Source organism: Nocardia heshunensis, assembly GCF_054782115.1.
Window position 1 is genome coordinate 1123269 of the sequence record NZ_BAAGTC010000003.1, and the last position, 56648, is coordinate 1179916.

Sequence of the window (56648 nt, forward strand, 5' to 3'; positions counted from 1 at the left end):
GGCGATTTCGACGCGGTTTCGGGCGTCGAGGCGGCGTTGGATGCTGGCGATGTGGGTTTTGACGGTGCCGAGGGAGAGGTGGAGGCGGGTGCCTACTTCGGCGTTGGTCGCGCCTTCCGCGACCAGGCGGGCGACGTCGAGTTCGCGGGGGCTGAGGGTGGCTATTGCGTCGGTGAGGGGGGCGGGGATGCGGCGGTCGGTGTGGGCTCGGGTGCGGCGTAGGAGGGCGGTGGTCAGTTCGGGGCTGATCAGGGCGTCGCCTGCGACTGCGGCGCGGACTGCGGCCAGGAGGAGGTCGGGGCCGGAGTCCTTGAGGAGGAAGCCGCTGGCGCCGTGGGCGAGGGCGGTGTCGACGTAGTCGTCGTCGTTGAAGGTGGTGACGATGACGACTCGGGTGTCGGCGCTGACGCGTTTGCACACCTCTAGCCCGTCGAGGCGGGGCATGCGGATGTCGAGGAGGGCGACGTCGGGGTGGTGTTCGCGGATCGCCTCGATCGCCTGGACGCCGTCGGCGGCTTGGGCCACCACCTCGATATCGGGTGCGGCGTCGAGGATCATGGCGAAACCCATGCGCACCATGTCCTGGTCGTCGGCGAGCACTACCCGAATCATCGTGTTCCTCCGGTGTTTTCGCCGATGGGCAGCCTGGCGGCCACTTGCCAGCGATGGTCGAGGAATCGTCCGGCGGTCACGGAGCCGCCGACCGCCGCCGCCCGTTCGGCCAGGCCGGCGAGGCCGCGCCCGGTGCCGCCGCCGATGCCGCCGGATCCGGATCCGTTGTCGTACACGTGGATACGCAGTTCGTCGCCGTCGATTCGTACTTCGACCTCGACCTTTGTGGCGTCGGCGGCATGACGGCGGATATTGTTGAACGCCTCCAACAGGATTCGGTGCGCGGCCAGTAGCACCGCGTCCGGCACCCGGGGTGCGGCGACCGCGGGGTCGATCTCGGAAATCACTTCGGCCGTGACGGTTTCGGAGAATCTGTCGACCAGATCGCGCAGGTCGTGGGTGTCCCGTACGGCCGTGCGGGCGGCGGGCGAGGTGGCCACCATGGCCCGGATATCGTCGAGCGCGCGCCGCCCGGACTCCTCGATCCGGGTCAGCACCGGCCGCGTCCGCCTGTCCGCCCCGGCCTGCGCCGCCTGTGCGAGCACCACGATGCCCATCACCTCGTGGGCGATCACATCGTGCAGTTCCCGCGCCATCTGCGCCCGCTCCCCTGCCACCGCGGCCGTGCGCTCGGCCACCACGCGTTGCCGATGCGAGCGCACCAGCAGCCCGATGCCCAGCGCGGTGATGGTCGGCACCGCCACGGCCAGCGGCAGCACACCGTCCCGCTCGTGACCGCCGAGGAAGGTCGAGCCGACCGCCACGACCGCGAGCACAGTCGTCAGCAATGTGTCAGCGAAACCGGCGATCCGGGACGCCACCACCCCGCAGGCGACGATCGTCACCCACACGGACGCGGTCGCCCAGGGCGAATACCCGGTCGGCCAATTCCCCACCACCGCAATCACGCCGACCATCGAAGCCAGTCCGATCAGCACCTCACGCTGCGTGCTGGCGGGTACCGGTCGTGGCTGCGCAGCGGTCACGCAGGCCCAGGTCCCGGTCGCGACACCCAGCAGATCCACCGCCGCCTGACCCACGCTGCCCGACGCCGTCAACTCCACCAGCACCGCCAAGGCAGCGGGAATCAGGCACAGAGCGAATATCCGGCGATCCATGGGATCGACCCTAGTCGTCGCCGGGTCCCGCTTCCCGCAGCCGACCCTCGACCCGGGCACCACGCCGAACGGCTGCGAGCGCGGGAGCGGCCAGCACGGCGACGAATTCGCGCAGGAACGATCGCCGCAGCAGCAGTCGCGCGGTCCGCGCCCCGGTCACCTCGACGCGCAGACCCAGCCGCCCTGCGAGGCGGGCCGTGCGGAACACATGGAAATCGCTGGTCACCACCGTGATTCGGGTCGCATCCACGTCGATGCCGCGCCGCCGCAGCTCCTGCATCGTATAGCGCAGGTTCTCCTCGGTATTCCGTGACCGGTTCTCGCGCACGATCTCGTCGGCCGGCATGCCCTGCGCCAGCAGGTAATCCGCCATCGCGTCCGCCTCGGTCAGCGACTCGCCGTTGCCTTGCCCGCCGGAGACCACCAGCAGCGGCGCACCGCCCCGGTCCCGCTCGGAGCGCAGCACCGCGAGCGCTCGATCGAGTCGGCGGGCCAGCATCGGGGCCACCCGGTCGCCGCGCAATCGGCAGCCGAGCACGACCACCACCTGCGCGCCCGGCCGTGGGGCCGATCGCGCGCGGCCCAGGGTGTATCCGGCGAACCCGGTCAGCGGGACCAGCACCGCCGCACCCGCCAGCACCGCCACCGCTCCCCGCAGCCTCATCCCGGCTGCACCTCGCGCACCATGGGACCGACCCTAGTCACCCGCGCGGAATCGCCGGGCGGCGACAGGCGGGGCTCAGAATTCGAACACCGAGGTGCTGCGGTTCCCGGCCGCGCACATGCTGGGGTAGGTGTGCCGGTAGCTGACCGGGTTGCCCTGCCAGACGCCGTCGGCCGCCACCGTGACCGGGTCGTAGATCATCGGGCACATCCGCATCGGACGGCCGTGCAGCTTCTCGAAATCGCCTCCGGCCGTGGTCAACTCGTCGCAGGCCGACGCTGCCGCCGGATGCGTGCCCAGCACGGTCGGCGCGCACACGAGCACGACCGACCGCTGACTGGATGCGGTCTCGAGCGATTCACCCTGCGCCACCGTCAAAGTCAACGCCGAGGCGGGCAGATCGTCGGCGTGCGCCACGGGTAGCGCGACCAGCGTCGCCGCCACCCCGACACCCGCGCCGAGCATTCGCAGACCGATGGACATGAATTACCTCCTCGACGACCCGACCTGCCCCCTCGATCGTCCCGACCGGATCGCATGTTTCATTCCGAGGCATACGAATTCAGTCGAAGTCGCTCGCATCCAAGGTCAACGGGGTGCGCGCGGCATTCCCGCCCCCGGTGTGCGCGTCGAGAATGAGGGGCGCGATGCCCGCGCCGGACGCAAGTTCCGGGTCGGCAGAGGTGTCCTTGAGGTCGACACCGGAGCGGCCCAGGCGGCACGCCCCGTCGACGAGCGCGGCGGTGACCTGCGCAGCTCGGGCATACGTGAGGCCCTCGGGCGGATGAATATTGGAGATGCAGTTGCGTTCGGAATCGGCGCGCCCAGGTAGCGGGTGATGCGTGAGGTAGATGCCGAGACTGTCGGCGACCGACAGACCTGGGCGCTCACCGATGAGAACGAGCACCGTGCTGACACCGAGCGCCGCCCCGATGTGATCCCCCAACGCCACCCGCGCCTGAGTAGCGATCACCGGCGGAGCAAAGGTGTACCGGTCCCCGAGCGCCTCGATCAACGCCGCGACCATCGGCACCCCATGATCGGTCAACGCCCGCGGCGAAAGCCCATCCGCCAGCACGAATCCCACATCCGCACCGCTATCCGGCACCCCCGCCAGCACCTCCCCGAGGCTCTCGCGGCCATCCGCGCCACCAACGCCCGCTCCCCCACCCATCCCATCACCGCGACCTGCGTCGGAGCCCTCACCGTCACCATTCCCCAGGCCCTCAGCACAACCGAGACCCGCGCCCGACCAAATCGTGCGTACCCCAGACGAATTCGCCACCGCCTTGCCGTCGGCTGCACCCACCTCCACACCGCCCGGCAGCCGCCCAAGATCGGGACGCCGCAGATATTCGGACCGATCAGCGGCCAGGCTGCGCACATGCACCGCATCCCCCAGCCCGAGCGCAGGCAACCTGCCTGCCAGGGCGGCGACATCCAGCGGATTGTGCACAGCATCCCGCGCGGCCGCATGCGCAGCCCGAAACTCCAGCACCTCCCGCGTCGGCAGTGCGTCCCCCGCCCGCCCGAGCCCGATCCGCGCCTGCGTCGTCATCCGCAGCCCTGCCCAGAATTCCTGCGCGGCAATATTCTCCGCCACCCCGATGATGTCGTCGGTTGTCATGCCGCGACCTCCTTGGCGGCGAGGGCGCGGAGCGGGGAGGAGAGGGGTTCGATGGGGAGGATGCGGCCGGTGGAGTCGATCATGCCGAGGCGGTCGAGCCAGGCGGCGAATTCGGGGGCGGGGGTGAGGTTCAGGACTTTTCGGGCGTAGAGGGCGTCGTGGTAGGCGAGGGATTGGTAGCCGAGCATGACGTCGTCGGCACCCGGGACGGCGATGACGAAGGCGCAACCGGCGGTGCCGAGGAGGGTGAGGAGGGTGTCCATGTCGTCTTGGTCGGCTTCGGCGTGGTTGGTGTAGCAGACGTCGACGCCCATGGGGAGGCCGAGGAGTTTGCCGCAGAAGTGGTCTTCCAGGCCCGCGCGGATGATTTGTTTGCCGTCGTAGAGGTATTCGGGGCCGATGAAGCCGACGACCGTGTTGATCAGCAGCGGGTCGAGGTCGCGGGCCACGGCGTAGGCGCGGGTCTCGAGGGTCTGCTGGTCGACGGGGCGGCCGCCGGTGCCCAGGTGCGCCCCGGCCGAGAGTGCCGAGCCCTGACCGGTTTCCAGGTACATGACATTGTCGCCGACGGTGCCGCGCCGCAGCGACCGCCCGGCCTCGTTGGCCTCGCGCAGCAGCGAGATGTTCACGCCGAACCCGGAATTCGCGCCCTCGGTGCCCGCGATGGACTGGAACACCAGGTCCACCGGCGCGCCCGCCTCGATCAGCCCGAGCGTGGTGGTGACGTGCGAGAGCACGCACGACTGGGTTGGGATGTCGAAGCGCTGCCGCACCTCGTCGAGCAGGTACAGCAGATCCGCGGTGGCACGCGGGGAATCGGTGGCGGGGTTGATCCCGATGACCGCGTCCCCGCAACCCAGCAGTAGCCCGTCCAACACCGCGGCCGCGATCCCGCGCGAATCATCGGTGGGATGGTTGGGTTGCAGCCGGGTGGCCAGCGTGCCCGGCAGGCCGATGCTGGTCCGGAACCCGGACCGCACCCGCACGGCGTGCGCGACCGCGATCAGATCCTGATTGCGCATGAGTTTGCTGACGGCCGCGACCATTTCAGGCGTGAGCCCGGCAGAAACTGCGGCCAGCGTGGCCGCGGCGTCGGCGGTGGCGGCCACGGCCAGCAGCCAATCCCGCAGCCCACCCACGGTCAGATGTGAAATCGCCTGGTAGGCAGCGCGATCGTGGCTGTCGACGATCAAGCGCGTGACCTCGTCGGTCTCGTACGGCACCACCATGTCGGTGAGGAAGGTGTCCAGCGGCACCTCCGCCAGCGCCCACTGTGCCGCGGCCCGCTCGGCGTCGGAATGTGCCGCGCATCCGGCGAGTTCGTCGCCGCTGCGGCGCGGGGTGGCCTTGGCCAGCAGATCGACCAACCCGTCGAAGGTGTAGGTGGTGCCGCCCAGGCGCTGGTGATAGATCACCTTTCCGATGGTCCGGACCCATGTTGCTGCGACGTAACCACCGTTTTCCCTGGGCATTAATGCGCGTTACGCGTACAGAAATGACCTCGGGATACCATCGAGTAATGGCATTGGCCACCTACCAGCCGCCCTGGCTGCGCACCGTCGACCTCGGCGAACAGGCACGCGCCCTGTTCGTCTGGTGGGCGCAGCCGCAGCGGTTGCGGCGCGCCGTGCAGGCGTATCGCGATCTGCTGGCGGTCACCCCGGCGTGTATCGCCTACGCGTTCACCCTGTTCATCACCTGGTGGACGCTGCGCGGGGCCAGCGATATCGTCGGCCGGCGGCTGATCTTCTCGGCGTCGACGAATCTGCGCAATATGCAGAAGGATCCGATCCAGGTGCTGGTCGCCTCGGCATTCTGGACCGATGGCGGTTTCCCGTGGGGCGACATTCTGATCCTGGTCACGCTGATGGCGCTGGCCGAACGCTGGCTGGGTTCGCTGCGCTGGATCTTCGTGGTGGCCATCGGCCATGTCGGCGCGACCCTGATCACCGTGCTGGGCATCGCGCACAAGCTCGACAAGCATCTGATCCCGACCCGGGTGGCGTTCGCCTCGGATGTGGGCCCCAGCTACGGGATCTCGGCCATGCTGGCCGCGCTCACCTTCCGGCTGCGCGGCCCGGCCCGCTGGTTGTGGGCGCTGGGGGTGCTGGTCTGGTACGCGTACGGCGTCTATCACGGGCGCACCTTCACCGATTACGGCCACTTCTTCGCGCTGCTCATCGGTTTCACGGTGGGTGCGGTCGCGGTGGCGCTCTCGCACCGCTTGGTCGCGATGCGCGACCGCAAGGCGGCCCGGCGCCTGGCGGTCGCGAAGACCGCCGGGGCCGGACCGGATTCAGCCGGGGACCGGGTCGCTGCGCCGGTCGCGCTGCACGAGCCGGATGACGGGCTCGACGACGCGGGCCGCGATCGGGCCGAGCACGGCCATCATCAGCACGTAGGCGGAGGCCAGGGCGGCCAGCCGCCCGTCCACGCCACCGAGTGAAACCGCCAGTCCGGCAATGACGATGGAGAATTCGCCGCGTGCCACCAGCGCCGCGCCCGCGCGCGCCCGGCCCATGCGGCGAATCCCCTGACGGGAGGCCGCGAACCAGCCGGTGGCGATCTTGGTCAGTGCAGTGACGACGGCCAGCAGGATCGCCCAGCCCAGTACCGGCGGTATGGCGCGCGGATCGGTATTGAGCCCGAACGCCACGAAGAAGATGGCCGCGAACAGATCCCGCAGCGGTTCGAGAAGTTTCGCCGCCTCGTGCGCGGTGGAGTCGGAGATGGCGATGCCCAGCAGGAACGCGCCGACGGCCGCCGACACATTGAGCGCCGAGGCCGCGCCCGCCACCAGCAGCGCCGCGCCGAGCAGCTTGAGCAGGAACACTTCCCGATCGTCACTGTCGACGATCTTCGACACGTAGCGCCCGTAGCGCAGCGCCACGACGAGCACCACGGTGATCGCGACCAGGGCGATGGCCAGCGACCGCAACCCGCTCACGAAGCTCAGCCCGGCCAGCATCATGGTGAGAATCGGCAGGTAGACCGCCATGGCCAGATCCTCGAACACCAGGATGGACAGGATCACCGGCGTCTCACGGTTACCGAGCCGCCCGAGATCGTTGAGCACCTTGGCGACGATGCCGGAGGAGGAGATATAGGTGACGCCGGCCATGGTGACCGCGCCGACCGCCCCCCAGCCCAGCATGAGCGCCACGATCACGCCGGGCGTGGCGTTGAGGACGATGTCGAGCAGGCCCGCCAGCCAGTCCCGGCGTAATCCGGTCACCAATTCGGCTGCGGTGTATTCCAATCCGAGCAGCAGGAGCAGCAGCACCACACCGATCTCACCGGCGAGGTGACCGAATTCGGTGGCGGCCTGCATGCGCACGATGCCGCCGTCACCGAAGGCCAGGCCGCCCAACAGATAGAGAGGAATCGGCGACATGCCGAAGCGGGCGGCCAGTCGCCCCAGCATGCCGAGCGCGAACAAGATCGCGCCGAGTTCGAACAGGGCTAGACCGGTCGAATCCACCGGTTCAGCCGTCTACCAGGATGCGGGCGGCCGCGTCCAGCCCGTGCGGAGTGCCGACCACGACGAGGATGTCCCCGGAGTCGAGGACCTGATCCGGTCCCGGTGAGGGTTGCACCTGCCCGGCGCGCATGATCGCCACGATCGACGCCTTGGTGCGGGTCCGCATTCCGGTGTCGCCGAGGCGACGGCCGCGATAGGGCGAGCTGCCGCTGATGCTGAGCTGTCGGGTGGTGATCCCGGGTAGGTCCGAGTGCTCCTCCCGCAACTGCTGCACTAGTTGCGGCGCCCCCAGCAGGTTCGCCAGCACCGCGGCCTCGTCCGGGGTGAGCGGCACCTGCGCCAGGCAGGCGTCCGGATCGTCCCGCTGCGACACGATGAGATCGATCCCACCGTCCCGGTGCGCCACCACCCCGATCCGCCGCCCCGCTCTGACTTCGAAGTCCTTGCGTACACCGATTCCGGGCAGCGCTGTCACGTCGACGTTCACGACGTCCAGACTAGGACAACCCACCCCGATCACCGGGAGCTACGTCCCGGCCGTGATCACTTCGCCACGAGCTCAGTTCGTCGTGAGTGGGGCGAAGGTACCGTCCGGCCCCGGGCGGAAGTCGGTCACCTCGAGCACCGCGGCCAGCGCCAACGGACCGTAGAGGTGCGGGAAGAGCATGGAGTCCGGATCGGTGGGAACGCCCGGCTCCCACTTCACCGGCGCGGTCAGGCGGGCCGGATCCAGGTGCAGCAGCACCAGATCGGTGCGACCGGCGAAGATCCGGTTGGCCGGGAGGTGCGCCTGATAGGGCGCGGAGAGGTGGATGAATCCGGTCTCGCCGAGGTCGGGGGTGCGGTATTCGCCTGCGGCGCGGGCGGATTCCCATTCGTCCCGGGAGCAGATGTGCAGCAGCGTGGACGGCGTCGTGTCCTGTTCGATTCCCACGGGTTCCACTGTAGGACCCGGACGGGCGTGCTCAGAACGGTTGGGGTCGGGCGATGTGGGGTGAGATGTCGTTGACGCCGACCCGGGTGGGGGCGAAGCGGCCGACCGCGCGGGAGGCGGCGGCGGTATCGGCGGTCCAGACGCTCAGGCAGGGTCCGGCCGGGGAGCGGCGGGCCAGCTCGAACGCCTCCCCCGCGTCGGCGACCCGCACCACCGGCAGCACCGGGCCGAGGGTCTGCTGGGTGAGCACGGCCATGGTCGGGTCGACATCGGCGAGCACGGTCGGTTCGAAGCCGTGGTCGGTGCCGGTGCCGCCGCAGCGCAGGGTCGCGCCCTTGAGCAGGGCGTCGCGCACCTGGTCGCGGACCAGCTCGACCTGGGCGGCCGAGGTCATCACCCCGATGCCGATCTCGTCGCCGAGGATCGGCCCGAAGGCGGCGGCCTCGGTCACCAGTTTGTCGAGAAAGGCGTCGTAGGCCGAGTTTTCGACATAGATGCGTTCGACGCAATTGCAGCTTTGCCCGTTGTTCGCCAGCCCGCCCAGTGCAATGCTGGCGGCGGCCCGATCCAGGTCAGCATCGGACAAAACGACCGCTGCGGACTTGCCGCCGAGATCCAGACAGCACGGAATCAGCCGGGCCGCGGCGCGCAGCGCCACCACCTTGCCGGTCGCCACGCTTCCGGTGAACCGGACATAATCCACGCAATCGAGGACAGCCGGTCCGGCGTCGTGCCCGGCCACCGTCTCGAAAACCGCTGGGGCCCCGGTGCTGTGCCAGCCCGCGGTCACCGCGCGCAGGGTCAGCGGCGTCTCCGAGGACGGCTTCACCACCACCGCGGCGCCCGCCACCAGCGCGGGTGTGGCGTCGAAAACGGCCAGCGCCAGCGGATACGTCCACGGCCCGATCACCCCGACCACCGCGCCCGCCGGTTGCGCGACGGCCAGCTGCATGGCCGCCCCCGGGCGCAGGGCGACCTGCGGATGTCGTCCGCCCAGGTAGTGCGCGCCGTGCGCGCGATAGTGGTCGAGGGCATCGAGGGCCAGGCCGAACTCGGCATCGGCCTCCGATTCGGTCTTGCCGGTCTCCAGCCCCAGCAGCGCGACCAGCGCATCCCGGTTGTCCAGCAACCAGTTTCGGAACACGGTCAGCCAATGGATCCGACCGACCACCCCGAGCGAGTGCCAGAGCGCGGCATTGTCCCGCAGCCGCTCCACGGTGGCCCGCACCACGGCGGGCGTCTCGGTGGCGATGGTGTCGACCACCCGGCCGTCGGCGGGTGCGATCACGGTGAGCATGGGCGGTCGGGCCTTTCCGGCATCCGGCACCTGAGATTCTGAGCTTTGCGCGGTGCGCATGAATCTCACCGTATGGGTGAGGGTTTCGGCCGACCAGCTCTCAATGGGCCAGGAATCGGCGAATATCGGCCGCACCAGGCAACTTACCGGCCGGTAACGGGCATGGGGAAGCCCAAAGTTTGCGAGACTTCCTGAGTGACGGAAGAGTTGGCACCACTGCGTTCCATCACCAGCACCGCGCTGCTGGCCGATTTCGCGGTGGGCCGGGGCATCCCACTGCCGGAGGTGCTGCGCGACACCGGCATCAGGGAGGGCAATCTGCACGACCCGTCCGCCGAAATCACCATGGGCCAAGAGTTCTCGGTCATGCGCAATGTGGTCGAGGCGGTGGACGACGAGCCCGGCATGGGATTGCTGGCCGGTCTGCTGTGCCACCCGCCGACCCTCGGCGTGCTGGGCTTCGCGCTGATGAGCAGCTCAAACCTGCGCCACGCCATGGACATTGCGCTGCGCTACGCGGATCTGTCCTTCACCGCCGCCCGGCATCACAGCGAGGATCACGGCTCCGAGGTGTGGGTCCTGCGCGACGACAGCATGCTGCCGCCGGAGATCCGGCGCTTCGCTCTGGAACGCGATCTCGCGGCCATCGCCACCATTCAGCAGGATCTCATCCCCACCCGGGTACCCGCCGTGCACGTGCAGCTCTACGTGGACGCGCACCCCATCTACGAGATGTTCGGGGCGGTGTTCGGGGTCGAGGAGGTGCTGTTCTCGGTTCCACAGTCGCGCATGGCATTTCAGACCAGCACGCTGGAAATGCCGCTACCCCAAGCAAATTTGTCGACCGCCCGGTTTTATGAGCAGCAGTGCGCCGACCTGATGGAATCCCGCCACAGCCGGTCGGGTCTCAGCGGCCGGGTGCGTCAGCTGCTCATCCGCCACGGCGGCTCCGCCGATCAGGCCCGCATCGCGGCCGACCTGGACGTGAGCGTGCGCACCCTGCGCCGCCGCCTCGCCGAGGAGGGCACCACCTTCCGCGAGCTCAGCCTCGAGACCGTCGGCATGCTCGCCGAGGAACTGCTCATCGCCGGGCTGACCGTCGAGCAGGCCGCCGACCGGCTCGGCTACGCCAGCGTGTCGGCCTTCGCCTCGGCGTTCCGCACCTGGAAGGGGCAATCACCGGGTCACTTCGGCCGCCTGCATCGCGGCCGCGCCCCCGTCCGCACCCGCTGACCGAAACCGGACAGAGCGGATCTGGTAGACCGGCAGGTACGACCCGTGTAGCCGAACCTGCGAGGAAGCATGAATTCGTCCGTCATCATGTCCGCCCGTGATCTCGAGTTCCTGCTCTACGACTGGCTGGACGTGACGGCGCTGACCGGGCGCGAGCGCTTCGCCGATCACTCGCGCGAGACCTTCGATCAGGTCCTGCAGCTGTGCCAGGATCTGGCGACCACGTACTTCGCGCCGCACAATCGCGAGAACGATCTGCACGAGCCCACCTTCGACGGGGAACGGGTCACCATCCTCCCCGCGGTCGGCAAGGCGCTGAAGGCGTTCGCCGAGTCCGGGATGATCGGCGCGGCAATGGATTACGAGATCGGCGGCATGCAGCTGCCGCATGCGGTCTACACCGCCTGCATGTCGTGGTTCCATGCCGCCAATGTCGGCACCGCGGCCTACGTCATGCTCACCACCGGCAATGCCAATCTGCTTGCCGCGCACGGCAGCCCGGAGCAGATCGACACCTACGTGCGGCCCATGCTGGAGGGCCGCAATTTCGGCACCATGGCGCTGTCCGAGCCGCAGGCCGGGTCCAGCCTGGCCGATATCACCACCCGGGCCGTGCCCGCAGCGGACGGTGCGTACCGGCTGTTCGGGCACAAGATGTGGATCTCCGGTGGTGATCACGAACTGTCGGACAACATCATCCATCTGGTGCTGGCCCGCATCCCGGGCGCGCCGGAGGGCACCCGCGGCATCTCGCTGTTCGTCGTGCCCAAGTTCCTGCCCGACGCCGAGGGCAAGGCGACCGTGCACAACGATGTGGCGCTCTCGGGCATCAATCACAAGATGGGCTGGCGCGGCACGGTCAATACCGCGCCCGTGTTCGGCGACGGCAACTTCACCCCGGGCGGGGAGGCGGGCGCGATCGGGTATCTGGTCGGCGAACCGAATCACGGTCTGGCGCAGATGTTCACGATGATGAACGAGGCGCGGATCAGCGTCGGCCTGGCCGCCACCGCGCTGGGCTACACCGGCTACCTCAAGTCTCTGGAGTACGCGCGCAGCCGTCCGCAGGGCCGCTCGGTCTCGGCGCGCGGCGGCGCGCAGGTGCCGATCATCGAGCACCCGGATGTGCGGCGCATGCTGCTGGCCCAGAAGTCCTATGCTGAAGGGGCTTTGGCGCTGGCGCTGTACTGCGGCAAGCTCGTCGACGAACACCGCACCGCGGCAACCGAAGCCGAGCGCGATCGGGCCGCCACCCTGCTGCGCATTCTCACCCCGATCGCCAAGTCCTGGCCGAGCCAGTGGTGCCTGACCGCCAACGATCTGGCCATCCAGATCCACGGTGGGGCCGGGTACACCCGCGACTACGACGTGGAACAGCACTATCGCGACAACCGCCTCAACCCGATTCACGAAGGCACCCACGGCATTCAGAGCCTGGATCTGCTGGGGCGGCAGGTCACCCTTGACAACGGCGCGGCCCTGGCCGTGCTGCTCGAGACCATGACGGCCGCCATCGCCGCGGCCCGCGCCACCGGCGACACCGAACTCGCGGGGTTCGCCGCGGCCCTCGAGGCGGCCACCACGCGCCTGACGGCGACCACCGCGGGTCTGTGGCGCGACGGCGATCCCGGGGCGGCCCTGGCCAATTCGGCCGTGTATCTGGAGGCGTTCGGTCACGTGGTGCTGGCCTGGATCTGGCTCGAGCAGGCTGTGACCGCGCACACACTGCCCGCCGAGGACGCCCAGCATCGCGACCGCTCGGCGTTCTTGCAGGGCAAGCGGCTGGCCGCGCGCTATTTCTTCCGCTGGGAACTGCCGCGCACCACATCGCAATTCGACCTGCTCGACTCCGGTGACCGCACCACCCTGGAGCTCGACGAATCCTGGTTCTGAGCGCGCACACCGCAATTGCGCCCCGGTGGTTGTTCGCGCTCCGCGAACAACCACCGCACCGCCCTACCCCCCTCCCGTATACCGACGGGCCGGTGTGACGAGGTCACGCCGGTCGGAGCCGGGTTCCGGATCCACCCGCCTTGATTACGGTTTGCTGGCGCTCCGGCCACAAGAACCAATCGGAGTGTGAGTGTCGGTGGCCGCGGGTAGTCTCCCGGTAGACAACTCGATCAGTGCATCCGAACGGCAGGTGACCACTCCCCCGCGACCGATTCCCAGGACCTGTTCGCTTTCAGCGAAATCCCAGGTCGTGTTACTGAAAACACACGGGAAACTCAACGGGAACAAAGCCTGCCCGCCGAACGTCTGACAGAGTAGTCATCAGCCACTGCTGGGAAGTAGCGGTAGCGAGGTTCGCGGTAAGGTCCGCGAACCCCCACACCAGGCGAATGGTGTGCAAGCACCAGGAGCCAGGACGGAGGAGTCATGCCAGGAACCCTGACAAGCACCCCACTGACCGCGGTCGACCGTTGCGACCGCTGCGGGGCAGCTGCGCGCGTGCGCGCAACGCTTCCCGCAGGTGGAGAGTTGCTCTTCTGCCAGCATCACGCCAACGAGCACATGGACCGTCTCCGTGCGCTCGAGGCCGTGATCGACACGGAGTCGGCACCGGCGCTTTAACAGCTCCTCCAACTCGGAGGGACTTCGATTCCGAAGTCGCACCCCTTCGAGGAGCCCGCTCGACAACTGAATCTTCCCAACAGAAAACCCGGCAGCGGGCGACCAGATGGTCGCCCGCTGCTGCTGTGTACGGGGCGGTCGCGATGCGGTGCAGCACCGTTCGCGATCCGGGTTCAGCACCGTTGGCGACCTGGCGAAGTGGCTCGAGACACGTCGATCACACCTTGTGCAACGCGATGATCGTCATGTACGCACGGTGAGATCGGCCGGGTACAACGGATGAGTGCCGCAGACCTCGCAAGCTACCTACCTGCAGGATCGACATATGATCGCGCTCTGGACGTGGCAAGGCCACCTGCCCGGACGCGCGCCGAAGAACGTTGGCGAGGTGGAGACCCTCGCCCTGGCCATTCCGGACCGGGACGGAATCGGCGTCACGGACGTGGAATGCGCTCTGGTGGAACCGGAACGGTTATGCACTCTTGCTATCGAAAATCCCGGGGAATCGATACATCTCCTACGACAGGCACTCGAGACCGACGTCGAGGCGCGACACCTACCGACGGTCGCGCACGCCGTTCCGAATGCCGCCGGGACCGCCGTCGTGTCGGCGGGCCGTGCATTGCGGGCGCTGCGGGACACCGTCGCGTTGCAGGCCGAGCTGCGCTCCGGGCTGAAGGCCGAGCTGCGGCCGTATCAGGCGCGCGGCATCACCTGGCTGCGCGAGACCACCGACGCGCACGGCGGCGCGGTGCTGGCCGACGAGATGGGGTTGGGCAAGACCGTGCAGGCCATCGGGTATCTGCTCGGGAAGGCCGGGGACGGACCGCAACTCGTGGTGTGTCCGACCTCGCTGGTGGGCAACTGGGCGCACGAGATCGAACGCTTCGCGCCCGGACTACGGGCGGTGGCGTGGCGCGGCGGTGAGACGCCGGAGGCCGAGGCGGGCACCATCGTGGTGACGGGCTATCCGACGCTGCGCGGGCACGGCGAGGCGTTGGCCGGGCGGCAGTGGGCCAGTGTGGTTTTCGACGAGGCGCAGGTGCTCAAGAATCCGCGCACCCAGGTGGCGCGGGCGGCGCGGGCGATCACCGCCGACGCGCGGATCGCGTTGACCGGTACGCCGGTGGAGAACCATCTCGACGAGCTGTGGGCGCTGCTGAACCTCATCGTGCCAGCGGAATTCACGCACAAGGCGCAGTTCCGGCGGCGGTTCGTGCGGCCCATCACCGAGGGCTCGGCCCCGGCGGCGCTGCGGTTGCGCGACGCTATCGAGCCGATCGTGCTGGGGCGGCGCAAGTCTCAGGTGGCCGCGTCGCTGCCGCCCAAGATCCACTGCGATCTGGTGTGCGATCTGACCGCCGAGCAGGAGCAGCTCTACGACCAGTTGCTGGATCGGGCCGAGAGCGCCGGGTTCGGCAGCGGCGTGCAGCGGCACGGCCGGGTGCTCGCGGTGCTGACCGAGCTCAAGCAGGTGTGCAATCACCCGGGGCTGATCACCGGGGAGCTGGGCGAATTGGCCGGGCGGTCCGGCAAATTCGACGTCTGCGCCGACATTCTGGCCGGGAACCTCGAATCGCAGGCTCCCACGCTGGTGTTCACCCAGTACCGGCAGACCGGTGAGCTGCTGGTACGGCATTGCGCCGAGGCATTCGGGGTGACGGTGCCGTTCTTCCACGGCGGACTCGACCAGGAACAGCGCGGGGCCATCGTCGCCGACTTCCAATCCGCCGACGGCCCACCGATATTGGTGCTCAGCCTGCGCGCCGCGGGCACCGGCCTGACGCTGACCCGCGCCGCCGACGTCATCCACTTCGACCGCTGGTGGAACCCGGCGGTGGAGGCACAGGCGTCCGATCGCGCGCACCGCATCGGGCAGACTCGCACCGTCACCGTCACCACGCTGACCTCGGGCACCACCATCGAGGAACACATCGCCGGGATGCACGACCGCAAATCCGCGCTCACCGACCTCACCGACGCGACCGGCATCGCCGAGCTCGCCCGCATGGACGACGAACGACTCATGGAACTGCTGCGCCGGAAGCGAGGGAACTGACGTGCCCGACAACGAATTCGGCTACACCGCCTGGGGCCGCGACTGGGTCCGCCTGGCCGAACCCCTGCGCCTCACCAAACCCGAACCGCTGCTCCCCCGCGCCCGCAGCATCGCCCGCAACAACGGGGTCCGCATCGAACTCGAGGGCACCATCGTGCGCGCCCACATCCACCGCGGCACCGAAGCCTCGATCACCCACCTGGAACTGACCCCGTTGCCCCGCACCACCATCGAGGCTCTCGCCGCGATCGTCCCCGCCGACACCCTGGTCCTGAGCGACGACCTGCACGCCGCCGTCGTCGACGCGGGCATCTCGGTGACCCCCATCCTCGCCGCCACCGACTGCTCCTGCCGAGCCCGCAACCCCCGCTGCCTGCACATGCTCGCCACCTGCTACGCCGCGGTCCGCATGATCGACGAGAACCCCTGGCTCGCACTCGATCTCCAGGGCTACCGCAGCACCCCGCCGGATATCGACGACGACACCCCGGTCTCGATCCCCCGCTGGACACCCCTCGAGGTGCTGGAGGCGGCGACCTACTTCGGCTGAGGTCGGCGGGCGCGGAAGCGGAACATGGTTGCGGCGGTTTCGATCTCGATATCGGTGAAACCGGAGTGCGCGAGGCGGGCGGAGAGGGTGGCGGGCGGGACGGGTACGCAGGTGTCTCCGAGGTGCATGAGGCGGAAGGCGACGCGGTCGAGGCCGTCGCTGCCCGCGAAGACGCCGCCGGGGGTCAGGACCCGGAACGCCTCGGCGAAGAGGTCGTCCTGGCGGGCGGGCGACGGGACGTGGTGCAGCATGGTGAAGCAGACGACCGCGCTGAATTCCTTGTCGGGCAACGGCATCGCGGTGCCGTCGCCCTCGAGCACACGCAGCTGATCAGAGCGGCGCTCGCGGAGGCGAGCGGCGAGCGCCGGATCGATCTCGAGACCGGTGAGGTCGGGGACGCGGGCCCGCAGGGTGGCGACATTCGCGCCGTAACCGGGACCGACCTCGAGGGCTCGAGCGCCGAGGTCGAGATCGTTCAACGCCCACGGGACGATGCGGGTGGCGCTGGTGCGCTCCCACATGCTCGAGCGGCAGCACAGCTGGTGGAAGTAGTTCATTGCCATGGTGGAAACGCTATGCAGCTGCCGCCCTGGCCGCGAGAGACTACGGTGTCAGATTGTGTCGCCAAACGGTCAGACTTCGATCGTCATGACCTCGCCGCGGACGCGAGCAGGGGTCCTCGCGGCTCCGGCCGGACCGACGGCCATGGTGTTCGGAGTGGGCACGCTGCCCGCCGGGCACTGGTTCGACGTGCACGAGCATCCGCAGCATCAGATCGCCTGGGCTGCACGGGGAGTGATCACCGTGGAGACCGCGGGCGGGCACTGGGTGCTGCCACCCACCCGGGCCCTCTGGATTCCGGGCGATACGGGGCATCGCACCGGCACGCTCGAGGGCGCGATCATGCACGGCATCTACCTGATGCCCGACCGCTCGCCGGTGACCTATCCCGAACCGACCATGCTGCGAGTAGGCAGGCTCATGCACGAGCTGTTCCTGCATCTCACGGCCGACGCCACCACTCGCGAACAGCGGGAACGCGCCGAGGCAGTGGTCTTCGACCTGCTCGACCCGGTGGAGGTCGTGCCGATCGGTGCGCCGACTCCCGAGGAGTCACGCGCCCGCCGGGTCGCGCAGATCCTGCGCGCCGATCCCGCTGACCCCCGAACCCTGGCCGAATTGGCAGCCGCGGTCGCCACCAGCCCGCGCACCCTGGCCCGCAGCTTCCTCTCCGAAACCGGAATCACCTTCGGCCAGTGGCGAACCCAGCTCCGCCTGGCGGCCTCCCTGCCCTTGCTGGCGTCCGGGCTACCGGTCGCCCGGATCGCGGGCCGCGTCGGCTACGCCACGCCCAGCGCGTACGTGGCCGCCTTCCACCGCGAGGTCGGAGTCTCCCCGGCACGCTATTTCACCCGCTGACCCACCCCGCACCCGCTGACCCGCCACAGCCGCTGCCGCTGCCGATGCTGTCGGTTGCCGGCGCTACGGTCAGCGGCATGGCGAACTCCGTGTACTCGTTCACCGCCGAGCTCTGGGAGTGGGAGGCTCAGGCGTCGTGGTTCTTCGTGAGCCTGCCGGAGTCGGTCGCCGACGATATCGACGAGCAATTCGGCCATAGCGCAGCCGGATTCGGGTCGATCAAGGTCAAGGTCGCGGTGGGCGCGACCCGCTGGGCCACCTCGATCTTTCCCGACAGCAAGCGCGGCACCTTCGTATTGCCAGTGAAGAAGGCCGTGCGGGTCGCCGAGGGATTGGGGGTCGGCGACCCTGTCGAGATCGAGCTACAGATCGCCTGAAGGCAGCCCTGCGCTCCGCGCCGGATCGGTGGCAGGCGGAGTGGGCGCGAGTTGGTCAGACGCGGCGCAGGGCGGCGATTCGTTCGGTGAGCTGATCCGCGGTCGCGAGTGCGGTTGGGGGGCCGCCGCATTCGCGGCGCAGGTCGCCGTGGATGACACCGTGGGGTTTGCCGGTGCGGTGGTGGTGCATGGCTACCAGGCTGTTGAGTTCGCGGCGCAGTTCACCGAGGCGATCGGAGGTGGCGGCGCGTTCGGCGGCGGCCTCCACGCTGGGACCGGCCGGGGCCGCGGCGGCGGCGCTGCGTTCCGCCAGCTGGCGGGACTGGCGTTCGCGCAGCAGGGCGCGCATCTGGTCGGCGTCGAGCAGACCCGGGATGCCCAGGTAGTCGGCCTCTTCGTCGCTGCCGGAGAAGGTGGCCGTGCCGAAGGAGTCACCGTCGTAGATGACCTGGTCGAGTTCGGCGTCGGCGGCCAGGGCGACGAACTTCTTCTCCTCCTCGCCCGGTTCGTCCTTCTGCTTGTTGGCGTCGATGAGCAGTTCGTCCTCGAGCGCGTTCGCCTCGCGGTGCGGTTTGCCGATGACGTGGTCGCGCTGCAGTTCCAGCTGGGCGGCCAGATCCAGCAGCACCGGCACCGAGGGCACGAACACGCTGGCGGTCTCACCGGCCTTGCGGGCACGCACGAATCGGCCGATGGCCTGCGCAAAGTAGAGCGGGGTCGAGGCGCTGGTGGCATAGACGCCGACGGCCAGACGCGGAACGTCGACGCCCTCGGACACCATGCGCACCGCGACCATCCACGGATTGGTGTTCTCGCTGAACTCGCCGATGCGGGAGGAGGAGTCCGGATCGTCGGACAGCACGATGGTCGGCTTGCTGCCCGAGATGTGTTCCAGCAGTTCGGCGTAGTCGCGTGCCTTGTCCTGGTCGGTGGCGATCACCAGGCCACCCGCGTCGGGCATGCCGGTGGCGCGCAGCTGGCGCAGGCGGGTGTCGGCGGCGGTGAGCACCTTCGACATCCAGTCACCGGCCGGGTCGAGGGCGGTGCGCCAGGCACGCGCGGTCTGTTCGGCATTGAGGGGCTCGCCGAGGCGGGCGGAGTATTCCTCGCCCGCGCTGTCACGCCAGTGCGCCTCACCGGAGTAGGCGAGGAAGACCACCGGGCGGACGACGCCATCGGCGAGCGCCTCGGAGTAGCCGTAGGTGTGGTCGGCGCGCGACTTCTCGAAACCGGACTCGTCGGCCTCGTAGGTGATGAACGGGATCTTGGAGTCGTCGCTGCGGAACGGGGTTCCGGTCAGGTGCAGGCGGCGGGTGGCGTCGCCGAAGGCCTCCTCGACCGCTTCACCCCAGCTCTTGGCGTCACCGGCGTGATGGATCTCGTCCATGATCACCAGCGTCTTGCGGTTCTCGGTGCGCACCCGGTGCTTGAACGGGTGCGAGGCGATCTGCGCGTAGGTGACCACAACCCCGTGATAATCCGAGGATGTGGAGCCGGTCGAGTTGGAGAAGTTCGAGTCCAGCTGAATCCCGGTGCGCGCGGCCGAGGCCGCCCACTGGTGCTTGAGGTGCTCGGTGGGAGCGACCACCGTCACCTGATCGACCGTGCGGTCGTTCAACAACTCGGCAGCCACTCGCAGGGCGAACGTCGTCTTGCCGGCGCCTGGCGTCGCGACCGCAAGGAAGTCGCGTGGCTTGGCAGTCAGATACTTGGTTAGAGCCCTGCGCTGCCATGCACGTAGAGAACCGCCACCACCCGAAGTCACTCGGTAGAGAGTAGCCAGTGCAACCGACAGCTTTCCAATCCGACACAGCCCCTTCGAGTGCGCCACGACACATTGCGCGACTGGTCCCATTCGAACCGCTGGTAGGCGATGCTTGAGCCACGATGAACGCGCACGACGAATCTCAGCAACACGCCGACGCGCCCGTCCAGGGAACGCCCGTCGTGCTCGCCGCCACACGCTGGGGCCGGGTCCGGCAGCTCGTCGTACACGTCGGTGCGAAGGCGTGGGACGACTCCATTTTCGCCAAATCGGCGGCGGCCGCGTTCTGGCAGACGCTCTCGCTCGCCCCGCTGTTGCTGGGTCTGCTGGGCAGTCTCGGTTACGTGGGTCACTGGTTCGGGCCGAACACCGTGAACATCGTTCAGGCCAAGATCCTGAGCTTCGCGCGGAAGGCGTTCAGCCCCAATGTGGTCGACACGCTGGTCCAGCCGACCGTGAACGATGTGCTGCAGCGCGGGCACGGCGGGATCATCTCGGTGGGGTTCGTGCTGTCGCTGTGGGCGGGGTCCTCGGCCATGGCCACGTTCGTGGACGCCATCACCGCGGCACACGGGCAGGCGACCGCGCGGCATCCGATCTGGCAGCGGATCTTCGCGTTGCTGCTGTATGTGGCGTTTCTGGTGATCGCCGTGCTGATCCTGCCGTTGATCGCGCTCGGGCCGACGCTCGTCGGGCGGGTGCTGCCGCATGCGTGGCGGGAGCCGGGGTTGCGGTTGATCGACGCGTTCTACTACCCGGGCACTGGTCTGCTGTTGATCGTCGGGCTGACATTCCTCTACAAGACGGCCCTGCATCGGACCCTGCCGTGGCATCGACTCTTCGGTGGGGCGTTGGTCGCGGGTGTCTTCTTCATGGCGGCCAGCGAGGGGCTGCGGCGCTACCTGGCCTGGGTGACCCGCAACGGCATCTCCTACGGCGCGCTCGCCACCCCGATCGCGTTCCTGCTGTTCACCTTCTTCCTGGGTTTCTCGATCATTCTCGGCGCGGAGTTCAATGCCAGCGTCGAGGAGTTCTGGCCCGCCCGCGCCACTCGCTGGGAGCAATTGCGGCACTGGTGGAATGCGCGCAAGCGGCATCGGACACCCCCGCCCGCCCCGGTTGTTCCCGCTCCCCGTGCTCCCGCTCCGCACCCACCCATGCCGATCGACCCACCGACCGATCAGTTCCCCACGACTCCGCTCAGAGTCCATCCGTCCGGCGAGGCGGCCCGCCGCCGGCGTGCGCAGTAACCCTGACACGCAAGCGGATCGGCGCATCGCCGTAACGCCCGGCGGGCTGGGCGACACTGCCCGGCATGACGAATTACGGTGATCTGCGGGCGCTCTTCATCAACTGCACCCTCAAGCGTTCTCCCGAGGTCAGCAATACCCAGGGGCTGATCGATGTCTCCGCGCACATCCTGGAGAAGCAGGGCGTCCAGGTGAGTCACCTTCGCGCCGTCGACCACGACATCGCCACCGGCGTCTGGCCGGACATGACCGAACATGGATGGGCTACCGACGCCTGGCCCGCGCTGCAGCGTCAGGTCATGGACGCCGACATTCTGGTGATCGCGGGCCCGATCTGGTTGGGCGACAACAGTTCGGTGACCAAGCGGGTGATCGAACGCCTCTACGGCAACTCGTCTCTGCTCAACGAGTCCGGCCAGTACGCCTATTACGGCCGCGTCGCCGGATGCCTGATCACCGGCAACGAGGACGGCGTCAAGCACTGCGCCATGAACGTCCTCTACAGCCTGCAGCATCTCGGCTACACCATTCCCCCGCAGGCGGACGCGGGCTGGATCGGCGAAGCGGGCCCCGGCCCCTCCTACCTGGATCCGGGTTCCGGCGGCCCCGACAACGACTTCACCAACCGCAACACCACCTTCATGACCTGGAACCTGCTGCACCTGGCCCGAATGCTCAAGGACGCCAATGGCATCCCCGCCCACGGCAACCAGCGCTCGGCATGGGACGCGGGCTGCCGCTTCGACTTCGAGAACCCCGAGTACCGCTGACCGCACACACCCTGCTCCGCCCGCCCGGCCCGGCAGCCCCGCGCTGTCGGCCCGTGGCGTCACACTGTTCCCATGGAGATCACCTCGGCCGTAGCGGCCGTCCTGGGTGCGTTCGGACTCTCCGGCGCAGCCGGTCTCAACGCCTGGCTGCCACTCCTGGCGGTGGGCCTGGCCGACCGCTTCGGCTGGATCGACCTGGGTAGCTCCTACCACTGGCTGTCCTCGGTCCCCGCCCTCCTGGTGATCGCCGCCCTGTTCGTCATCGACCTCATCGGCGACAAGATCCCGGCGGTGGATTCCGTCCTCCACGGCATCGGCACCCTCGTGGCCCCCGCCTCGGGCGCCATCCTCTTCACGGCCGAAACCAGCCTGTCGTCGCATCTACCTCCGGCCGCGGCTGCGGTGTTGGGAGCCCTCACCGCGGGCAGCGTCCACGTCGGCCGCACGGTGGCCCGCCCCGTCGTCACGGGAACAACTGCGGGACTGGGCAATCCGGTCGTCTCCACCGCCGAGGACACCTTGTCCTTGATCCTCACGGTCCTGGCCTTCGCCCTCCCCGTGCTCGCGTTCCTCGCGTTGCTGATCCTGCTGATCGTCCCGGCGATCGCCATCGTCAAGTGGCGAGGCCGAGTTCGGCGGCGGTGATGTCCTCGAGGGTGCGGCGGCGGGTTTCTACCAGGTAGAAGGTGGCGGCCAGGGCGGCGAGGGCCATGGGGATCGCTCCGACGAGGGCGGTGACGTAGATGGAGGGGGTGGCGACGGCGGCTACCACCAGGGCGATGATGACGACGCCACCGGCCTTGCTGGTGCCTGCGGCGAGACCGCTGCCGCGAGAACGGAATCGGGTGGGGTAGACCTCGGCGCTGTAGGCGACCAGGACGGCGACGACGGAGTTCGCGCCCCAGATGGGGGCTACCAAGAGGGCATTGAGGACCAGGCGGTGGTCGGTGACGTGGGTGCCGAGGGCGGCGAAGCCGAACAGGGAGAGCGCCAGCAGCGCGGACATGGCCACCATGGTCCATTTGGCAGAGCGGTGATAGCAGTAGGCGACAACGAGATTCAGCGGGAGGCCGATGAGGGCGGAGTCGCGCAGGATGCGGTCGGCGGTGACGCCGGTGTAGCCGAGGGCGCGCAGGTTGGTCGGCAGCCAGAGCTGGAAGCCGTAGGTGACCAGGCCGACGCCCAGGCCGGTGAGGATGAGCACGATGCCGATGCCGGTGAAGGGCGGGCGCAGCAGGCGGCCGAAGCCGCCACGCAGGCCCGCCTCGACCGCCAGTTCCGATTCTTCGACCGGGACGGCCTCCGCGTGATAGCGGCGCAGCACCTCCTGGGCTTCCCGGTCGCGCCCCAAAGCCAAGAGGAAGCGCGGTGATTCGGGTATCCAGCGGGTGAGCAGGATCAGCAGCAGGCCGGTCGGGAAGCCGATCAGCCACATGATCCGCCAGCTGTAGGTTTCACCGATGGTCGAGGACAGCCAGCTGGTGAGGATGTAGGCCCCGGCGATATCGCCGCCGATGAGCACCAGCAGCCAGCCGCGATGACGCGCCGGAATGGTCTCGGCGAGCAGCGTGAACGCGATCGGCAGCATGCCGCCCGCGCCCAGGCCCATGATGAAGCACATCACCAGGTTGAGTTCGAAGCTCGGCATGGCACCGCAGATGGCGGTGGCCACGAACACCACGCCCGCCAGCAGGATCGCGGCGCGCCGGCCGATGCGGTCACCGAGCCAGCCCCACAGGAACGAGCCGAGCACGGTGCCGGTGATACCGGCCAGCGGCAGCAGCGCGACCGGGAGATCCCCGGCGGGATGGGTCGGCGATTTCAACCCGTATTCGCGCCCGACCCCCGGCACCACGAAGGCCAGCGTGGTGGGCTTCATGACGTCGATGGTGATGGCGGTGGCCATGACCAGCAGCAGCACGATGTGCACCCGCCCGATCGAGGCGTCGTCGAGGGCGCGAACCCGCAAGCGCGCCACCCGATCCCGATGCGCCCCGACCGGCACCAGCCCGTAGGTGGTGAGCGCCAGCCCGATCAGGATGAACGCCATCCCGGCCAGCATGGCGTTGTCCATGCGCATGCCGGAGAGCCGATAGTTCATGTCCCGCGCTTCGAAGAACATCGGGAAGTGCAGTGCCGTACCGGTAATCGTGAGTAGCAGCCCGGCCCAGAAGGCTCGGTCGCGCCGCCGCACGAGCAGGGTCGAATCGATATCGTCGAGTTGCCCGTCGCGAAAAGTATTGTCGCCCACGTCTTCCGCCCCCCATGACGGTTTCGATCGCGGCGTCGAGCCCGGCCTCCGAGCACCGGGAATCGCCGCTGTTCGCAGCCAAGTGTAGGCCGCGCTACTTGCTATGTTCAGGTAATGCTGGGCTGTCACACTTTCGGGCCGTGCGCGGTCGAAGAGTCGACACCGATCGCGGGAGGACCGACATCATGACCGATCACGCCTGGCTGGGCGAACAGTTCGAAGCCAATCGCACCCAGTTGCGTTCCGTCGCCTACCGGCTGCTGGGTTCCACCAGTGAGGCCGAGGATGCCGTGCAGGAGGCGTGGCTGCGGTTGCAGCGCACGGACTCCGACAGTGTGGAGAATCTCGCGGCCTGGCTGACCACGGTGGTGGCACGGGTGTCGCTGAACATGCTGCAGTCGCGCAAGGTGCGCCGCGAGGACCCGATCACCGAGGACGATCAGCATCTCCCGGCCCCGCCCGCGCACGCACCCGACCCCGAACACGAAGCGCTGCAGGCGGATTCGATCGGTCTCGCGCTGCTGGTCGTGCTCGATCAGCTCGCCCCCGCCGAGCGCCTGGCCTTCGTGCTGCACGACCTGTTCGCGATCCCGTTCGACGAGATCGGCCCGATCCTCGGCAAGACGCCCGCCGCGGCCCGGCAGCTGGCCAGCCGGGCGCGCCGCCGCGTGCAGGGCTCCCCCGCGCCCGCCGCCGACTCCACCCGCCAGCGCCTGGTGGTCGACGCCTTCCTGACCGCCTCACGCAGCGGCGACTTCCAGGCGCTGCTGTCGCTCTTGGCCCCGGACGCGGTCTTCCGCGCGGACCCGGCCGGGATCCGAATGGGTTCGGAGGCCCTGGTGTCCGGCCGCGACGGCGTGGCCGCGACCTTCGCGGGCCGGGCCAAGGCCACCCGCCTGGCGCTCATCGACGGCGTGGTCGGCGCGGTCTGGGCGATCGCGGGCAAGCCGAAGGTGGTGTTCACCTTCACCGTCGTCGACGGCCAGGTCACCGCCATCGATCTGCGCGCCGACGCCGAGGAGCTGGCCGAGCTCGACATCGAACTGCTCGAAACCGCCTGAGCGACAACCGGTTCATTTGACGGGGTCGGCCAGCACCGGGGACTGGTCGGCACCGATGGTGATGGAGACGCCGGGGCGGGCCGCCATGCCGAAGCGGGGGCGGTTGTCGGGGCCGAAGCTCATGGGCTGGGCGCGAATACTGCGTCCGGCCCAGCCGGTGCCGGGATCGAGCCGGGCGTGATAGGTGATCCAGGGGTGGCCGTCGACGGTGAAGAAGCCGTTGTGGCCCGGGGCGATCGCGCCGGGCCCGCCCGGCAGGATGGGGCCCCCGGATTTCGTCCATGCCGCCGGATCCATCGGGTCGCCGCCGCGCGCGAGCTGCATCAGTCCCAGCCGGTAGCTGTCGTCGAAACTGGCATCGGCCGAGAAGGTCAGGTACAGCGTGCCGTCGGGACCGGTCAGCGGCTGGGGCGCCTCGTTGATCAGCCGGTTCGCCTCGTTGAGAACGGTTTCCCAGGCGGCGGTGGGTGTCGCGATGGCGACTGCCGCGCCCGTCGGCGTCATGGGGTCGGACATGCGGACCGCGCAGATCTCCTGCACGAGTTCGTCGTCCGGGCGCAGGCACGACCAGAGGAAATAGCCCTGCGAGCGATACGCCAGGTAGACGCCGTCGATGGCGACCGTGCGGGGCAGATCGAGCTTTCCGGCGAATTCGTAGGGCCCGGCCGGGTCGTCGCCCGCCGAGCGCAGCGCGTACATCCGGTGTGTGTCGGGATCGTCGCTGTCCTGGGCGGCGAAGTAGATCCACCAGCGGTCGCCGATGCGCTGCAATTCGGGAGCCCAGATCTTCGTGCACGCGGGCGCGGGACAATCCGGATGCCGCCACACCACGACCGGTTGCGCGTCGCCCAGGCCGCCAAGGGTGTCCGCACTGCGGATCACCACATTGTCGTTGTTGTAAGTGTCGCCCTGCACCAGGTGAAATCGACCCTGGTAGTAGGTGAGGCTGGGATCCGCGCCCGCGGCCACGATGGGATTGGTGAATTCCTCGCGGTGCGGCTCGAGGGCGGCGGCGCGCGGCAGGCTCGGCCACGAGGTCAGGCACAGCAGCACCGCCCCGATGACCCCGAGCGTCGTCCGCCGGCCCGCCATGCCCGCCTCCATCAGATGTCGAGAATCCAGTCTCCGACACGCCCGCCGCACAATTGATCATTCGCAGCCCGGCCCGGCGTTTCGCAGGCTATTGCGGGAGTCCGAGACCGCGTGCCAGCACCGGCCACGAATTGATCAGGGCGTCATGCCAATAGCCCCAGGAATGGGTGCCGGTGGGGGTGAAGTCGTAGGTGGCGGGAATGCCGAGGGCGTTCAGCCGGGTCTGCAGATTGTGGCTGCAGTAGTCGGTCGCGGCCTCGATGACCCCGCCGACGGTGATCTGGTTCGCGAGCCCGTCGACACCGGGCAGCGCGTACGGACTCCCGAGGGTATCGTGCGGGCCGGGTAGGCCGGAACCGTTGGAGATGAACAGTTCGAGCCCGCGCAGTTGATCGGCGTGCACGTACGGGTCGTTGTCTGCCCACATCGGATCATGTTGCGGGCCATACATATTGTCGCTGTCGCCCCCACCGCGCGAGACCACCAGCCGCGCGAAGGCGTAGCCGAGCGGATCGCTGATCTGCGCGCAGCCGCTGTAGGCGGCGACCGAGCGATACAGACCGGGCTTGGCGATCGCGAGTTGCAGCACGGACGTGCCGGACGTGGACAGCCCTGCGATGGCGTTGTTCCCGTCGGTGCCGAGCGCGGCGTCGATCACCGGCGGCAGTTCCTCGGTGAGGAAGGTCTTCCACTTGTTGACCCCCAGCACCGGATCCGGAGCCCGCCAGTCGGTGTAGTAGCTCATCATCCCGCCGATCGGCTGCACCACGTTGACGTCCTTACCGGCCAGGAAATCCAGCGCCTGGGGTGCCCGCGCATCCCAATTGGCATCGCCCTCACCGCCGTCCGCCCCGTTGAGCAGGTACAACACCGGGCGCGGCACGGAGGTGTCGGCGGGCCGCTGCACCTCGACGGTGATGTTCTTGTCCATCGCCGCGGAATACACCTGCAGGACGAGGTGCCGATCATCGACGGTGCGGCGACCGACCAGGTGGGAGCTATCCGCCCCCGGGTCGGCCGCCGCCGGATTCGCGTACCCGAGCACGCATCCGAGGGCCATCGCAACTCCGGCGACCAGCGCGCGGGTACGGAATCCGTTCATCGTGAATCTCCTCCGAGTGCGGCTAGCGGCCGAAAGAGCCCGTCCACAAGGTGTTCACGACACCGCCGATGGCGGCTCCGAGCGTGTGCAGAAGTCCGCCGAAAGCGGCACTACCGGTGTCGATGATGACTGGAATCAATTGACTGCCTTTCTCTTTCGCGTACATCGAATGAAACGGTGGAACGATCGCAATGCTAGGGACAACATTCCGCAATTACTAGCGTTCTGCTAGTATGATGACAATCACAGCTAATATCCGGTAACGCACCAGCTGGACCACGCCGATAGAGAACGGCACCCAGCGCCGGAATCCCATCGGCATGCGGCAAGATTTCAGTCATGGACGAGCCGAGCCAGCCGCGGCCGCGGAAGAAGCGCGATCGCGCGCGCACCGAATCCGACCTGTTCGACGCGGTCGAGCGGTTACTGGTGCGCGATGGCGTATTGGCCGGGGTGAACCTCAACGAGGTTGCGGCCGAGGCGAATGTGAATCGCGGTCAGATCTATCAGCTCTTCGGCAGTCGGCAGGAATTGCTGCGGGCCGCGCTGGCACATCGACTCTCCGGTCTGGCTACCGAGTTTCCGGGACATTGGGACGTGCCGTTCATCGAGCGCCGACGACGACTGATGCAGGCCGCATTGTCGGGCAAATGGATGGCATTCATGGCCATGCTGGCACTCGACGGTGACGACCAGTTGTCGATTTTCAGTGAACCGGACGAGATGACCGCGGCGCTGCAACGCGACAAGGCTTATGGCGCACTGCCTCCGGATGTCGACGCCGAGGCCCTGCACGTGTTGACGGCGGCGACCATCGCCGGTTACTCCATCTTTCGCGAGGTCGTCGCGCGCGATATCGGCATTCCCCTGGACGAACTCGATCAGCGGGTGGTCGCGGCGTACGACTATCTCCTCACCCGGGTGACCACCACCGACGAGTGAGCAATTACTAGCGTTGCGCTAGATCGCGAGGGAAGCAGCTGGGATCCGCTCGCAACCCCGGCCCAGGAAGCACGAGGTGAACACTCGGTCGCGGTTGCTGAATCCGGGTGCGTTGCGCGACATCGGATCCGGAGCGCGTCGGGAACCCGCGCGAGCCACCTCGGGCATCCCCTCGGCATTGGGCACGTTCCCCGCTGGTACCGGGCGGCCGGTACTGTCCCCGACAGTGGAACCAGGATCTTCTGGCAATCACATCGCTATCGCCTTGTGCCGCACCGATTCCGGCCCGAGCCGGTGAACCATCGATGAACTCTGGCTCATAGGTCTGGACCAATCCGGGTGCGACTTGGCACGGTCTAGACCGTGAAACTCTCAAACGGAAATATCCTGAATCCCCTGTCCATCACACTGTTTGCGGCCCTGCCACTGCTGGCGGGTCTCTGCGCCGCCGCACCCGCGACGGCCGACGCGACCGTCAACAAGGTCGTCGTCATCGGCCTCGACGGCACGATGTACAAGAAGATCCAGGAAGCCAAGGCACCCACCCTGCTGAAACTCGCCAGCGAAGGCACCCTCGGGCAAACCTCGATTGCGCCGCACACCACCATTTCCGGCCCGTCCTGGGCCACCGTGCTCACCGGCGTGTGGGACACCAAGCACGGCATCTACGACAACAATTTCACCGCGGCCCCGTTCGCCAAGTACCCGAGCGTGTTCACCCAACTGGAAACGGCCAACGCGAACCTGAAGACCGAGTCCATCGCGTCCTGGGACCGGATCGCCATCATCGCCGGATCCGGCGACAAGCACGCCGACGTCAATATCGCGACCCCCGCTCCCGCCGACGATCCCACCGAGGCCAAGCTCGACGCGGCCACCGCGGATGCCAGTGCCGCCGCGGTCACCAATGACGCGCCGGACTTCCTGTTCACCCACCTCGATCAGGTCGACGAGGCCGGTCACGGGCACGGCGGCGCGTCGACCGAGTACCTGGACGCGGTCAAGCGGGTCGACACCGAGGTCGCCAAGATCGTGGCCGCGGTGGACGCACGCGCCATGGCCCACCCCAACGAGAAGTGGAACATCCTGGTCACCGCCGATCACGGTCACAAGCCGGGCGGCGGGCACGGCGGCCAATCCGCCGACGAGACCGCGAATTTCCTGATCACCCGCGGGCCGGCGTTCAAGGCCGGGGCCACCAACAGCAAGAACTCGCTGGTCGACGTGACCCCGACCGCGCTGGCGTTGCTGGGTGTCAAGGGCACCACGGCTTTCGACGGCAAGTCGGTCATCGACAATGCCGGCCCGACCCCGCCGAGCACCGGATCCTTCGGCATCGATCTGCCCGGCACCGGTTCGGGCAACGGTTCCATCAGCGACGACGCCACCGACCTGGAAATCCCCGCCGACCAGAACTGACCCGGATGCCAGCCCAGCCCACCTCCACGCGGTACGGGCCGGCCTCCGGTTTCCCCCACGGTGAACGAGAAATCCACTCGCGAAAGACAACTCCATGAAACCACACACATCCCGCCGCGCCCGTGCGGCGGTCCTCATGACAGCCCTGACACTCCCGCTTACCGCTGGCGCATTCGATATGACTGCGGCACAGGCAGATTCGATCGCCGACAAGGCGGCTGCCACGACGGAGGCGCCGACGGCGGTCCCGGTCGGGATCACCACCGGGTCCGCGGACATCGTGGACGATACGCGGCAGATTCTGACCGGTTCGGCCAGCTCGCTGGATGGGCTGAGCGGGCTGCTGACCGGGGTGGGTTCCGCCTCCTCCGGCTCGGCGGCCGGCGGCTCGAGCGGCAGTAACTCCGGCGGTCACTGATCGATGATCACAGTCCCGGCCGTGCCCGCACGGCCGGGGCTGTGTATTATCGGCTCGATGATGACTCATTCTGAACCAGGATTGGGGGTCTCGTTCGCAATCGGTGAGCGCTGATGCTCCTTGCGAACGGGATGGATTCCCGAATTTCTCTCTGGCTGCGCGTGCGGGAGTTCGCCGTGCCGCCTTCCATGATCGAAACCGCGACTGCCCGGCGTACCGTCGGTGACTGGGGCGGGGCTTGTGCCGCAGCGGGTTTCGACGTCGACATCAGTTTGCGGACCCTGGCACGCACTCATGGCCGCACGCTCGCGGCGCGGGTTCGGGCCGATCTGCGACACCTCGCCCCAGACCTCCTGCGCTGGCATATGCCCAGGATCGCCCCCGACGGACTCTTGCGACCGGGACTCACTCTGACCCTGGCCCGATACCACAGCGATGATGAAACCCGTTGCGACAGTGCCGGTCCGGTACACCTCGTCGTACGTACCGCACCGGCATGGGCGGATGCCGGTCAGCGGATCAGCCTCGCGCTGTGGGACGAATCCCGCTCCGGTGGCGGCCTGCATCCACACGCGCCACCCGATCGGCGTTTCCGACTAGACCTGCACCGACACCTGTGGGACGCTCGCCGCAGCAATGAACTGCGAACCCGCTCCGGGGCAACGCAATTCGATGTCGAATCCGGATCGATGCCCACGGCAGCCGCGCCACCCGATCGGCAATTCGGGCTCGACCCGCACCGGCCACAATGGGAGCATCCCGGGCCGGTTCCGGAGTTCGCACTGACCGCACCGGCGGGCTGCGCCGTCGACCGATGGGCGGCCGAGGCGGCGGAGCTGATACAGGCCGAAGGCGGCGACGGGCCACTGGTGATCCGGGCTGGGTCACGGCACCGGCTGGTTGTGGAGCTGATGGAGCGCCCGAATCATCCTCCGGCACTACAGATCGCGGCAGAGTATCCCCGCGACCGGGCATCCGCGCTGCCGGTGCTGCCGCATGCGGCAACCTGGACACTGCCGGATCTCGCGTTGCTGCGCGCCGGTGCGATCGGTCTCGAGCAGCTGCATCCGCTGGTGGCCGCCGCCCTCGCCCCCAACCCGCCGCGGACAGCAGGGAGTCACGGGTCGACCGAGATTGCCTGCGGCACGACCCTGTCCATCGATCCGCGGGTGGTCGACTGCCGGGGCGAGCGGCATCGCATCGGGTTGCGGGACGGTGTGCTGACCGCGCTGGATCATCCGGTGGATGAGATTCGGCGCGAGGAACTGCTGGTCGCATTGAGCGGCACTCCCCTGCCGTGTTTGCAGGCCATCGATCGGGCACACCGGCACCCGGATTGCCTCCCCGGTGTTCGAGAACGCCTGCGCCACGGCGATATCGCCGGTGCGCTGGCCGTGGTCGACGGCCTGCTCGGCCCCGGCGCGTCGCTGCGCGCCGGTGCGCTGCGTGACGCCTTCGAGGCGGTCGCGAAGCGGCGGATCACCTACGGACTGTTCCGCGCCGGACTGACCGGCTCCGGCCCGCGCATGCCGCGCAAGCCCCGCCCACCGCACCGCACACATCCACGGCACGCTGCCCGCGTCTGAACCGGGGACACTCCCCGCTGAGGTGGCGCCCCCACAGCGGCCAGCCCGGCGATGCTTCGTCGGGGCCGACCCGTGCCCGCTGCCGCCATCGCCGCTTTCCGGCCTACGACGACGAGAAGCCCGGCCCCTCGCCGGGACGTATCCAACCTGAACCTCCCTCTACCCCAAGGTGATTCACTCATGACTTGCACTACCTCGAACCATCCCGATTCCGATCGAGCCCACCCCTCCCAACTCGATATCGCCGGTGATTTGCTGAACCTGCTGGGCGACACGACCACCGAACCACGCCCCGACATCCAACTCGAAGCCCTGACTCTGGCCGTGGCCGCCGACCTGCCGGTGCTGCTGTGGGGTGAGCCCGGCATCGGCAAGACCGCCGCGCTGACCCAGCTCGCCGAAACCCTGGACCTGCCGCTCACCACCGTGATCGCGAGTGTCCATGAGCCCTCCGACTTTTCGGGTCTGCCGATCATCGGCGACGATCCGGCATCGCAGGGCGTCCCGATGGCCCCGCCGGACTGGGCGGTGCGGCTGGTGCGGGCCGGGCGCGGGCTGCTGTTCCTCGACGAGCTCTCCACCGCGCCGCCCGCCGTGCAGGCCGCGCTGCTGCGGCTGGTGCTGGAACGGCGGATCGGGTCGCTGCAACTGCCCGCCGGGGTCCGCATCGTCGCCGCCGCCAATCCGCGCTCCTCGGCGGCCGACGGCTGGGAGTTGAGTCCGCCGCTGGCCAACCGCTTCGTGCATTTGCAGTGGACCCACGATCACGAGGTGGTGGTGCGCGGGCTGCGCGGGACCTGGCCGCGCGCGACACTGCCTGCGCTGGATCCCGGAAAGCTCGCGGGGGCAGTGGATTTCGCCCGGCGCGCGGTGTGCACGCTGCTGGCCGCGCGGCCCAACCTGGTCCATCAGATGCCGAGCAGCGAGACCCGCCGCGGTGGTGCGTGGGCGTCACCGCGCAGCTGGGAGATGGCGCTGCGGTTGATCGCCTTCGCCACGGCGGCCGGTTCGGGCGCGGATGTGTTGTCGAAGCTGGTGCGCGGCACGGTCGGTGACGGTCCCGGCTTCGAATTGCTCACCTGCATCGACCGTTTGGATCTGCCCGATCCGGAGACGCTCTTGGCCGATCCGGCCGCCGCCGTGCTGCCCGAGCGCGGCGATCTGCGGCAGGTGGTGCTCGACGGCGTGGTGGCCGCGGTCCACAACCGGCCCGATCGCACCCGCTGGGACGCGGCCTGGGCGCTGCTGGTCAAGGCCGTCGAGACCGGGGCGCCGGACCTGGTGGTGGTGCCCGCGACCACCCTCGCCACCCTGCGCCGAAGTGATTGGGACATACCGCGATCCATCGAGGAGCTGGCGGGCATGGTGTCGGTGTCGCGGAGCGCGGAGCAGGCCGCGAACCGGGTCGCGGCGCAGGAGGCGCGGGCCGCCGCCGAGGCGGTGCGGGTATGAGCGAGACCGCGCGACTGGATCGCGACAAACTGTATGCCGCCCGCCTTTCCGCCGTACGCGCCCGGCCGTTCCTGGCCACCGCGCTGTTCGCGTTGCATCTGGTGGAGTCGCCGCGAACCCCGACCATGGCGGTGGATCGGTACTGGCGCTGCTATGTGTCCCCGGTGTTCGTCGCCCAGCGTTCGGTCGAGGATCTGGCCTCGGTGCTGGTGCACGAGGTGTCGCATCTGCTGCGCGACCATCACGGGCGCAGCGACCGATTCGCCAAGCGCCACAACCTCACCGGCGCGGCGGAGCGGCTGCGCATGAACATCGCCGCGGACGCCGAGATCAACGATGACGCGTTCGGTGACGGGCTGATCGAACCGGCGGACGCGGTGACGCCCGCGCGGCTGGGGCTGAAGGCCGGTGAGCTCATGGAGGACTACCTGCAGCAGTTCCGGTTGAGCTACCGCACCCAGGACATGGCCTGGCTCGACTGCGGCAGCGGCGCGGACGGCCTCGACCGCGAGTGGGATCTCGGTCCCGACGACGCCGACGGGCTCAGCGAGCAGGAACGGGACGGCGTGCGATTCCGGGTGGCGCAGGCCATCATCGGCCATCCCGGCAACGGACGCGGAGGCTGGCGACGCTGGGCCGAGGAGGCGATGCACCCGCCGCAACCGTGGCGGGAACTGCTCGGGGCGGCACTGCGCTCGGCGGTCTCGGCGGGCGGCGCGGGTGACGACTACTCCTACGGCCGTCCCGCCCGGCGCTCGGCGGCGCTCTCGGGCATCGTGCTGCCGAGCCTGCGCCGCAATCCGCCCCGGGTCAGCATCGTCATCGACACTTCCGCGTCGGTCAGCGACGCCGAATTGGGCAGTGCGCTACTGGAAACCGCCGCCGTGATCCGCACCGTCGGTGGCCGCCGTGACCTGGTGAAGGTGTTGTCCTGCGACACGGCCGCCCGGATCGCCGACCCGCTGTGCCGGGCCGAGGGCATCCCGCTCATCGGGGGCGGCGGCACCGATCTGCGCACCGGATTCACCAAGGCGTTGCGCACCCACCCGGACGTCGTCGTCGTTCTCACCGACGGCCAGACCGCCTGGCCTGCCGCAAAACCGTCCTGCCGCACCATCATCGGACTGTTCCGCCGCGAATCCGCGTGGAGCGAAGACGATCCCCACTATGTTCCCGCCACTCCCCCGGGCTGGGCGCGGGTCGTGCGCATCGGCTGATCGCTACGAACCCGCTTGCGAGCCCAGGTAATCGAGCAGGATCTGGGCGTCGGCGCCGTAGTCGACGTGGGCGTTGGAGGCGTAGAAGTTCGCGAGGGCGAAGCCCTGGGTGGTCAGGCGGGAGAGCTCGTCGAGGCGGTCGAGAGAAGTGAAGGTGAGAACGGTTTGGACCGCGGCATGCAGATTGCCGCGAACCGCGGAGGTGAAGGGACCGATGACGGCTCCCGCCAGATCCAAGCCGGTCTGGGTGAGGGCGGCCAGCTGGCCGGAGACGTGCGGGCCCTCGCCGGTGATGGATTCGACCGTGCGCCACAGCGTGTCCTGCAGCTGCCCGGCATCGGCCGCGATGCGAGGCAGGTCGATGCGGGTCATCAGGTCGGCGATGATGCTCTCGGCGGCGGTCCAGCCGGAGGGATCAACGGCGGCGGCCGCGCGGATGACCGAGGCGATCAGCGGCAGATCGACGCCCTCGGCCGCCTTGATCGTCGGGGCCAGTGCGGCATCGAGGTCCGCCGTGATCTGGTGCGCGGCGGTGAAATCGCCGGCTCCGATCAGATCCGGCAGGGTGGTGAGACTGGTGATCAGGCCGGGCAGCTTGGCCGCGGTCGCCGTCCAGCCCGCACCCACCTTCACCGCCTGTGCGATGAGGGTGGTGGAGTCGGTGGTCACGGGAATGACCGAGGCGATCGGCGAGTCGTCACCGCTGAGCACCTTGCCGAGTGCCGCGAGGAACGGTGACGCGGCGGAATTGAGCGAGCAGTACAGATCACCCTCGACACACAGGGTGCGCACCCGATCGGTCAGCGCGCCGAAACTCTGACTCCGAGTCCCGGCGATCCCGTGCCCAGGTTGCGGATCTCCCAGGGAGAGCGTGGTATTCGGATCACGATGCGGATCCGCCAGCAGCCCGACCCCGACCACCCGATCCGCGGCGATCGGTCCTTCCCCATTGCCGATCTCGGTAGCGAAGTCCCCGACACCGTCCGCGCCCTGGCTGTACCCCGCGAGAATGAGCCGCGTCGACGCACACAACCCGCTCACCATCCGGGTCAACTGCGACTCGAGCGTGCGCAACGACTGCGCATAGCTGAACCCCTGATCGAACGCACTCGACGCATACGGTGCGTAGAGCACGGTGACATCGCCCCCGAGCTGCTGCTGCAGCCCATCCCCGATCGGCCTGAGCATCCCCACCGGTACGCTCGGATCTGCGTCATACCGCGTCTCCCACGTCCCCGGCGCCATGATCGCGGTATACGGAGTGCACGACGAACCCCCACGCGGCTCCGCCTTCGCGGTACCGGCCACCGCCGTCCCGGCCACCGCGGCCGCGACCAGGATCGACGCGCACGAAGACACCAGCCTACTCATCGTCCAATCCCTCTGTTCCCGGCGGAGTTTCGAACAAGGTCAATTCTGACCACTCCGCGCCAACTCCGCAGCACTTTCAGAGACATTATCGTTTCAGATCTCTGAAACCGGGACGGCAGGCCGGGCGACCCCGGCGTTACGACGTCACGGCGTCCCGGCGGACCGCGGTGACGGCCTTGCGGGCGGCTACCTGGATGGGGTCCCAGACCGGGGAGAAGGGTGGGGCGTAGCCGAGGTCGAGGGCGACTATTTGGTCTACGGTCAGGCGGGTCGTGAGGGCTACGGCGGCGGTGTCTATGCGTTTGGCGGCGCCTTCGCGGCCGACGATTTGGACGCCGAGGAGGCGGCCGGTGCGGCGTTCGGCGAGCATTTTCACCGTCATGACGGCGGCGCCGGGGTAGTAGCCGGAGCGGCTGGTGGATTCGATGGTGACGGTGACGAATTGGAGGCCCGCGGCGTGGGCGTCGCGTTCGCGCAGGCCGGTGCGGGCCACCTCGAGGTCGCAGACCTTGCTGACGGCGGTGCCGACGACGCCGGGGAAGGTGGCGTAGTCGCCGCCGACGCCGGAGCCGATGATCTGGCCGTGCTTGTTGGCGTGGGTGCCCAAGGGGATGTGGCGCAGCGAGCCGGAGACGAGGTCGAGGACCTCCACGCAATCGCCGCCCGCCCAGATGTTCTCGTGGCCGCGCACCCGCATGGCGAGATCGGTGAGCAGACCCTCGGACTCCCCCAGCGGTAGTCCGGCCGCGCGGGCCAGTTCGGTGGTGGGGCGCACGCCGATGCCGAGCACCACCACGTCGGCGGGATATTCGGCCTCCGCGGTGGCGACGCCGGTGACGCGGCCCTGGGCGTCGGTGTGCACGGCCGACAGTTCGACGCCGCAGACGACCTGAATTCCCATGCCCTCCATGGCTTTGCGGATCAGCACGCCCATGTCCGGGTCGAGGGTGGCCATGGGCTCGCCGCCGCGGCTGATCATGGTGACCTGGAATCCGCGGTTGATCAGCGCCTCGGCCATCTCCACGCCGATGTAGCCGGCGCCCACCACGACCGCGCGGCGACCCGGGATCGATTCGAGTGCTGCAATGAGAGCTTGGCCGTCGTCGAGAGTCTGGACTCCGTACACCCCGGGCAAGTCGATGCCCGGCAACGCGGGACGGATCGGTGTCGCGCCGGTGGCGATCACGAGTTTGTCGTAGCCGATCCAGTCCTCACGCCCGGTGTCGAGTTCGCGCCAGCGCACCCGCTGCCCGTCGACATCGATCTCCAGGACCTCGGTGCGCAGGCGCAGATCGATGTCCCGCGCGCGGTGTTCCTCGGGCGTCCGCGCGATCAGATCATCGCGCTCGCCGACATCCCCGCCCACCCAATACGGAATCCCGCAGGCCGAATACGACGTGAAATGCCCTCGCTCGAACACCACGATCTCGAGATCGGCGGCACTTTTCAGCCTGCGCGCCTGAGACGCCGCCGCCATGCCCGTCGCATCCGCACCGATGATCACCACGCGTTCGCCCATGCCCCCACCGTACGAGGCGACCGCCCGGCGGCCCACACGGGCCGCCGGGGTGAGCAAGATCAGTGCGCTCCGGCGCCCATCATGGTGACGATGTTCGCGGGAATGGCCGTCAGCACCGCCGCGAGGGTCAGCGCGGAGGAACCCAGAGCGGAACCGAGAGCGGCGGAACCCATCGACGAACCAGGCATTTCTGTTCTCCTGTCAATTGTGGTGAATTACTGTCCGCCAGAACGATTCTCGGCGACATCATCGAACGTAGCCGGGCCATTGTCCGCCCGGCAATTTTCGAAGGCAATATCCAAGACAGCCCGAAGGAAACAACAGTGTTCGACGCTCTCGGCTTCGAATTCCATTCGGGTAGAGTTAAATTCGTTGCCCCGATATTCCTCGCGTGGATACGTTCGAATCGTCACGAAATCAATTCACACAAGGAGTGATTCAGCACATGGGTTCTGCCGGTTCTTCCCTGGGTCCGATCGGTTCCGCCGTCATGGGTTCGGCCGCCGTAGGTTCCGCGGCCGCCGCCGCGGGCGGCATCGCACTGCTCATCCAGCAGCTGCAGCAGCCGCACTGACCGACCGACTGATCGGATAACGCGAACTGCGCGGGCATCGATGATGCCCGCGCAGTTCTTTTCTCACGTCAGGATGCCCAGAGCGGCTCGCGCGGCAGCGGCGGCAGGTGCGGCGCGCAGCCGGGGGTGATGATCACATCGGGGTCCGTCGCACCGCCGAAGCGGGCGGCGAAACGCTCCGCATCGGCGCGACTGCAGCGATAGTCGCGGTGGGCTCCGGATCGCTTGAAAATCAACCGGATTCGGTAGTCCATGGACATCATCCCGGCAGGGCTCCGACCAAGGCGACTATTGGAGCCACGATCACCGCGACGGGTATCCACAAGGGCGCGGTAATGGCCGCGAGCACTATCAGCATGAGAATTCTCCGTTCATTCGGTGCGCAGGAGTTGAAGCCAGATGATCGGCGCGTAAGTACTCGCACAATCGACGAGAACGACCGTGCCGGAAGGGAATTGCGCGGTGGTGGCGGAGGTGACGACCGGCGGCAGCCCGGTCACGCGCGGCGGGAGTCCGTCGTACAGTGCGCATTTCCACCACTGCCCGGGCGGGGCGGAGATGGCGACCTCGCCGCCGGGTCCGGTGTCGACTATCGGCTGCGCCTGGGCGGTCGCAGTCGCGAGCATGATCCCTGCCGCGAGCACGGTGACGGCACCGGTTCCGGCAGTGCCACAGACATTTCGGAAGGTGAGGGTCATCGGCTACTCCGGAAGTCCGAGCCCGGCGGCGAGCACCGGCCAGGACGTCTTCAGCTCGTCCTGCCAGTACCCCCAGGAGTGGGTGCCGGTCGGCTGGAAGTCGACGGTCGCCGGGATGTCGAGGGTGTCGAGCCGGTCGGCGAGGTTGTGGGTGCACCAGTTGACGGCCGCTTCCAGGGTGCCGCCCACCGCGTCCTGGTCGAGCAGGGTCGCCAATTGCCCGTCGAGGCGGGGGTTGTCGAGAGTGTCGTAGCGGCCGGGTACTCCGGTGCCGCTGGAGATGAACAGCTTCAGCCCACGCAGTTGATCAGCGTGCACGTACGGATCGTTCGCCGCCCACATCGGATCCCCGGCGGGGCCGTACATGTTCGAGGCGGTGCCGCCGCCCGCGCTGATCACGGTGACCGCGAACGCCCGGCCCACCGGATCGCTGATCTGCGCGCAGCCGCTGTAGGCGGCCGCGGCACGGTACAGGCCGGGGGCCGAGATCGGCAGTTGCAGAACGGAAGTCGCCGAGGCCGAGAGCCCGGCGATGGCATTGACGCCGTCGGTGGCGAACATCCGGTCGATCACCGGCGGCAGCTCGCGGGTCAGGAAGGTCGACCACTTGTTGACGCCGAGCACCGGATCCTCGTCGCGCCAGTCGGTGTAGTAGGACCACTTACCACCAATGGGCACAACGACATTCACGTGCTTGTCGGCCAGGAAGCTCAGCGCGTCGGTCTGTTCCTCCCAGGTGGCCGCGTCCTCACCGCCGCCCGCACCGTTGAGCAGGTAAAGCGTGGGCGCGGGATGTGCGGTGTCGGCCGGGCGCTGCACATCGACGGTGACGTCCTTGCCCATGGCGGCGGAATGCACCTGCAGGTGCACCAGGCGATCACTGTCGGGGGCGGCGGCGGGATGACCGGCGGCCACGACGAACGGCGTCAGGACCGACAGCACGGCTGTCACCGCCAGCCGCGCCGATGCCGGGCGAATCGAAGGGGAAAGCAAAACCGAGTACTCCTCCGTAAATTGTTCGGGTGAAAAGGAAAACGACAGCGAAGCTAACAGCGGCGACGCCGGTGAATCGCCTTCGAAAGAAGACCTGAACGCATTCCCAAGGCCGGCATCAGCACGGGCGCAGGACGTATCCGACACCGCGCACGGTATGCAGCATCCGGGGATTGCCGCCCGCCTCGAGTTTCCGGCGCAGATAGCAGATGAAAACGTCGAGCACGCTCGAGCCGCTTTTCGGGTCGTAACCCCACACCTGTTCCAGCAGTCGCTCCCGGGTCACCACCACTCCGGCGGCCCGGGCCAGCAGGGCCAGCAGATCGAATTCGGTTCGGGTGAGCGTGATCTCCACGCCGTCGCGACAGACCCGACGGCCGGGCACATTGATCTCCAACTCCCCGACGTGCAGGGTCCCGCTGTGCCGGGCCCCGTGCTCGACGCGCCGCACCAGCGCCCGCACCCGGGCGGCCAGCTCCGGCATGGTCACCGGGCGCAGCACGTGGTCGTCGGCCCCGGCCTCGAGCATGGCCACCGCACGGTCCGCTGCCTCCGCCGGCCCGACCGTGCAGATCGGCACCCGACTCCCGGTCTGCCGCAACGCGATCACCACCGACGCGCCGTCGAGCACCGGCAGGTCCAGGTCGAGGACGGCGGCGGTCGGGTGATACGCGGTGATCACGCGCAACGCCTCCGCGCCGTCGGCGGCGGTGTGCACCACGAACCCGGCGGCACGCAGGCTGCGGGCCATCGATTCGCGGCGGGTGGGTTCGGCGTCGGCCAGCAGGACCCGTTGCCGCCCCGGAGGTTCGACGGCGGAACGGGTGGGTGGGAGCTGGTGCGGATGGACGCCGCGGGTGGGGAGCGCCCCCATGCGCGGCGGCAGCGAGCGGGGTGCGGTGCGCAGGGCGCCGGGCAGGGCCGGGCGAGCGGCCACGGGGTGCCGCACGACATCTCGGTCGAAAGGTTTCATAAAGGCGACGCTATGAATTCCTTGCGATTGCCGCATCGGTCGAGCAGTACGTAGTTCAGGCGATATCGGTCACCGGATGGGTGCCGCTATCGGCCATCGGACAGGCGGTGTTCCTGCAAACAGCATTCCTGTCTTCGAATTTTGCAGAATGGCAATCGGATCGGCGTGAGTAACGCCACTCGACGCCATTCGAGTTTGACCGACCCGGCCATTCACGCGAATCATCGTGCGGCGCCGCGAATATTTCGCGCGCAGCCACCGAAATGACCGGGATCGGCAGGGAAAGAGGATTGTTGTGAACAGTATTCGAGCGGGTCGCCGCGTCGCCCGATGCGCGGGCGTCGGGCTCGCGGTGGCCGTCGGGGTCGGCGTGCTGTCCGTCGGCGCGGCCGACGCCGACACGTTCGTGCCCTTGTCGGACGGCGAGAAGGCGGGACCGGACGGCGTGGTGATCACCCGCGTGGGCGAACAGGCGGTGATCTCGCGGTCGCTGGCCGCCAATGGCACCGGCCGGGTGGTGTGGGTTTCCGGGCGCGCGAGCGCGGACGTGCCGAATGCCCCGGTGGCGCAGTCGGGCCCGAACAACGGGGCGTTGAACACGCCGGGCTCCAACAACTCCTCCACGCACGGGGCATCGCAGATCAATACCGGCTACCTCGTCGGCTGCCAGGTCGATATCGCGAAAGACGCCATCTCAGCCGGCGTTTCGGGCGGCGTGAGCCTTTCGGGCCCGAGCGCGGCCGGGTCGCTGGGCCTGAATCTCGGTCCGGGACAGGTGAAGTTCGTGCAGATCGACTCGAAGGACATCACCGAGCCCGGCACCTGGGCCGTGGAGTACCGCGACGCCGAGATCCACGTCGAGGGCTGCGCCGGATTCGCGCAGGCCCGCGCCTACACCGTGGTGGAGGTCGTCGGCGACCACTACTCCAAGACCGTCCTCTACGGGCAGCCGTTCAGCCTCGGCTGAGCCGAAACCGACGACCGCACACCATCTTTCCTCGGGAGCATCGCATGAGAAGACTCGACCTCACGACCCGCGTGGTTGGCGTGGGCCTCACCGTCGCACTGCTGAGCCTGGGCCACGCGGCGCAGTCGGCGGCCGACACCTTGGTCCCGCTGCCCGGCGGCGATCTCACCCAAACTCTGTCGGACGGCACCGTCGTGCGCATCCGGCTCGACGGCGAATCCGCCGACCTCAATCCCTCGCTGGGTTCGACTCCGTTGCACCGCAATGCCTGGGTGTCGGGCACCGCGCACGTGGACATTTCGGGTGACAGCACCGCCACCGGCGGCAAGATCTATCCCGGCTACACCGTCGGCTGCCAGATCGACATCTCCGGCGGCGGCGTCGACGGCACCCAGAACGGCTCCCTCGACGCCACCCACACCCCCGCGGTCTCCGGCACCGGCGGCGGCACTCTGACCCTCGGCCCCGGCCAGGCGCAGTCGTTCTACCTGCTCGACGTCGAGCAGCCCGACGACTTCGGCAACGAAATCCACTACTTCCGCAACAAGTTCAGTGGCGACAGCGGCTCGGTGGCCTGGAGCGACGAGACCATCGCCCTCGGCGGCTGCGCCGGCGCGGCCTCGGCCCGCGCCTTCATCAGCGTGGAAGTCGAGACCGACCATGTGATCAGCTGGATCACGTTGTGGGGCAAGCCCTTCAGCCTCGGCTGAACCGGCTCACGGGATGAGACCCCACGCCTGCAACAGGTAGGTGACGTTCGCGCCCAGACCGGCCACAACGTCGGCGAGATTGAGGGCGGCGGAACCCAGATTGATGATCGGCATCATGGCCTTCTCCTTCGATTTTCAGCGGGACCGATGGTCAGAGGGACGCGGCGGCCTCGTCGATGAGGTCGGCCACCGGAACCGGTCGCGAGGCCAGCGAGGCGTGACCCGCGTCGAGTTCGATCGTCTTGCGCGGGTTCATGCGCTCGGCCATCATCCGCTCGTTGTCCGGGTCGATCATGCGGTCGGCGGTGGACACTTGATACCAGGTGGGCTTGGCGCGCCACGCGGGATCCGTCACCGTATCGCCGAAAGTCGTTGCCAGCGGCGGCTTCTGGGTGACGGCGAGCACCCGCGCCTCGGCGGCGGGCAGGTCCTGGCAGAAATCGTCGTGGTAGCGGTCCTGCGGAATCCACAGGTAGCCGAACTGGTCGGTGGCCAGGTCGGCGATGGCCTGCGGCGGCCGCGCCTGACTGAGCCCACCGGGGCTCTCCCCCGCGTCCGGGGCGAAGGCGGCGATGTAGACCAGCCCGGCCACGTTCGGCAGCGTCCCCATCTCGCTGATCACCGCGCCGCCGTAGGAGTGCCCGACCAGCAGGACGGGCCGATCCAGCAGCCGCACCAGCTGACTCGTGCGTTCGGCGTCGGCGGCCAACGAGGTGAGCGGATTGTCGACCGCGTACAGCGCGTCGTAGCCGCGGCGGTCGAGCTCGCCGATCACCTTCGCCCAGTGGGCGGCACCGCCCCAGAAGCCGTGGACCAGGACAATGGCGGGTTTTTCGGTCACGTCGGTTCTCCTCGCCGTCCGGGCCGGTCGGGTGACCGGCCGCTGTCAGGAACGGTAGGAGCGGGCGGCGGGGGCGATATAGGTCGCGGGATCGGTCATCGGGTCAACCGCATCCCGTGGTCGAAGTCGATGGCGGCGAGATCCTCTCGCGAGGCGAGCCCGAGCTTGGGGAAGACCTGGGACAGGTGATGGCCGACCGTGCGGGGGCTGATGAACAGCTGAGCACCGATCTCGCGATTGGTCAGGCCGCCTGCGGCCAGCCGGGCGATACGCAGTTCCTGCGGGGTGAGCAGGTCGTCGCCGGACGGGCCGGGCGCTTCCCGCCGGCGGTCGCCGGACAGCGCGAGTTCATCGTCGGTGCGCTGCCGCCAGGGCGTCGCGCCCAGGCGATAGAAGATCTCCCGCGCGGCCGTCAGTTCGATGCGGGCGTCGGCGCGGCGGCGGGCGCGGCGCAGCCATTCCCCGTAGAGCAGTTGCACGCGGGCGTGCGCGAAGGGCCGATCGGCGGCTTCCGGCACCGCGAGCGCCGCCTGGAACAGTTCCTCCGCCGCCGGGCCGTCGACGAGTAGGGCGTGCGATACCGCGGTGGCCGCGATCGCCCAGGGTGCGGCGGTCCGCTCGGCCCACAGTTCCAGGATCGCGAGATGCGCTCCGGCGACGTCGACCCGGCCGGTGCGTACCGCCGCCTCGACCGCGTCGGGTGCGGCCAGCGCGGCGATCGTGGGGTGACAGCCGGGTGCGTCCGGATCGATGGTGTCGGCCAGAAAGCCCAGGGCCGCTTCGGGTTTGCCCGCGCTCAGGGCATTGAATCCTCGATGCCAGGACACATAGCCGATCTGCAAGGGAGAGTCCCGAGCCACCGCGATCGCGAGCGATCGTTCGCTCAACGCGGTGGAGGTGTCCTCGTCGCCGCGCGCGGCCGCCAGCCAGGCCAGCGTGTTCAGGCTCAGCGACGATGACGCCGGAATGCCGCCCATCTCCTCCGACAGGCGCAGGCCCTCGGTCGCGTCGACGGTGGCATCGTCCCAACGGCCTTGCGCCAGTTCGACGATCGACGAATGCGCCAGCATCGACGACAGCCAGCCGCGGTCACCGCGCGCTCGCAGCATCGTGACCGCGCGACGCAGCAACTCGGCTTCCGGCCCGATCCGGCCCATGGCCAGCGCGATGGTGGCCGAAGGCACCTGCCACGGCGTCGGTTCACCGTCGGACGGCACTTCGAGTAGCCCCCGCTCGAGCCCCGGTTCCCCGCTCTCCCAGGCAGATCGCCGTGCGAGATAACGCAATTCGTCGGAGGTGGCCGGGTCTGTCAGCTCGGCGGCAGCCAGCAGTGCGGCGCGGGCGTGAGTGGCATCAGCGAAGGCGAAGTCGATGCGCGCGGCCAGCCCGCCGCTGGCTCGCACCACCGCCGCGCTGCCGGTCCGGGCCGTCGCCTCGGCCAGGTAGTCCTGGGTGCCCGCCACGTCGCTGGCCTCCCAGGCGGCGCGGGCGGCCATGGCGAGGCGGCGTCCGGCCGCCGCGTCGTCGGGTGAGAGGCCCGCCGCCTGCCACAGCGCCTTGGCGGCGGGCAACGGCCCGCCGCGATCCCAAGCTTGCAGGGCGCGTTCCTCGAGCAGGGCCGCGACGGTCTCACTCGGGCCGGTGGTGGCGCGGGCGACATGCCAGGCCCAGCGGTCGGCGTCGGCGCCCCGCAGCACTTCGGCCAGGGCTCGGTGCACGGCGATGCGGTCCGGGTCGGTCGCCTGCTCGTAGGTGACGGCGCGAATCAGTGGGTGGCGCATGGTGATCCGGCCCGGAGCCGTGACGATCAGTTCCGCGTCGAGGACCTCGTCCCAGGCGGCGTCGGTCAGTCCGAGATCGGCGGCAGCGCGCCGGATGACCTGTGCCTCACCGCTTTCCTCGGCCGCGACGGTCAGCAGCAGCAGGCGCGCGGCGGGTGCCAGGGCGGCGACGCGCGCTCCGATGGCCCGGTGTAACCGCGGGCCGACCTGGATCAGACCGGGCGCGGCGGGGTCGGGTTCGCTGTCGTCGGTGGCGGCCAATTCCTGGAGGGCGAGCGGATTTCCGAGGGTCAGGCGCAGTACCGCCGCCACCCGTTCGGCACTCATGCGGGGATCGGCATGCCGCAGCAGCTCGCCCGCGCTGGCCTCGTCGAGGCCACCCAACTGGTGGGCGGGCAATCCGTCGGCGGGCCCGCCCGCGGGGTCGGTGTGTGCGGTGAACAGCATGAGCAGCGGTTCGTCGGCGCAGCGTCGTGCCACGAAATACAGGCATTGCGCCGACGGCGCGTCCAGCCACTGGGCGTCGTCGGCGAGCACCAGCACCGGTTCCTCGGTGGCGAGGTCCGACAGCAGGGTCAGCAGGGCGACGCCGACGAGGAAACGGTCGGCCACCGACGGCGAATCCAGCCCGAGCGCACCACGCAACGCACGAGCCTGCGGCGCGGGCAGCGCGTCGATGCGGTCGGTGATCGGGTCCAGCAGTTCGCGTAGGCCAGCGAAGGCCAGGACGGCTTCGCCCGGGGTGCCGCGACCGGACAGGACCCGGAATCCGTTGGCCCGCAGTCGTGTTCGTTCCAGCAGTGCCGACTTGCCGATGCCGGGATCACCGAACAGCACCAGGGCCGAGCCCGCACCGGCGCGGGCGGCCTCGCGCAGCCGGTCGAGCTCGGCCAAGTCCGCCTCCCGGCCGTAGAGCCGGGCGGCATCCGCGGGTTCCGGCGTGGTGACGACCGGAGCAGCAGCCATGTTCACATCCTCGCACTTGCCGTGCCGACCACCGCCGGCTGCGGTGTTCACGCGGTGTCGGCCGGGTTCACCGCGGCGTCTGCCGCCCCAACCCCAATGCCGACCACGGATCTCGGCGGGGCGGCAGACGCCGGCGGGCGCGTCGCCCCCGGTCGCGTGACACTCCCCCGGCCGGGAAGGGACACGCGGGCGGCTCCGGGGACGGCACGGGTGTGGGCGGTCAGCCTGCCGCCGTGTACGACAGCGGCTTCCCGTGCCGGGCATCGATCTCGGTGTCGGCCAGATCGAAGCGCTCACCGAACAGGACGTGGACGCCGTCCGCGCCGTCGCCGAGCGCGCTGATACCGCCCGCCACCTCCAATCTGCCCAGCGTGCCCCCGATTTCGACGGCGGGAACCCCCGCGCCCTCGCTCATCAACCGACCGCCGATGTCGACGGTCTCGATGCCGCCGCCGGGTTTGATGCTCAACGCCACCGCTTCCAGGTCGGTCTGCACGCCGCGTACCAGGCTCGGCGCCCGGCCGCCGTGGGTGTGCAGGTCGCCGCTGATGGCCAGCCGTCCCATCTTCCGGGTCACCTCGAAGCCGACCGCGCCGTCACCGTGCGTGGTGATGCCCGCGAAATCGGCCTGCCGCACGCGGCCCTCGTAGAGGTTGAAGCCGCGCGCCCCCGGGCCGTGGGTGACGATCGGGGCCCGCACCTGCAGATCGTCGATATCCCCGAAGTTGACGAAGCCGATCCCGCTGGGTCCGAACGAGGTCACCGGCGCCCGGGCGATCCAGCGCAGCACCGAACCCCAGTTGTCGAGCACCATGTCATTGGGCCCGTAGGTGGTGACCGGGCCTTCGTTGACCACCGTGCCGACCTGTCCTCCGCCGAGGACGAAGACCCCTCCGCTGATGAGATCGGCTGTGCCGGTGTCGATTCCGCCGTCGATGTAGATCTCGCCGGTGGACAATGCGGACACCAGCATCCGCCCGCCGGACCCGTCGCTGCGCAGCGCGCCGACCATGACTCCACTGCCACGCACCGGTGCGTCCGCGGTGCCCACCGCGACCCCGCGCAGCCGGGCGGTCAGCACCGCCGACGGGTCGTCCTGCCGGTTCCACACCGTCACCGCGCCCTGCCGTGCCCGCACCCCGTAACCGCTGGACAGCACGGTCCGGCCTCGGGTGTCGGCGGCGGTCACGGTGAGGCCGTCGATCTCGACGTGCCCGCCCCGGACCGCGCGGGCGGCCTCGAGCAGTACCTGGCCGTGGGTGGTCACGCCGCGCAGCGCTAGCACCCCGAAATCGCTGACGGCGCAGTCATTGCCGATCGCGACCTCGGTGACCGTGGTGCGCACGGTGATGTCCCGCAGTTCGTTGTCCTGGGTGAGAGTGATTCCCCCGGAATCGAATTCGAGGACGCCGCCGGTGAGGATCACCCCGCGCGGCAGTCGCAAGCCCGTGAGCCCGCTCAGCGTGCCCGCGATGCGGATGGACCGGACGCCCCCGTCTAGAGCACGGGTCAGGTCGTCGGCGGTGTCGACGGCAATGCAGTCCTGCGACATGGCAACTCCTTCCTGCGGGTGCGTCCCCTCGGCTGCGGTGAACGCTTCGTTCGTTCCGAAGTTAGGCCGGGGCCCGGGAGCCGACATCGGTCATCGCATAGGTAGCCGGGCATATGCTGCCGACCGGCACACTCTCGCAGCGCCGCTATCCTGGGTCAGGCGATACCCCACTGAACAGGTTCGATACCCCCGGAGACCGGGCGCGGACGCGGAGATGACGACGGGAGCGACGGTTGCCCGACACCACTGAGCGGCTCCTCGGGCGCGCGGCCGAGGAGGCCGTGCTGGACCGGGCATTGGATGCGGCCCGAGGCGGGCAGGGTTCGGCGCTGGTGCTGTGGGGAGATCCGGGGATCGGCAAGACCGCCTTGCTCGGCTATGCCGCCGACCGGGCCGCCGACTTCCTGGTGCTGCGGTGTCGCGGCACCCGCGCGGAGTCGATCCTCGCGTTCGCGGCGCTGCACGAGTTGCTGTGGCCGCTCGTCGATCGCCTCGATCTGCTGCCGGAACCGCAGGCCGAGGCGTTGCGTGGCGCGCTGGGTCTGTCCGACCGCGCCCACGACCCCTTCCTGGTCGGCGTGGCGGTGCTGACACTGCTGTCGGAGGTGGCCGAGGACCGGCCGGTGCTGGTGATCGTCGACGACACCCAGTGGCTGGACGCGGCTTCGGTGAGTTGCCTGTCGTTTCTGACCCGCCGGGTGGAGGGGGAATCGATCCTGGTGCTGTTCACCGCACACGAGCAGCCCATCGGCACCAGTTGCGACGGACTGCCGGTGCTGGATGTGCGGGGCCTCGGCCCGGAGGACGCCCGCCGACTGGTCACCGACAAGTACCCCGAGCTGCCCGCCGATCGGATCGACCGGGTGTTGGCGGTCGCCGACGGCAATCCTCTTGCGCTGCGCGAACTTCCGGAGTCGATGGGGCCGCGGCTCGGGGCCGTCGGTGCGGACACGCAGCTCACGGCGACAGCGAATACCGCTGTGGACGAGGCTGATCCGAACGAGCCGGTGTCCGTGGGCCCGCGGCTGCGGCGGGCGTTCGAGACCCGGGTGGCGGCCCTGCCTGGACCGGTGCGGACCGCGCTGCTGATCGTGGCCGCGGGCGACGGGGCCGAGCTGCGATCCGTGCACGCCGCCGGGCTCGAGCTTGGACTCGACGACGACGTGTGGCAGCAGGCTCGGCTGACTGGGCTGCTGCAGTACGTCGACGAGCGAATCCTGCTGCGGCACCCTCTGATTCGAGCGGTGGTGTACGACCGCGCGGGAGCGGCCGAGCGGCGCGCCGTGCACCGGGCGTTGGCCACCCCGGCCGCCGGCCTCGACAGTGACCGGCGGGCCTGGCATGCGGCCTTCGCCACCGATACCCCCGACGAGCAGGTGGCCGCGGAGTTGCAGACCACCGCGGCGCGGGCCTGGATGCGCGGGGCCCACCAGTCCGCGGTGCGCGCACTGTCGCGCGCCGTCGAACTCTCCCCCGACCCGGCGACGGCGGGTGAGCGGCTCGCGCTGGCGGCGCGGATCGAATGGGAAAGCGGCCATGGGGATTCCGCGCGCGAGCTGCTGCGCCGGGCCGAGGCGGCCGCGGGCCACGAAACCGCGGTGCGGTTCAGCGGCGGCCTGGAGGGCATGATCGAACTGGGCCACGGCGATCCGAACCGCGCGCTGGAATTGTTCGAGCGCGACGCGGCCGTCGCGGGACCGTACCTGGAACCGGAGCTGCGCCACCTGGCCCGGCGGGCGGAATGGTCGGCGGGACTGGGCGATCCGGCCGCCGACCACGACGGTGAGGTGTTCGAGGCGCTGGCCGCGGGCGAACATCTGCACGGGTTGTGGCGACTGCCGCCGCCGATTCACGCGGCCGCGATCGGCAAGGTGGAACCGGCGTGGGAGCTGTTCCGGCGGGTCTCCCAGGACGTGCGCATCGCCGGGAGCACGACCGGGATGCTGGTGGCGCACAATTCGCTCGCGATGCTCGCGCTGACCCTGGGCCGCTGGGACGACGCCGCCGAAAACGCCGCGGACGCTTTATATCTGGCCGAGCGGCAAGGACAGCCGAATCCGCTGGCGCGGGCACTGATCACGGTGGGCTGGCTCGCGGCTGTGCGCGGTGAGCATGCCGACGCGGTCGAGGCCACCGAACGCGCACTGGCCCTGAGCCGCCCGCACCGGGTCGCGGCGCTCAATGCCGCCGCGTACTGGAATCTGGGCCTGGACGCGCTCGGTGCCGGAAATGCGGAGTCCGCGTGGGGTTTTCTCGCGCCGATCCTCGAGCCCGGGCACGAGGCCCACCACCCGACTCTCGCCGCGCTGGCCGCACCCGACGCCATCGAGGCCGCCATCCGCCTGGGCCACACCGGCGAGGCCGCCACGGCCACCGCCGTCCTCGCCGCCTGGGCCGACCGCACCGGCGCGAGCTGGGCGATCGCCGCGACGGCGCTGGCCCGGGCACTGGCCGCCGATGGCGAGCAGGCCGAACAGCTGTTCCGCGACGCGCTCGCGGTGCCGGAAGCCGCCACCCGACCGTTCCAACAGGCCCGCACCCAGCTGCTCTACGGCGAATGGCTGCGTCGCTCCCGCCGCCGCACCGATGCCCGCACCCAACTCGCCTCCGCGCTAAGGGTTTTCGACCAATTGCGCGCCGTGCCGTGGTCCGCGCGAACCCGCCAGGAGTCGGCCCTCGCGGGCGAGCCGACCGACACCACCCCTACCGAATCCAGCCGCACCCTGCTGACTCCCCAGGAACTGCGCGTCACCCGCCTGGCCGCCAAGGGCCTCACCAACCGCGACATCGCCGCCCAACTGTTCATCAGCCCCCGCACGGTGGGACACCATCTCTCCCACGTGTTCCCGAAACTCGGCATCAGCAGCCGCGACGAACTATCCACCCTCGATTTCGATCCGGAACTCCACGCCCCGACCTGACCGCACCGCCACTCCGGCTCAGCGGATGTCGGCAGCTTCGTGCAGATGCGGCGAGCGGGCGAGGTCCTCGCGGCAGCGGACTCCGAGTTTGTCGAAGACGCGGGAGAGGTGGTGGCCGACGGTGCGGTGGCTGATGGCCAGGCGGGCGGCGATCTCACGGTTGGTGTCTCCGGTGGCGGCCAGCCGCGCCACCCGCGCTTCCTGAGGGGTCAGCAATTCGTCCCGGTCGTCGCCGACCCGCAGGCAGGAGCGGGCGTCGACGAGGTCGGATTCCTGGCGGGCGCGCTGTGCCCAGGGGCGTGCGCCGAGGCGCTCGAAGGTCGTTGCGGCGGCCTCGAGTTGCTCGCGGGCGACGCTGCGGCGGCGAGTGCGACGCAGCCATTCGCCGTAGAGCAGTTGGATTCTGGCGTGGCGGAAGGGCAATCCGCTCGACTCGGAGGCAGTCAACGCCGCGCTGAAGTGGCGTTCGGCCGTCGCGTCGCCATCCACCAGCGCCCGCCCGCAGGCGACAGCCGCGACGGCCCACGCGGCGTCGGAGTCGGCGGCCCAATCCCGCAGTACCGTCAGGAATTCCGCGGCCGGGGCCGGGCGGCCCAGGCGCACGGCCGCCTCGATGCCGTCCAGCGCACCGAGCGCGGCGAGGGTCGGATGGTGGGCCTCGTGCTCGGGATCGACCAGCGGCGTCAGACGCGCCAACGCGACTTCGGGATCACCCATGGCGAGTGCGGCCGCACCCAACGCCATCCAGGCCGGTCCGCTCAAGACCGCTAACCGCAGCGGACGCGAAAGCTCCAGCGACCGTTCACACAATCGCTCGGCCGTCTCCCGATCACCGGTGAACGCAGCATGCAGGGCGAGCGTATTCAAGCTCTGCACTGCGGAATTGGTGAGTCCGTTCGGCTCGGCGAGGTCGAGTGCGGCACCGGCATCCGCCGCCGCGTCGCCCCACTGCCCCAGCGACAGCCGCACCCGCGCCGATTGCGCGAGCATCAGTGCCTGCCAGGAAGATTCGCCACGTTCGCGAGCCGTCCGGCCCGCCGCTCGGTAACAGTCGAGCGCGGCGACCGCCCGGCCCGACGCCACGGCCAGCACCCCCGGCGGCAGCCGCCACGGCTCGACCGTGCCATCCCGGAAGGCAGTCCCGAGATTCCATTTCCGCCCGTTGATCCACGCCGCCCGGTCCGCGGTAAAGCACAGTTCAGCCTGGGCGGCGACATCGACCACCGCCCGATCCCGGTCCACTTCCCGGTGCGCACCCTCGAGATCACCACTTCCCAGGGCCAGCACTCCCGCCAACCCATCGCTCTCCCGCGCCGCCAACTCCCGGCCACCACCGCGTTCGGCCCGCTCCAGCAATGCCCGAGCCGCGTCGATATCACCACCCACGAAGGCAGCGCGCGCCGAACGCGCGAGCCGGACAGCCGCTGCCCTCGAGTCCGGCGACAGCAGCGCCGCCCGATACAGCAGATCGGCCCCCGCAAGACGCTCGTCATCCCGCCCAAGATCGGCTGCAGCAGTAGTCAGTTCAGCCGCCAGACCTTCATCCGGCCCAGCCGCCGCGGCCGCCAATTGCCGCTGCGCCGACACCCATCGCCGCCGCCGCGCCACTTCATCCCCCGCGACCAATTCACCAACCGACTCCGCAGGCGCGACCGGCTTCATCGGGGCGAGGCGCCCAGTCGGCATGACCGATTCAGCAGGCGCGGGCAGTTCAACAAGCGCACCAGGTCCGGTAGGCACGAGCAGGTCACCGGGCGCGAGCGGCTCGGCGGGTGCGAGCAGATCACCCGGCACGAGCGGTTCACCGGGCACCAGCGGTTGATGGGGCGCAAGGGATTCCGCTAGGGCGCGGTGGGCCGCTCGGCGCTGTGCGGGGGGTGCGCTGTGGTAGGCCACTGCGCGAATCATGTGGTTCCGCAGGATTATTCGACCGTCGCAGACCTGTAGCGGACCGGACTCCAGCGCCTCGAACCACCGCGCCTCGGTCACCCCGGAGGCGGTCGCGGCGGCGCGCACCGCCGTCACCTCGCCGTTTCCGGCGGCCGCGACGAGCAGCGCGACCATCCGCGCTTGCTCCGAAAGGCCTTCGAGCACATCGGCATATGCGGCACGCACTCGTGGCCCGAACGGATACGGATCTGCACACCATTCGGCGTCGGTGAAGGGGGCGACCGTGGCGAGCGCATCGGCGGTGAGGGGCTCGGTGAGCGCCAGTGGATTGCCCTCTGCCAGGCGCAGCAGCCGTTGCCGATCCGCGGGGGTCAGGTCGGGGTGATGCGCGACGACGAGTTCACGAGCCTCGTGCTCGCCGAGCCCGAGCAGCCGACGCTGTGGCAGCGCGTCGAGGCCGCATTGACGTGGATCGGCGCGGGTGCCGAACAACAGCACCAGGCCGGCCTCACCGGCTCGCCGCGCGATCCCGGCCAGGCAGGCGGCCGAGCCGGGATCGAGGTGATCGGCGTCGTCGATCAGCAGGAGCAGGGGCTGCTCGGTTGCTACCCGGGTGAACAGGAGGAGCGCTGCGGTGCAGACGGCCAGACGGTCACCGCTCGGGGGGCCCAGGCGCAGGAGTCCGCGCAGGGCGTCGGCGGCCGTGCCGGGCAATCCGGGGATGCGGTCGGCCAGCGGCCAGATGAGTTCGTGCAGCGCGGAGTACGGCACTGCCGATTCGGCCGCGACACCTTGACAGGCCAGTACCTGGAAATCTGGTGCGCGCCTGGCAGTTTCTCGTAGTAACGCGGTCTTGCCGATGCCGGGCGGGCCGTGCAGCACCAGGGCCGCGCCCCGGCCGACCCGGGCGCCGTCGAGCAGTCGGGTCAGCGCCGCGAGTTCGGGGTCGCGGCCCCGGTATGCGTCGGCTTCGAGCAGATCGCCCGTGCCGGCGGGGTGGGCGGGCAGAGGACAGCTGTAACCATCCGGCAATGTCACTGCCAGACCTCCAGATCAGTTGTATTACTCTGTCCTACCACTGTCGATATTGACGCGAGCACCCGCATCGGTCGCTACATCAGTCATCGGTCACGGTTTGGGCAACCACGTGGCATACCAACGGGTCGGCCGGTGACTGCGACCGCTGCACGCCCGGTCACCCCGCGATTCGGTCGGGTCCGGGGATGCAGGGTGGGCGGCGTGGGATCGGCACCAACCGCAGTGCCCGGCCGCCGGTCGCGGTGATCACCACGTCCTCGAGGTCCAGGGCGCGCACCCCGTGCACCCGCACGGCATCCGCGTCCGCGCCGTGCGCGACCACCCCGCCACCGATCCGGGTCGCGCCCAGCACGCCGCCGACCTCCAACGCGGGACTGCCGGTGCCATGACTCGCGAGGCACCCCGAGACCTGCAGGGACACGACCCGGCCCGCACTGCGGATGCTCACCCCGGTGGCGGGTTCGCCTGTCCGGCAGCCGAAGTCGCCGTAGGTGCGCACGTCCTCGGCAATGCGCAAGCGGCGCACCGTGTTCGCCACCGAGACGCCGATCGCGCCCGCACCGTAGGTTGTCACGCTGCGGAACGCCGCCGTCCCGATGCCGCCGCCGCGCAAGTCGACGCCGTGCCCGTCGCGGCCGTAGGTGACCAGCGGCCCGAGCACCGCGAGCATGCCGATGTGCTCCAGGCTACGGACGGCGACACCGCCCACGCCGGACGCCGTGATCGACCGCAGCGCAAGGCATCTGGTGATGGAGCCGCGGTTGTACAGCGCGATCTGGCGCGGCCCGTAGCAGACCAGCGGACCGCCGACGACCAGATCGCCGATATGCCCGCCGGGTTGCACCAGGATGCCCGCCTGCACCAGCCAGCCGCGTGCGGCGGAGGTGTCGCCGCCGATGTGCACCTCGTCGATGGACAGTTCGCGCACCCACAGCTTGCCTCCGTCACCGTCGTGGCGGCCGCCGACCACCACCCCCCGCAGCCTCGCACCGGCGTCCGGCTCGAGCCCACGCGCAGCCCGCGCAGCCGAGCGCTCAGTGCCGCACCGGGATCCAGCTGCCGATTGACCACGGTGATCGCGCCTTGACGCGCGCCACCACCCGCCGGATGTCCGGCCCGGCCACCGAGATCCGCGGCCTCGACATGCAATCCGTCGATCTCGATCTCCCCGAGCCGCACCACGCCGTCGGCGCGCAGCAGCACCCGGCCGCGGGTGCGTACGGCCCGCAGGGTGAGGGTGCCCAGATCGGGTTCGGAGCAGTCGTTGCTGATCGCGATGCCGGTCTCGGGGACCGTCACCACCATGTCGGCGACGGTGTTGTCCCGGGTCAGCCGCAGCCCGCCGCCCTCGAGTGCGCCGCCGCGCACGCATACCCCGGGTGGCAGCGTCACCGTGCCCGCATTCCGGATGGTTCCGGCGATCCGGATATCGGTGTCCCCCGCCGCGAGGGCGGACATCAGTTCAGCGGACGTGGTCACAATGGTCGGTTCGTTCACTGCCGAATCCCTTTCGGAGAGAGCTCCGGCGGCCGGATTGCTGTCCGAACCGCCGGAGCCACCCATGGGCGAATGGGTTGATGGGTTGTCAATTCAGTTGTGCTCGGTTTCCGCGCACCGAGGGATCAGGCACTACCCGGGAAATGGAGGAAGATCCCCGGCGTCGCCGATCCGCTGGAGCCGCCTGCGCTCCCGCTGCTGCCGAAACCGCCGAAGGGATTGAAGAATGGGAATCCGCTCACTGAATTACTTCCTTTCCGAGAAGTAACGCCTTGCGGCGGGTTGATCCGAGTGGATCGACCGGAAGCGACGTTATGGACCTGTCCGCGATGCCGTATCGGTCGTCACATAGGTCGTCGGCGACAAGGAATAGCGACGGATGCGGTGACCTATATGGCCCCGCTGCGAATTCCCTACTTTTCCCTCACCACGGAAAAGGAGACCCCATGTCGCGGAAATCGCTCATCGCTCTGACGTGTTCGGTGTCGGCCGTGCTCGCGGCCGGCGCGGCCTGGCCCGGGATCGCCACGGCCGACGCACCCGATCCGGTGATCGCCGGGTCGCACTTGCTGTCCGCGGTGACCTCCGACGACGGGTCCACCGTCACCGACGTCACGGTCACCGGCCCGAGAACACTACGCCTGCAGGTGTTCTCGGCCGCCATGCAGAAGAACATCGAGGTCGACGTCCAGCGCCCCGCCGACACCTCCGCCCCGCACCCCGCGCTGTATCTGCTCAACGGCGGTGGCGGCGGCGAGGATCAGCTGTCGTGGACCCAGCAGACCGACGCGCTGAAGTTCATGTCCGACAAGGACGTCAACGTGATCCTGCCGATCGGCGGCAAGTTCAGCTACTACACCGATTGGCGCGCACCGGATCCCGTGCTGGGCGTCAACAAGTGGAAGACGTTCTTCACCGAGGAGCTGCCCCCGCTCATCGACGCGGGCCTGGGCACCGACGGCGCGAATGCCATTGCGGGCCTGTCCACCTCGGGCACGTCGGTGCTGCAGCTGGCCATCGCCAAGCCGGGACTGTTCCGCTCGGTGGCCGCCTACAGCGGGTGTGCGCAGATCAGCGACCCGGTCGGGTACACGTTCGTGAACCTCGCGGTCGAGGCGTGGGGCGGCGGCAACACCGTGAACATGTATGGCCCGCAGGGTGATCCGATGTGGGCGGACAACGACCCCTACGTGCACGCCGACCAGCTGCGCGGCATGAACCTGTTCATCTCCAGCGGCACCGGCGTGCCCGGCCAGTACGACTACCCGGGTGCACCGAATGCGGGCAGCATCGCGAATCAGATCGTGCTGGGCGGCGGTATCGAGGCGGCGGTCAACTGGTGCTCGCACAATCTGGCCGACCGGCTCACGCAGTTGAACATCCCGGCCACCTTCGATTTCCAGCCCACCGGAACGCATTCGTGGGGGTATTGGCAGGACGCGTTGAAGAATTCGTGGCCGGTGCTGGCAGCGGGTTTGGGTCTGCCCGCCTGAGCGGGTCATTCCTCGGCTGCCACCGGTGGGGCGGCGGGCGCGGGTAGGCCCTTGGTCTGCCCCAGCCGCACCCCGCGCAAATCGGCGTCGGTCAGCACCGCGCCGATGAGATTCGCGCCGAACAGATTGGCGTGCACCAGGGTCGCGCCCGTGAGGTCGCAACCCGACAAGTTCGAGCCGATCAGATCGGCCGCGCCGAGCAGTGCCCCGGTGAGATTCGCACCGCGCAGGTCGGCGCGAATCAGCCGGGCGGACTGCAGATCCGCGCCGCGCAGGTCGGCCTCGCGCAGGTCGGCGTCCACCAATTCGGCATGGGCGAGGCGAGCCCCGGCAAGCCGGATCCCCGTCAGTACCGGACCACGAATACGGATGCCGGTGAGGTCCACCGGCTCCTCACGTTTGGCCAGCATGCTCGGCCGGGTTCGCAGCGCCGTGAGCACCGCGGCCACATCGGCTGGCAGGCAACCGTATTCGTCGGGTGCGACGCCCTCGGCCGTCCGCAGCCGCAGGAAATCGGCGTACGTATGCAGGACGCGATTGCGCTCGCGGACCGAGCCGTGCATAACCCGCTCCAGTTCCCGAATCGCCCCGGCA

General features: G+C 69.1%; 51 protein-coding genes and 3 pseudogenes (2 of these 54 cut by a window edge). 24 read left to right on the plus strand and 30 right to left on the minus strand.

Annotated elements, in window-relative coordinates; translation table 11 throughout:
- From ACYVN4_RS12155 to ACYVN4_RS12185, 7 genes and pseudogenes are all read right to left on the minus strand, one after another.
- Positions 1 to 612: the 5' portion of a response regulator gene (locus ACYVN4_RS12155; protein WP_460720318.1), read on the minus strand. 33 nt of this gene lie to the left of the window's left edge; 612 of the gene's 645 nt are visible here — the first part of the coding sequence; it begins with the start codon at positions 610 to 612; its stop codon lies off the left edge, out of view.
- Entirely contained in the window at positions 609 to 1730 is a 1122-nt protein-coding gene (locus ACYVN4_RS12160; RefSeq protein ID WP_460720320.1) for a sensor histidine kinase, read from the minus strand. Before ACYVN4_RS12160 ends, ACYVN4_RS12155 begins: the two co-directional genes overlap by 4 nt.
- Before the next feature lie 10 nt (positions 1731 to 1740).
- Entirely contained in the window at positions 1741 to 2394 is a 654-nt protein-coding gene (locus tag ACYVN4_RS12165; protein WP_460720322.1) for a YdcF family protein, read from the minus strand.
- A gap of 75 nt (positions 2395 to 2469) precedes the next feature.
- Positions 2470 to 2877 carry a subtilase-type protease inhibitor gene (locus ACYVN4_RS12170; protein ID WP_460720324.1) on the minus strand — a complete coding sequence of 136 codons (408 nt, stop codon included), beginning with the start codon at positions 2875 to 2877 and terminating at the stop codon, positions 2470 to 2472.
- Between the two features lie 79 nt (positions 2878 to 2956).
- Positions 2957 to 3532 (minus strand): annotated as a pseudogene (locus ACYVN4_RS12175) (ethanolamine ammonia-lyase light chain EutC); the annotation flags it as partial.
- A gap of 183 nt (positions 3533 to 3715) precedes the next feature.
- Positions 3716 to 4021: pseudogene (locus tag ACYVN4_RS12180) on the minus strand (ethanolamine ammonia-lyase light chain EutC); the annotation flags it as partial.
- Positions 4018 to 5493, minus strand: coding sequence for an ethanolamine ammonia-lyase subunit EutB (locus ACYVN4_RS12185; protein WP_460720326.1), 1476 nt, complete (start codon positions 5491 to 5493; stop codon positions 4018 to 4020). The gene ACYVN4_RS12185 and the pseudogene ACYVN4_RS12180, both read right to left, overlap by 4 nt.
- 47 nt (positions 5494 to 5540) lie before the next feature.
- On the opposite strand from ACYVN4_RS12185, the pseudogene ACYVN4_RS12190 reads away from it, so the two are divergent.
- Positions 5541 to 6203, plus strand: a pseudogene (locus tag ACYVN4_RS12190) (rhomboid-like protein); the annotation flags it as partial.
- Between the two features lie 114 nt (positions 6204 to 6317).
- Here the strand turns inward: ACYVN4_RS12190 and ACYVN4_RS12195 are convergent.
- The 4 genes from ACYVN4_RS12195 to ACYVN4_RS12210 form a co-directional block, all read right to left on the minus strand.
- Positions 6318 to 7502: a cation:proton antiporter gene (locus tag ACYVN4_RS12195; protein WP_460720328.1), complete on the minus strand. Its 1185-nt coding sequence runs from the start codon at positions 7500 to 7502 to the stop codon at positions 6318 to 6320.
- 4 nt (positions 7503 to 7506) lie between these two features.
- A complete protein-coding gene (locus ACYVN4_RS12200) occupies positions 7507 to 7989 on the minus strand; it encodes a cation:proton antiporter regulatory subunit (protein WP_460720330.1) in 483 nt (160 codons plus the stop codon).
- A 72-nt stretch (positions 7990 to 8061) separates the two neighbouring features.
- Positions 8062 to 8436 (minus strand): DUF952 domain-containing protein, encoded by a 375-nt coding sequence (locus ACYVN4_RS12205; protein ID WP_460720332.1) that lies wholly within the window; start codon positions 8434 to 8436, stop codon positions 8062 to 8064.
- A 31-nt stretch (positions 8437 to 8467) separates the two neighbouring features.
- The gene (locus tag ACYVN4_RS12210) at positions 8468 to 9793 is read right to left on the minus strand and encodes an aldehyde dehydrogenase family protein (protein ID WP_460720333.1); all 1326 of its coding nucleotides are present in this window, start codon (positions 9791 to 9793) and stop codon (positions 8468 to 8470) included.
- 135 nt (positions 9794 to 9928) lie between these two features.
- Between ACYVN4_RS12210 and ACYVN4_RS12215 the strand changes: the two genes are divergently transcribed.
- From ACYVN4_RS12215 to ACYVN4_RS12235, 5 genes are all read left to right on the plus strand, one after another.
- Complete coding sequence (locus ACYVN4_RS12215) at positions 9929 to 10966, plus strand: AraC family transcriptional regulator (protein ID WP_460720335.1); 1038 nt, start codon at positions 9929 to 9931, stop codon at positions 10964 to 10966.
- 69 nt (positions 10967 to 11035) lie between these two features.
- Positions 11036 to 12859: an acyl-CoA dehydrogenase gene (locus ACYVN4_RS12220; protein ID WP_460720337.1), complete on the plus strand. Its 1824-nt coding sequence runs from the start codon at positions 11036 to 11038 to the stop codon at positions 12857 to 12859.
- Between the two features lie 486 nt (positions 12860 to 13345).
- Positions 13346 to 13540 carry a DUF7455 domain-containing protein gene (locus ACYVN4_RS12225; protein ID WP_040809921.1) on the plus strand — a complete coding sequence of 65 codons (195 nt, stop codon included), beginning with the start codon at positions 13346 to 13348 and terminating at the stop codon, positions 13538 to 13540.
- 325 nt (positions 13541 to 13865) lie between these two features.
- Positions 13866 to 15599: a DEAD/DEAH box helicase gene (locus tag ACYVN4_RS12230; protein WP_460720340.1), complete on the plus strand. Its 1734-nt coding sequence runs from the start codon at positions 13866 to 13868 to the stop codon at positions 15597 to 15599.
- A gap of 1 nt (position 15600) precedes the next feature.
- On the plus strand, positions 15601 to 16149 hold the full coding sequence (locus tag ACYVN4_RS12235) for a hypothetical protein (RefSeq protein ID WP_460720342.1): 549 nt from the start codon (positions 15601 to 15603) through the stop codon (positions 16147 to 16149).
- On the opposite strand, the gene ACYVN4_RS12240 is transcribed toward ACYVN4_RS12235, so the two are convergent.
- Complete coding sequence (locus ACYVN4_RS12240) at positions 16137 to 16712, minus strand: class I SAM-dependent methyltransferase (protein WP_460720344.1); 576 nt, start codon at positions 16710 to 16712, stop codon at positions 16137 to 16139. The two genes, ACYVN4_RS12235 and ACYVN4_RS12240, sit on opposite strands and share 13 nt — an antisense overlap.
- An 85-nt stretch (positions 16713 to 16797) precedes the next feature.
- On the opposite strand from ACYVN4_RS12240, the gene ACYVN4_RS12245 reads away from it, so the two are divergent.
- The gene (locus ACYVN4_RS12245; RefSeq protein WP_460720346.1) at positions 16798 to 17568 is read left to right on the plus strand and encodes an AraC family ligand binding domain-containing protein; all 771 of its coding nucleotides are present in this window, start codon (positions 16798 to 16800) and stop codon (positions 17566 to 17568) included.
- Between the two features lie 77 nt (positions 17569 to 17645).
- Entirely contained in the window at positions 17646 to 17945 is a 300-nt protein-coding gene (locus tag ACYVN4_RS12250) for a DUF1905 domain-containing protein (RefSeq protein ID WP_460720348.1), read from the plus strand.
- Between the two features lie 55 nt (positions 17946 to 18000).
- On the opposite strand, the gene ACYVN4_RS12255 is transcribed toward ACYVN4_RS12250, so the two are convergent.
- The gene (locus ACYVN4_RS12255) at positions 18001 to 19710 is read right to left on the minus strand and encodes a DEAD/DEAH box helicase (RefSeq protein ID WP_460720350.1); all 1710 of its coding nucleotides are present in this window, start codon (positions 19708 to 19710) and stop codon (positions 18001 to 18003) included.
- 122 nt (positions 19711 to 19832) lie between these two features.
- Here ACYVN4_RS12255 and ACYVN4_RS12260 point away from each other — a divergent pair, with 122 nt between their 5' ends.
- The 3 genes from ACYVN4_RS12260 to ACYVN4_RS12270 all read left to right on the plus strand — a co-directional run bounded on the left by ACYVN4_RS12260 (position 19833) and on the right by ACYVN4_RS12270 (position 22375).
- Positions 19833 to 20960, plus strand: coding sequence for a YihY/virulence factor BrkB family protein (locus ACYVN4_RS12260; protein ID WP_460720352.1), 1128 nt, complete (start codon positions 19833 to 19835; stop codon positions 20958 to 20960).
- Positions 20961 to 21025: 65 nt separating this feature from the next.
- Entirely contained in the window at positions 21026 to 21730 is a 705-nt protein-coding gene (locus ACYVN4_RS12265) for a flavodoxin family protein (RefSeq protein ID WP_460720354.1), read from the plus strand.
- A 72-nt stretch (positions 21731 to 21802) separates the two neighbouring features.
- Positions 21803 to 22375 (plus strand): DUF4126 domain-containing protein, encoded by a 573-nt coding sequence (locus ACYVN4_RS12270; RefSeq protein ID WP_460720356.1) that lies wholly within the window; start codon positions 21803 to 21805, stop codon positions 22373 to 22375.
- On the opposite strand, the gene ACYVN4_RS12275 is transcribed toward ACYVN4_RS12270, so the two are convergent.
- Positions 22344 to 23981, minus strand: a complete 1638-nt coding sequence (locus ACYVN4_RS12275) for an MFS transporter (protein WP_460720358.1) — start codon at positions 23979 to 23981, stop codon at positions 22344 to 22346. The genes ACYVN4_RS12270 and ACYVN4_RS12275 overlap by 32 nt on opposite strands.
- Positions 23982 to 24166: 185 nt before the next feature.
- Between ACYVN4_RS12275 and ACYVN4_RS12280 the strand changes: the two genes are divergently transcribed.
- Positions 24167 to 25042, plus strand: coding sequence for a sigma-70 family RNA polymerase sigma factor (locus ACYVN4_RS12280; protein ID WP_460720360.1), 876 nt, complete (start codon positions 24167 to 24169; stop codon positions 25040 to 25042).
- Positions 25043 to 25054: 12 nt separating this feature from the next.
- Here ACYVN4_RS12280 and ACYVN4_RS12285 read toward each other — a convergent pair whose 3' ends face one another.
- From ACYVN4_RS12285 to ACYVN4_RS12295, 3 genes are all read right to left on the minus strand, one after another.
- Entirely contained in the window at positions 25055 to 26134 is a 1080-nt protein-coding gene (locus ACYVN4_RS12285; protein WP_460720362.1) for a glycoside hydrolase family 43 protein, read from the minus strand.
- Positions 26135 to 26222: 88 nt separating this feature from the next.
- Positions 26223 to 27236 (minus strand): alpha/beta hydrolase, encoded by a 1014-nt coding sequence (locus ACYVN4_RS12290; RefSeq protein ID WP_460720364.1) that lies wholly within the window; start codon positions 27234 to 27236, stop codon positions 26223 to 26225.
- A 22-nt stretch (positions 27237 to 27258) separates the two neighbouring features.
- Positions 27259 to 27402 carry a hypothetical protein gene (locus ACYVN4_RS12295; RefSeq protein WP_460720366.1) on the minus strand — a complete coding sequence of 48 codons (144 nt, stop codon included), beginning with the start codon at positions 27400 to 27402 and terminating at the stop codon, positions 27259 to 27261.
- A 173-nt stretch (positions 27403 to 27575) separates the two neighbouring features.
- Here ACYVN4_RS12295 and ACYVN4_RS12300 point away from each other — a divergent pair, with 173 nt between their 5' ends.
- The 6 genes from ACYVN4_RS12300 to ACYVN4_RS12325 all read left to right on the plus strand — a co-directional run bounded on the left by ACYVN4_RS12300 (position 27576) and on the right by ACYVN4_RS12325 (position 34270).
- Positions 27576 to 28178, plus strand: a complete 603-nt coding sequence (locus ACYVN4_RS12300) for a TetR/AcrR family transcriptional regulator (protein WP_460720368.1) — start codon at positions 27576 to 27578, stop codon at positions 28176 to 28178.
- Positions 28179 to 28541: 363 nt separating this feature from the next.
- Positions 28542 to 29597: an alkaline phosphatase family protein gene (locus ACYVN4_RS12305; protein WP_460720370.1), complete on the plus strand. Its 1056-nt coding sequence runs from the start codon at positions 28542 to 28544 to the stop codon at positions 29595 to 29597.
- A gap of 178 nt (positions 29598 to 29775) precedes the next feature.
- Entirely contained in the window at positions 29776 to 30015 is a 240-nt protein-coding gene (locus ACYVN4_RS12310; protein WP_460720372.1) for a hypothetical protein, read from the plus strand.
- Positions 30016 to 30128: 113 nt separating this feature from the next.
- Positions 30129 to 31601, plus strand: a complete 1473-nt coding sequence (locus ACYVN4_RS12315) for a hypothetical protein (protein WP_460720374.1) — start codon at positions 30129 to 30131, stop codon at positions 31599 to 31601.
- A 180-nt stretch (positions 31602 to 31781) separates the two neighbouring features.
- The gene (locus tag ACYVN4_RS12320) at positions 31782 to 33053 is read left to right on the plus strand and encodes an AAA family ATPase (protein ID WP_460720376.1); all 1272 of its coding nucleotides are present in this window, start codon (positions 31782 to 31784) and stop codon (positions 33051 to 33053) included.
- A complete protein-coding gene (locus ACYVN4_RS12325; RefSeq protein WP_460720378.1) occupies positions 33050 to 34270 on the plus strand; it encodes a vWA domain-containing protein in 1221 nt (406 codons plus the stop codon). The genes ACYVN4_RS12320 and ACYVN4_RS12325 overlap by 4 nt, the downstream gene beginning before the upstream one ends.
- 3 nt (positions 34271 to 34273) lie before the next feature.
- On the opposite strand, the gene ACYVN4_RS12330 is transcribed toward ACYVN4_RS12325, so the two are convergent.
- The 3 genes from ACYVN4_RS12330 to ACYVN4_RS12340 form a co-directional block, all read right to left on the minus strand.
- Complete coding sequence (locus ACYVN4_RS12330) at positions 34274 to 35641, minus strand: cutinase family protein (protein ID WP_460720380.1); 1368 nt, start codon at positions 35639 to 35641, stop codon at positions 34274 to 34276.
- A gap of 136 nt (positions 35642 to 35777) precedes the next feature.
- Positions 35778 to 37160 carry an FAD-dependent oxidoreductase gene (locus tag ACYVN4_RS12335; RefSeq protein WP_460720382.1) on the minus strand — a complete coding sequence of 461 codons (1383 nt, stop codon included), beginning with the start codon at positions 37158 to 37160 and terminating at the stop codon, positions 35778 to 35780.
- Between the two features lie 59 nt (positions 37161 to 37219).
- The gene (locus tag ACYVN4_RS12340; RefSeq protein WP_460720384.1) at positions 37220 to 37348 is read right to left on the minus strand and encodes a hypothetical protein; all 129 of its coding nucleotides are present in this window, start codon (positions 37346 to 37348) and stop codon (positions 37220 to 37222) included.
- Between the two features lie 257 nt (positions 37349 to 37605).
- Between ACYVN4_RS12340 and ACYVN4_RS12345 the strand changes: the two genes are divergently transcribed.
- Entirely contained in the window at positions 37606 to 37734 is a 129-nt protein-coding gene (locus ACYVN4_RS12345; RefSeq protein ID WP_460720386.1) for a hypothetical protein, read from the plus strand.
- Between the two features lie 68 nt (positions 37735 to 37802).
- Here the strand turns inward: ACYVN4_RS12345 and ACYVN4_RS12350 are convergent, their stop codons facing one another.
- The 4 genes from ACYVN4_RS12350 to ACYVN4_RS12365 form a co-directional block, all read right to left on the minus strand.
- The gene (locus ACYVN4_RS12350; RefSeq protein WP_460720388.1) at positions 37803 to 37988 is read right to left on the minus strand and encodes a hypothetical protein; all 186 of its coding nucleotides are present in this window, start codon (positions 37986 to 37988) and stop codon (positions 37803 to 37805) included.
- A gap of 117 nt (positions 37989 to 38105) precedes the next feature.
- Positions 38106 to 38432 (minus strand): hypothetical protein, encoded by a 327-nt coding sequence (locus tag ACYVN4_RS12355; RefSeq protein WP_460720390.1) that lies wholly within the window; start codon positions 38430 to 38432, stop codon positions 38106 to 38108.
- A gap of 3 nt (positions 38433 to 38435) precedes the next feature.
- A complete protein-coding gene (locus ACYVN4_RS12360) occupies positions 38436 to 39425 on the minus strand; it encodes an alpha/beta hydrolase (protein WP_460720392.1) in 990 nt (329 codons plus the stop codon).
- Between the two features lie 118 nt (positions 39426 to 39543).
- A complete protein-coding gene (locus tag ACYVN4_RS12365; RefSeq protein WP_460720585.1) occupies positions 39544 to 40299 on the minus strand; it encodes a response regulator transcription factor in 756 nt (251 codons plus the stop codon).
- Between the two features lie 388 nt (positions 40300 to 40687).
- On the opposite strand from ACYVN4_RS12365, the gene ACYVN4_RS12370 reads away from it, so the two are divergent.
- Both ACYVN4_RS12370 and ACYVN4_RS12375 read left to right on the plus strand, forming a co-directional pair.
- On the plus strand, positions 40688 to 41365 hold the full coding sequence (locus ACYVN4_RS12370; protein WP_460720587.1) for an MspA family porin: 678 nt from the start codon (positions 40688 to 40690) through the stop codon (positions 41363 to 41365).
- Positions 41366 to 41409: 44 nt separating this feature from the next.
- Complete coding sequence (locus ACYVN4_RS12375) at positions 41410 to 42075, plus strand: MspA family porin (protein WP_460720394.1); 666 nt, start codon at positions 41410 to 41412, stop codon at positions 42073 to 42075.
- Between the two features lie 151 nt (positions 42076 to 42226).
- Here the strand turns inward: ACYVN4_RS12375 and ACYVN4_RS12380 are convergent, their stop codons facing one another.
- From ACYVN4_RS12380 to ACYVN4_RS12390, 3 genes are all read right to left on the minus strand, one after another.
- Positions 42227 to 42916, minus strand: coding sequence for an alpha/beta hydrolase (locus ACYVN4_RS12380; RefSeq protein ID WP_460720396.1), 690 nt, complete (start codon positions 42914 to 42916; stop codon positions 42227 to 42229).
- 95 nt (positions 42917 to 43011) lie between these two features.
- Positions 43012 to 45663, minus strand: coding sequence for a helix-turn-helix transcriptional regulator (locus tag ACYVN4_RS12385; protein ID WP_460720398.1), 2652 nt, complete (start codon positions 45661 to 45663; stop codon positions 43012 to 43014).
- A gap of 220 nt (positions 45664 to 45883) precedes the next feature.
- Positions 45884 to 47215, minus strand: coding sequence for a hypothetical protein (locus ACYVN4_RS12390; RefSeq protein ID WP_460720400.1), 1332 nt, complete (start codon positions 47213 to 47215; stop codon positions 45884 to 45886).
- 233 nt (positions 47216 to 47448) lie between these two features.
- On the opposite strand from ACYVN4_RS12390, the gene ACYVN4_RS12395 reads away from it, so the two are divergent.
- Positions 47449 to 50136, plus strand: a complete 2688-nt coding sequence (locus ACYVN4_RS12395) for a helix-turn-helix transcriptional regulator (RefSeq protein ID WP_460720402.1) — start codon at positions 47449 to 47451, stop codon at positions 50134 to 50136.
- 18 nt (positions 50137 to 50154) lie between these two features.
- On the opposite strand, the gene ACYVN4_RS12400 is transcribed toward ACYVN4_RS12395, so the two are convergent.
- Positions 50155 to 53064, minus strand: a complete 2910-nt coding sequence (locus tag ACYVN4_RS12400; RefSeq protein WP_460720404.1) for a helix-turn-helix transcriptional regulator — start codon at positions 53062 to 53064, stop codon at positions 50155 to 50157.
- 157 nt (positions 53065 to 53221) lie between these two features.
- The gene (locus tag ACYVN4_RS12405) at positions 53222 to 54037 is read right to left on the minus strand and encodes a hypothetical protein (RefSeq protein ID WP_460720406.1); all 816 of its coding nucleotides are present in this window, start codon (positions 54035 to 54037) and stop codon (positions 53222 to 53224) included.
- 110 nt (positions 54038 to 54147) lie between these two features.
- Here ACYVN4_RS12405 and ACYVN4_RS12410 point away from each other — a divergent pair, with 110 nt between their 5' ends.
- Complete coding sequence (locus ACYVN4_RS12410; RefSeq protein ID WP_460720408.1) at positions 54148 to 54642, plus strand: hypothetical protein; 495 nt, start codon at positions 54148 to 54150, stop codon at positions 54640 to 54642.
- Positions 54643 to 55007: 365 nt separating this feature from the next.
- A complete protein-coding gene (locus tag ACYVN4_RS12415; RefSeq protein WP_460720410.1) occupies positions 55008 to 56054 on the plus strand; it encodes an alpha/beta hydrolase in 1047 nt (348 codons plus the stop codon).
- A 5-nt stretch (positions 56055 to 56059) separates the two neighbouring features.
- On the opposite strand, the gene ACYVN4_RS12420 is transcribed toward ACYVN4_RS12415, so the two are convergent.
- A protein-coding gene (locus ACYVN4_RS12420; RefSeq protein ID WP_460720412.1) for a pentapeptide repeat-containing protein crosses the window boundary here: on the minus strand, positions 56060 to 56648 show its 3' portion. Its footprint extends 92 nt past the window's final position; 589 of the gene's 681 nt are visible here — the last part of the coding sequence; its start codon lies off the right edge, out of view; its stop codon occupies positions 56060 to 56062.

Excerpts from the sequence above, each read along its gene's own strand:
- ACYVN4_RS12160 (WP_460720320.1), bottom strand. The coding sequence starts at position 1,730 with ATGGATCGCCGGATATTCGCTCTGTGCCTGATTCCCGCTGCCTTGGCG.
- ACYVN4_RS12165 (WP_460720322.1), bottom strand. The coding sequence starts at position 2,394 with ATGAGGCTGCGGGGAGCGGTGGCGGTGCTGGCGGGTGCGGCGGTGCTG.
- ACYVN4_RS12170 (WP_460720324.1), bottom strand. The coding sequence starts at position 2,877 with ATGTCCATCGGTCTGCGAATGCTCGGCGCGGGTGTCGGGGTGGCGGCG.
- ACYVN4_RS12185 (WP_460720326.1), bottom strand. The coding sequence starts at position 5,493 with ATGCCCAGGGAAAACGGTGGTTACGTCGCAGCAACATGGGTCCGGACC.
- ACYVN4_RS12210 (WP_460720333.1), bottom strand. The coding sequence starts at position 9,793 with ATGCGCACCGCGCAAAGCTCAGAATCTCAGGTGCCGGATGCCGGAAAG.
- ACYVN4_RS12220 (WP_460720337.1), top strand. The coding sequence starts at position 11,036 with ATGAATTCGTCCGTCATCATGTCCGCCCGTGATCTCGAGTTCCTGCTC.
- ACYVN4_RS12225 (WP_040809921.1), top strand. The coding sequence starts at position 13,346 with ATGCCAGGAACCCTGACAAGCACCCCACTGACCGCGGTCGACCGTTGC.
- ACYVN4_RS12230 (WP_460720340.1), top strand. The coding sequence starts at position 13,866 with ATGATCGCGCTCTGGACGTGGCAAGGCCACCTGCCCGGACGCGCGCCG.
- ACYVN4_RS12240 (WP_460720344.1), bottom strand. The coding sequence starts at position 16,712 with ATGGCAATGAACTACTTCCACCAGCTGTGCTGCCGCTCGAGCATGTGG.
- ACYVN4_RS12245 (WP_460720346.1), top strand. The coding sequence starts at position 16,798 with ATGACCTCGCCGCGGACGCGAGCAGGGGTCCTCGCGGCTCCGGCCGGA.
- ACYVN4_RS12250 (WP_460720348.1), top strand. The coding sequence starts at position 17,646 with ATGGCGAACTCCGTGTACTCGTTCACCGCCGAGCTCTGGGAGTGGGAG.
- ACYVN4_RS12260 (WP_460720352.1), top strand. The coding sequence starts at position 19,833 with ATGAACGCGCACGACGAATCTCAGCAACACGCCGACGCGCCCGTCCAG.
- ACYVN4_RS12265 (WP_460720354.1), top strand. The coding sequence starts at position 21,026 with ATGACGAATTACGGTGATCTGCGGGCGCTCTTCATCAACTGCACCCTC.
- ACYVN4_RS12270 (WP_460720356.1), top strand. The coding sequence starts at position 21,803 with ATGGAGATCACCTCGGCCGTAGCGGCCGTCCTGGGTGCGTTCGGACTC.
- ACYVN4_RS12280 (WP_460720360.1), top strand. The coding sequence starts at position 24,167 with ATGACCGATCACGCCTGGCTGGGCGAACAGTTCGAAGCCAATCGCACC.
- ACYVN4_RS12285 (WP_460720362.1), bottom strand. The coding sequence starts at position 26,134 with ATGGCGGGCCGGCGGACGACGCTCGGGGTCATCGGGGCGGTGCTGCTG.
- ACYVN4_RS12290 (WP_460720364.1), bottom strand. The coding sequence starts at position 27,236 with ATGAACGGATTCCGTACCCGCGCGCTGGTCGCCGGAGTTGCGATGGCC.
- ACYVN4_RS12295 (WP_460720366.1), bottom strand. The coding sequence starts at position 27,402 with ATGTACGCGAAAGAGAAAGGCAGTCAATTGATTCCAGTCATCATCGAC.
- ACYVN4_RS12300 (WP_460720368.1), top strand. The coding sequence starts at position 27,576 with ATGGACGAGCCGAGCCAGCCGCGGCCGCGGAAGAAGCGCGATCGCGCG.
- ACYVN4_RS12310 (WP_460720372.1), top strand. The coding sequence starts at position 29,776 with ATGACTGCGGCACAGGCAGATTCGATCGCCGACAAGGCGGCTGCCACG.
- ACYVN4_RS12315 (WP_460720374.1), top strand. The coding sequence starts at position 30,129 with ATGCTCCTTGCGAACGGGATGGATTCCCGAATTTCTCTCTGGCTGCGC.
- ACYVN4_RS12320 (WP_460720376.1), top strand. The coding sequence starts at position 31,782 with ATGACTTGCACTACCTCGAACCATCCCGATTCCGATCGAGCCCACCCC.
- ACYVN4_RS12325 (WP_460720378.1), top strand. The coding sequence starts at position 33,050 with ATGAGCGAGACCGCGCGACTGGATCGCGACAAACTGTATGCCGCCCGC.
- ACYVN4_RS12330 (WP_460720380.1), bottom strand. The coding sequence starts at position 35,641 with ATGAGTAGGCTGGTGTCTTCGTGCGCGTCGATCCTGGTCGCGGCCGCG.
- ACYVN4_RS12335 (WP_460720382.1), bottom strand. The coding sequence starts at position 37,160 with ATGGGCGAACGCGTGGTGATCATCGGTGCGGATGCGACGGGCATGGCG.
- ACYVN4_RS12340 (WP_460720384.1), bottom strand. The coding sequence starts at position 37,348 with ATGCCTGGTTCGTCGATGGGTTCCGCCGCTCTCGGTTCCGCTCTGGGT.
- ACYVN4_RS12345 (WP_460720386.1), top strand. The coding sequence starts at position 37,606 with ATGGGTTCTGCCGGTTCTTCCCTGGGTCCGATCGGTTCCGCCGTCATG.
- ACYVN4_RS12350 (WP_460720388.1), bottom strand. The coding sequence starts at position 37,988 with ATGGACTACCGAATCCGGTTGATTTTCAAGCGATCCGGAGCCCACCGC.
- ACYVN4_RS12355 (WP_460720390.1), bottom strand. The coding sequence starts at position 38,432 with ATGACCCTCACCTTCCGAAATGTCTGTGGCACTGCCGGAACCGGTGCC.
- ACYVN4_RS12365 (WP_460720585.1), bottom strand. The coding sequence starts at position 40,299 with ATGGGGGCGCTCCCCACCCGCGGCGTCCATCCGCACCAGCTCCCACCC.
- ACYVN4_RS12375 (WP_460720394.1), top strand. The coding sequence starts at position 41,410 with ATGAGAAGACTCGACCTCACGACCCGCGTGGTTGGCGTGGGCCTCACC.
- ACYVN4_RS12385 (WP_460720398.1), bottom strand. The coding sequence starts at position 45,663 with ATGGCTGCTGCTCCGGTCGTCACCACGCCGGAACCCGCGGATGCCGCC.
- ACYVN4_RS12390 (WP_460720400.1), bottom strand. The coding sequence starts at position 47,215 with ATGTCGCAGGACTGCATTGCCGTCGACACCGCCGACGACCTGACCCGT.
- ACYVN4_RS12415 (WP_460720410.1), top strand. The coding sequence starts at position 55,008 with ATGTCGCGGAAATCGCTCATCGCTCTGACGTGTTCGGTGTCGGCCGTG.